The sequence below is a fragment of the Pseudomonas sp. LP_7_YM genome, assembly GCF_004364435.1.
Classification (GTDB): domain Bacteria; phylum Pseudomonadota; class Gammaproteobacteria; order Pseudomonadales; family Pseudomonadaceae; genus Aquipseudomonas.
In genome coordinates this window covers 1-57671 of record NZ_SOCT01000005.1, presented here as the reverse complement: position 1 = coordinate 57671, position 57671 = coordinate 1, and the positions used below count along the sequence as shown (strand labels likewise).

Sequence of the window (57671 nt, the reverse complement as noted above, 5' to 3'; positions counted from 1 at the left end):
CACCACTTCTTCCGGCATGCCGTCGATGGAAAGGTAGAAGTGACGCTTGCCTTCGGCTTTCACACCAACGCCGGTGATGTCGACGCGGTAGCTTTCGCCGTGAACGTCGATGACGAACTCGGTCGGAACGCCCTCGCCGCCCGCCTTCGCCACAGCACCTGGCTCAGGAATCGGCAGCAGAGGTTCTGGCGTCAACGTGCCTGCCGCGCGCTCTTCAAGAAACTTGCGGCCAATGTCCGGGAACATGGCGTAAGTCAGCACGTCCTCTTCAGAATCGGCCAGCGCCCCGATCTCGCCGCGCAGTTTGATCATTTCCGGCTTGAGCAGGTCGGCCGGACGTCCTTCGATCACTTCTTCATTACCGATCGCCTGACGACGCAGTTTCTCGTCCACTTGCCCCGGCGCTTTGCCGTAACCGCCCGTGAGGTACAGCTTCACCTCGTTGGTGATGGTCTTGTAACGCTCGCCCGCCAGCACGTTGAAGAACGCCTGCGTGCCGACAATCTGCGAGGTGGGCGTGACCAACGGTGGGTAGCCCAGATCCTTGCGCACGCGCGGAATCTCGGCCAGTACTTCGGCCATTCGGTTCAAGGCGCCCTGCTCTTTGAGCTGGTTAGCCAGGTTGGAAATCATGCCACCCGGCACCTGGTTGACTTGCACGCGGGTGTCGACTGCGGTGAATTCGCTTTCGAACTGGTGATACTTCTTACGCACGGCGTAGAAATACAGGCCGATCTCCTGAAGCAGTTCCAGATCCAGACCAGTGTCAAATTCGCTGCCTTTGAGTGCCGCGACCATCGATTCGGTGCCCGGATGACTGGTGCCCCAAGCAAAGCTGGAAATAGCGGTGTCGATGTGATCTGCGCCGTTTTCTATGGCCTTCAACTGGCACATTGCGGCCAGCCCCGCCGTGTCATGGGAATGGATGAACACCGGCAGCGACTGCTCGGCTTTAAGCGCTTTGACCAGTTCGCCGGTGGCGTACGGCGTCAGCAGGCCGGCCATGTCTTTGATGGCCACTGAATCGCACCCCATGGATTCCATCTGCCTGGCCTGAGCGACGAAGGCTTCGATGGTGTGCACCGGGCTCGTTGTGTAGGCAATGGTGCCCTGGGCGTGCTTGCCCGCCGCCTTTACTGCTTCGATGGCCACGCGCAGGTTACGCACGTCGTTCATGGCATCGAAAATACGGAACACGTCGATGCCGTTGCCGGCGGCCTTTTCGACGAAAGCTTTGACCACATCGTCGCTGTAGTGGCGATACCCCAACAGGTTCTGGCCACGCAGCAACATCTGCAGACGGGTGTTGGGCAGCGCCTCGCGCAGTTGCCGCAGGCGCTCCCACGGGTCCTCTTTGAGGAAGCGCACGCAGGCGTCGAACGTCGCGCCACCCCAGACTTCCAGCGACCAGTAGCCGACGTTGTCGAGTTTCGCGCAGATCGGCAGCATGTCTTCGGTGCGCATGCGGGTCGCCAGTAACGATTGATGAGCGTCGCGCAGGATGGTGTCGGTAACAAAGATCTTCTTGGACATTCTTATCTCCTCATAGCGACAAGCCGCACGCTGCAAGCGGTAAGTAAAAGCAGGTTCGCTTTTGCTTGAAACTTGCGGCTTGAAGCTCGCAGCTGCATGTTCATAGGCCTGCGTGGGCGGCAATGGCGGCGGCGATGGCCAGGGCCAGCTCTTCGGGTTTGCGCTTGATCGAGTAATGGGTCAGCTCGGGGTGGCTTTCCACGAAGCTGGTGTTGAACTGGCCGCTGCGAAACTCAGGATTGCGCAGGATCTCCTGGTAATACGCCGCCGTGGTCTTCACGCCCTGCAGACGCATGTCGTCCAGCGCGCGCAGGCCTCGGTCCATCGCTTCTTCCCAGGTCAGCGCCCAGACGATCAGCTTCAGGCACATCGAGTCGTAGAATGGCGGAATGGTGTAGCCGGTGTAGATCGCCGTGTCGGTCCGCACGCCGGGCCCGCCGGGCGCGTAGTAGCGGGTGATCTTGCCGAAACTGGGCAGAAAATTGTTTTTCGGATCTTCAGCATTGATACGGAACTGCAACGCGAAACCGCGGTGAATGATGTCTTCCTGTTTGACCGAGAGCGGCAGGCCCGAAGCGATACGAATCTGCTCGCGAACGATGTCGATGCCGGTGATCTCCTCGGTGATGGTGTGCTCCACCTGCACGCGAGTGTTCATCTCCATGAAGTACACCTCGCCCTCGGCAAGCAGAAACTCCACGGTGCCCGCGTTCTCATAACCCACAGCTTTAGCCGCACGCACCGACAGGTCGCCGATGTAGGCGCGCTGCTCGGGGGTCAATTGAGGACTTGGGGCAATCTCAATGAGTTTCTGGTTGCGCCGCTGGATCGAGCAGTCACGCTCGAACAGATGCACCACGCTGCCAAAGCTGTCGCCGAGGATCTGCGCTTCGATGTGCTTGGGGTTGACGATGCATTTTTCGAGGAAGACTTCCGCTTTGCCGAATGCTTTGGTGGCTTCGGAAATGACCCGGGGAAATGCTTGCTCAAGCTCCTCACGGCTGTTACAGCGACGAATGCCACGCCCGCCGCCGCCAGAGGTCGCTTTGAGCATCACGGGGTAACCGATGCGATCGCCCTCGGTCAGCGCTTCGGCGATATCAGCGACGTTGCCTTCGGTACCCGGCGTGACCGGCACCCCCGCTTTGATCATGCTTCGGCGCGCTTCGGTTTTATCGCCCATGCGGCGGATGACTTCGGCAGAGGGGCCGATGAACTTGATCCCGCGTTCGGCACAAATCTCTGCCAGTTCGGCGTTTTCAGAAAGAAAGCCGTAGCCAGGATGCAACGCATCGCAGCCGGTTTCCACTGCCAGATTCACCAGTTTGCGAGGGTTGAGGTAACCCTCCAGCGGCTCGGAACCAATGCCATAGGCCTCATCAGCACGCTTTACATGCAGCGCGTGCCGGTCCGCGTCGGAATAGATCGCTACCGAACGGATGCCCATCTCGGCGCAAGCGCGCACGATCCGGACAGCAATTTCCCCACGGTTGGCGATCAGGATTTTTTTTATCACTTGGTATTTCCTCGACCGATGTGCAGACGGACCGGAACCCCGATCAGTACGGCGCGACACTCTGTTACAGCTTGTTGCCTCGCAGATGGAGCACCCTATGACGGATCAGCAATTAACAAAAATGATTAAAAGTTAGGTTAAACATAAGTGAAAACTTATAGTCATCGTTCTGTCATTTGCCTGAGTACATAACGAATGCGTAAGTCATTGATGCGCATGACATTACGTCAACTGCGCATTTTCAACGAAGTGTGCGACCTGCGCTCCTACAGCCGTGCAGCTGAGGAAATGTCGCTCACGCAGCCAGCCGTGAGCCTGCAGATCCGCCAGCTGGAAGAGCTGATTGGTCAGCCGCTTTTCGAGTACGTCGGCAAGAAGCTGTACCTGACCGAGGCCGCAGAGGCGCTGCAACTGGCCAGTCGAGATATTTTTGGCCGCCTGGAAAATCTCGACATGCAGCTCTCGGACATGCAGGGTTCCCTGCAAGGTCAGTTGAAGCTGGCGATCGAATCCAGTGCCAAATACTTCGTTCCGCACCTGTTCGCGGCATTCAAGCGCCAATACCCTGAGGTGATGCTCAGCCTGACGGTCGTCAATCGCGCGCAGGTGATCAGGCGACTCTCGGACAACCGGGATGATCTGGTGGTGATGTCGATGGTGCCGCAGGACATGGGGTTGGAATTTCTGCCATTCCTGAATAATCCCATCGTTGCCGTGGTGCGACCGGATCATCCCCTGGCGACGCTGCCCAACCCTTCACTCAAAGACCTTGAAGGCCACACATTGGTTGTCCGCGAGCCGGGTTCGGGAACACGCAAGGCCTGTGAAGAGTATTTCAAGGAGAAGCGCATCCACTTCGAGCACTCGCTGGAAGTGTCGTCCGCTGAAGCGCAACGCGAATGCGTGGTGGCAGGCCTTGGCGTGGCCCTATTGACCCGGCATGCGCTTAGCCTGGAACTGGCCACCGGCATGCTGAAGGAGCTGCCAGTGGCCGAGTTGCCGCTGTATCGAAGCTGGTGCGTCGTACAGGCGCGGGACAAGCGTCTGTCGCCGGTGGCTCACGCATTCCTTGCATTCATTCGCACCGAGCGCGCACAGATCACTGAGACGGTCGCACGCTTCGATGGGCGCCTTCCGACGCTCTAGCGTTTTGCCAGAAGTTGGCGGAGGCGGCGTCTAGGTAATCGCAGAGCTCCTGATTCAGACGCCGCTCTTCCGAGTACGTCTCGATCGCTCGCCTGAATGTCATACGGCGTTGATCTTCCTGCTGCCGGCGGGTTTTGGCGCTGAAGGTGCTGTGCTGCTGCGAGTCATCGTAGTGCCGAGGCATATCCTGTCTCCCAATGCGTGTGCGGGAGTACAGCGTGGCGGGAAGCGGTGACGATCAGGTGTCGCAAGCGTTACAAGTTGGTGAAGGTTGCGAGTGCGGATTCATTACGGCCTGTGGGAGCGAGCAAACCATCCTACAGGTGCGGCGTGCAGCCTTGATGGCAGCGGGCCTCAATCCTCAGCCGACTTGATCGACTTCGGCGAGAGTCGCAGGCTGCGCAAGCTGCGTTTCACGCTCTTGAGGTGATTGACCAGGCTTGGGCCGCGCGCCATTGCCACACCCATTGCCAAGACATCGATGACCACCAGATGCGCGATTCGCGAAGTCAGCGGCGTGTAAATTTCTGTGTCTTCGTGCACATCGATCGCCAGATTGACCGTCGACAGCTCGGCCAAAGGCGTCTGGCTTGGGCACAAGGTGATCAGGTTGGCGCCGCTTTCACGCACCAGGTTGGCGGTGATCAGCAGATCTTTCGAACGCCCGGACTGTGAAATGCACACCGCAACGTCAGTGGGCTTGAGCGTCACGGCCGACATCGCCTGCATGTGCGGGTCGGAATATGAGGCCGCCGTCAGCAGCAGGCGGAAAAACTTGTGCTGCGCATCCGCCGCGACAGCGCCCGAGGCACCGAAACCATAGAACTCCACGCGATGAGCCGCAGCCATCACCGTCACCGCGGCTTGCAACGCGTGAGGGTCGAGCTTTTCCCGCACTTCCATCAGCGTATGCAGCGTTGTGTCGAAGATCTTCAGGCTGTAATCCGAGACCGAGTCGTCCTCGTGAATTGCAAACTGCCCAAAGCTCGCGCCAGCGGCAAGGCTCTGCGCCAGCTTGAGCTTGAGGTCCTGAAAACCGGTGCAACCGATGGCGCGGCAGAAGCGCACGATGGTTGGCTCGCTAATACCGACGTTATGGGCGAGATCGGCCATTGAGCTGTGCATCACGGCCGCAGGATCGAGCAGCACATGGTCGGCTACCTTGAGCTCCGACTTACGCAAGAGATGGCGAGACTGGGCGATGTGCTGCAACAGATTCAAAGGACAGGACTCAATAGAAGGATGGGTCGGGCTGTAGCTTTCTTGTAGTTATACTACATGACCTGCAAACCGCACAGCTAAACGAGTTCGAAGAGCGCAACCGAAGAGCCTTGAAGCACAGGTCGTGATGAAGTGTAGGGCTTTTTACGCAGTACTCCAGGCAATCCCTCCAGATCGCGCAGGACACCACCCATCAAAAAGCCTCACAGATCGACCAATCAAGCCGACGCCGAGGGCATTTCTTGAATCAACGGCCTCTTTGCCTCAGGACAGCCCGTAACAAGGAGGATGTCCTCTCCTTGCATGCTCAGACGCGCCATATTCACGACCGACCAGCGTTAGAGTTTGCCCACCATCCCCTGGCACCCTAGAATGCGCCGATGCGCGATGATCTCTCCCTTCTGCTTAATTCCCTCAACGATGCCCAACGTCAGGCGGTTGCCGCCTCCGTGGGTCGTCAATTGGTTCTGGCCGGCGCGGGTTCCGGTAAAACTCGTGTGCTCGTGCACCGTATCGCCTGGTTGATCCAGGTCGAGAACGCTTCACCGCACTCGATTCTTTCGGTGACGTTTACCAACAAGGCCGCCGCCGAGATGCGCCATCGCATCGAACAGCTGATGGGTATCAACCCGGCAGGCATGTGGGTTGGCACCTTCCACGGTCTGGCGCACCGCCTGCTGCGGGCGCATTGGCAGGAGGCCGGGCTCAGTCAGAGTTTCCAAATTCTGGACAGCGATGATCAGCAGCGGCTGGTCAAGCGGGTGATCCGCGAGATGGGTCTGGATGAACAAAAATGGCCAGCGCGTCAGGCGCAATGGTTCATCAACGGGCAGAAGGACGAAGGGCTTCGGCCCAAGCATATCCAGGCCGCAGGCGACCTGTTCCTGAGCACCATGAAGTCGATTTACGAGGCTTACGAGGCCGCGTGCCAGCGAGCCAGCGTGATCGATTTCTCCGAGTTGCTGCTGCGCGCGCTGGACCTGTGGCGCGACAATCCCGGCCTGCTTGAGCACTATCAGCGCCGCTTCCGCCATGTGCTGGTGGATGAGTTTCAGGACACCAACGCCGTGCAGTACGCCTGGTTGCGCCTTCTGGCCAAGGGGGGCGACAGCCTGATGGTGGTCGGCGACGACGATCAGTCGATTTACGGCTGGCGTGGCGCGAAGATCGAGAATATTCATCAGTATTCCGATGATTTTCCTGACACCGTGACCATCCGCCTGGAGCAGAACTACCGCTCCACGGCGAGCATCCTCAAAGCGGCCAACGGCCTTATCGTCAACAACAGCGGTCGTCTGGGCAAAGAGTTGTGGACCGATGTCGGCGACGGTGAACTGATAAGCCTGTACGCCGCCTTCAATGAACACGACGAAGCGCGCTACGTGGTCGAGACCATTGAGAGCGCGATCAAGACCGGCATGTCGCGCAGCGATATCGCCATTCTCTATCGCTCCAACGCCCAGTCGCGGGTGTTGGAAGAGGCCCTGCTGCGCGAACGCATTCCGTATCGCATCTACGGCGGTCAGCGCTTCTTCGAACGCGCAGAAATCAAGAACGCCATGGCCTACCTGCGCGTGCTGGAAGGTCGCGGCAATGACTCGGCACTGGAGCGCGTGATCAACGTGCCACCCCGTGGCATTGGCGAGAAAACCGTCGAAGCGATTCGCGAACATGCGCGGCACGCCGATGTTTCTATGTGGGAATCCATGCGTCTGTTGGTGGCCAACAAAGGCGTGACCGGTCGCGCTGCCAGTGCCCTGGGCGGCTTCATCGAGCTGATCGAAAACCTCTCGGCCAAAGTCATGGAGATGCCACTGCATCTGATGACCCAGACCGTCATTGAGCAATCCGGGCTGATCACCTACCACAAGGAAGAAAAAGGCGAGAAAGGCCAGGCCCGGGTAGAAAACCTTGAGGAGCTGGTCAGTGCAGCTCGCGCTTTCGAAAACAGCGAAGAAGAGGAAGACCTGACGCCACTGGCGGCTTTCCTCGGTCATGCCTCACTGGAAGCAGGCGATACACAGGCCGACGAACACGAAGACAGCATCCAGCTGATGACGCTGCACAGCGCCAAGGGTCTGGAGTTCCCGTACGTGTTCCTGGTCGGCATGGAAGAAGGCCTGTTCCCGCACAAGATGAGCCTGGAAGAACCGGGTCGTCTGGAGGAGGAACGTCGATTGGCCTATGTGGGCATCACTCGTGCGATGCAGCATCTGGTGCTGACTTACGCCGAAACCCGACGCCTGTACGGCAGTGAGACCTACAACAAGGTGTCGCGCTTCGTACGTGAAGTCCCGCCGAACCTGATCCAGGAGGTGCGGCTGTCGAACAGTGTCACCCGGCCTTTCGGTGGCTCCAAGACCATGGCCCCTAGCCGCTTGTTCGACGGCGAAAGCATCCCGCAAAGCCAGTTCTCGCTGGGCCAGCGGGTGCAGCACGCTGTCTTTGGTGAAGGCGTTATCCTCAATTTCGAAGGTTCAGGCGCGCAGGCTCGCGTTCAGGTGAATTTTGCCGAAGGCAGCAAGTGGCTGATGCTGGGGTATGCGAAGCTGGAGCCGGTTTAATAACCGGCGACGATGAGAACGCCTGTAGGAGCGAATTCATTCGCGCCCGCAAGAGTTCTGCATGGGTGCAGGTATCGGTGGCCCGATTTTACCGTCAGCTTGCATTCCTACATTTGACCCCCATATTTCCTACAGAACTTTCTTGAGCCGCCTACAACCCAAGTAATACAGGCCCTGTGAAGATCCATGCAAAAGCCAGAAACATATGGCTGCTGGTCAGACACACCTGTCCTGTTCAATATGGCGCGCGTGCAATCCACAAACGGGAATTCCCACTATGCAACGTTTTCTAAGCATCGCTTTGGCGCTGGTCATCGGGCTCACCATGAGCCTGGATGCCAGCGCCGCGCGTTTCGGCGGCGGCAAGAGCTTCGGCTCGGCGCCAAGCCACCAGGCGCGTCAGACAGCCCCTTCCGCTCCTGCTGCTGCACCTAATGCCGCCGGTCGTCCTGCGCCTGCTGCAGGCGGTGCTTCCAAATGGCTGGGTCCGCTGGCCGGTATCGCCGCCGGTGGTCTGCTGGCGTCCATGTTCATGGGCGGCGGCTTCCAGGGCATGCAGTTCTTCGACATCCTGATCCTGGCGGTCATCGCCTTCGTGATCTTCCGTTTCATCGCGGCGCGTCGACGCAAACAGCAGCCGCATATGGCTCCAGCCGGTGCGCCTTACCAGCGTGAAATCATCCAGCAGCCAGCGCAGAACACCAACTCGATGTTCGGCGGCTCGCCTGCTGCTGCCACGCGCCCTGTCATCAACGCTCCGGCCTGGTTCAACGAAGAGCGCTTCCTTGAGGCTGCACGTACGCACTTCCAGTCGCTGCAGCAGCACTGGGACGCGAACGAGATGGACAAGATCGCAGAGTTCGTGACCCCGCAAATGCTGCAGTTCCTGAAAAAGGAACGTGCTGATCTGGGCGACGGCTTCCAGTCGACCTACATCGACAATCTGACCGTGCAACTGGACGGGCTGGATGATCGCGCCGACAAGACCATCGCAACCCTGACCTTTACCGGCGTCTCGAAAACGTCACGTTTCGATCAGGGTGAAGTGTTCAGCGAAAGCTGGAACATGGAACGCGCCCCAGGCGACAATCAGCCTTGGCTGGTGGCAGGTATCCGCCAGAACGGCTGAAACTCTGCAGCACTGCTCTAGTCAAAACCCCGGACGCGTTCCGGGGTTTTGTTTTTTGTGCCTTGCAGTTAATTTTGGTGATCTCTTGAACTACTGTATAAACCGCGCAAATCGTTAGAGGATCCACGTCGTGGAAGAAGTCATCGAACAACTCCGTGAAGCCAATGAGCCTGTCCCCGTCCCGCTTGAGTTACCGGACGAAGATCAGCTCGTCGAAATCGAAGAGCAGCTGTTCATCAACATTCCCTTTGTCTTCAAAGAATTTCTGCTGACCGTCAGCGACGTTGTTTACGGCGGCCTGGAGCCGGTGACCGTCGCCGACCCGCACTCCCACACCTACCTGCCTGAAGTGGCTGCCAATGCGTGGGACATCGGCGTTCCGCGTGAGCTGATCCCGATCTGCCAGGATGGCGAGGATTACTACTGCGTCGAAGAAGACGGCACCGTAGTGCTGTGGTCCGGCGAAGAAGAACTCGTCACCGAAGAGAACTGGGAATCGGTATGGCACTGGGCGCGGGACGTCTGGCTCGAAAGCTGAGACATCCGCGCGTCAGCGAGCCTTCGCGATCAATGCTCCGAAGGCTCCTGATGATTGTCCAGCGTTTCCAGCAGCGCGATCTGCATGCATGTATGGACGCGGATAAACCAGCGCCATAACACTCCCGCTACGACCGCCGCGACCAGCAGAATCAACACTAGCCACTCGCTGGTCGGGAGCATGCTGGCCGACAGCAACACGATGAGCAGGAAAATCACGATCAGCGCCAATAACGGGATCACTTCGGCGATCACTCGTCTCACGCGTTCGGTATGCCGGCCAGCTATTTCCGGCTTGACGCTCATCTGCGCCAGCAGCATCGATAACGCTTTGAGCTTGCGATAAGCGGCTATCATGAATGGCAGCGACACTAGCAGCGAAGCGCCCCAGACCCACGCCTTCTGCTGACCCACTTCAGTGATCCACTCACTGATATATCCGCCAATGCGTTCGGCAGAATAAGCACCACAGAAGAAAATCGCCACCACCAGTGCCAGATTGACGCCCACCTGCAGCAGGATTCTGCGAATCATCGACGCCAGCAACGCGCCCTGCCCCTGCGGCTGAATGCTGCGCAGCCATTCCCCGTACAGGCCGAAAACCCTAGCCGTGCGCGTAGGCACGATCCTCGCGAGCGAGTGGATAAAGGATCAGCAGCACGAATCAGGTAAGGAGTCAGCAGCGTAGTGATCGCGGACACCGCCACAGCGACGGGATAAAGGAAATCGCTGGTCACCTGCAATGTCATCCCGAGCGCCGCGATGATGAAAGAAAACTCACCAATCTGTGACAGCCCCATGCCCACGCGCAGTGAGGTCTTGCCATCGTTACCTGCGATAAAGGCTCCCACGCCGCAGGAGAGCATCTTGCCCAGCACCACAGCCACCGTGATCACTGCAATGGGCCAAGCGTAATCGAGCACGATCTTTGGATCGATCAACAGCCCGATGGCCACGAAGAAAATGGCGCTGAACATGTCGCGAATAGGTTCGATAAGGTGCTCGATCTTCACCAGTTGCCTGGATTCGGCCATGATCGCGCCGATCAGGAAAGCACCTAGCACCATGCTGTATTCCAATCTGACCACCAGCAGGCAGAAGCCAAAGCACAAGCCGAGCACCGTGATCAGCAGCATCTCGTTGCTCTCGAATTTCGCCACGTAAGCCAGCACGCGCGGCACCAAGAGAATGCCAATGACCAGCGCGACGATCATGAACAAAGACAACTTGCCCACCGTGGCAAACACTTCGCCGGAGCTGACCGTGCCACTGACCGCCATGCCCGACAGCAGCGCGATGATGCCGATCCCGAGAATGTCTTCGACGATCAGCACGCCGAAGATCAGCTGGGCGAAGCGCTGGTTTTTCATCTTCAGGTCATTGAGCGCTTTGACGATGATGGTGGTGGAGGAGATCGCCAGAATCGCGCCAAGGAACAGCGAGTCCATCGTGCTCCAGCCAAAGATCTGACCGACTTCATAGCCGATCCAGATCATCAGCATGATTTCCAGAAACGCCGCGATGAAGGCTGTGGCGCCGACCTTGAACAGCTTGCGCAGGCTGAACTCCAGCCCCAGGCAAAACATCAGAAAGATCACGCCCAGTTCAGCGAGAATCTTGATGGTGTCTTCGTCATGGATCAGGCCGAAGGGCGGGGTGTGCGGTCCGATGATGAATCCGGCGGCGATGTAGCCAAGTACCACAGGTTGCTTGAGGCGGTGGAACAGTACAGTCACCACGCCGGCCACCAGCATGATGATTGCCAGATCTTGAATGAAACTGATGGCATGCATGGCGCGGCTCCGGTGGCGACTCAACGGTGCGCGTTCATGCTGAAAGAGAACCCGATGTAGTGGGAAGAATCGCCAACTGAGCCGGAAAATTCTTAGCGGAACGCAAGAAATACCCCATCCGAGGGTTTTCGCAGGTACCACCGCACAAAAGCAGATAAAGCCGGTGCAATATATGGAAACAGATCGCGGTCAGGCGTGACGGCAGCTCCACTGCCAGCGTCCCGATATCATTGGCTCTGATTGCCGAATCTACCTTTAAGCACCCACTCAAGGTGCCCATTGACTAACAAACCGTGAGCACGCTATGGAACCCGGAAACGCCCAGCTGTCGATGACTGTATTGATGACCCCGGACATGGCCAACTTTTCTGGCAACGTGCACGGCGGCACCCTTCTTAAATACCTGGATGAAGTCGCCTATGCCTGCGCAAGCCGTTATGCCGGCCGTTATGTGGTGACGCTGTCGGTGGATCAGGTAATTTTCCGCGAGCCCATCCATGTCGGCGAGTTGGTGACGTTCCTGGCGTCGGTAAATTACACCGGCAACACCTCGATGGAGGTCGGCATCAAAGTGGTGACCGAGAACATCCGCGAGCGCTCGGTGCGTCACACCAACAGCTGCTTTTTCACCATGGTGGCGGTTGACGATCAGCGCAAACCGGCGAGCGTGCCACCGCTGACGCCGGCAACCGGCGAAGACAAGCGTCGGTATGTGCAAGCGCAGCAGCGGCGCCAGATTCGCCAGGAGCTGGAAAAACGCTATCGCGAAATCCGCGAAGACGGGATTTGATGCCGCGCCAAACCGTTTACGCCTGAAAAGCCTATGGCGGCGTAATGTATTCCCTCGACGGAAATGCGTTCTAACCTGTGGCAGCGGAGTCATCCGTGATCGGCCGGCACCTCCGATACAAATCCTGTGCCTGGAGAACCGCATCGCGAATGAACCCGCTCCACAGGGAGGAGTGCTCGGACCTTACAATCGTACCGCTTCGAACTTCACTCGGGGATGCGCAATCCGGTCCTGCGCTCTGACCAATTCAAGCTCGTAACTGCCGCACGCCTGAGTCTCGAGCAGCACTTCATGCACAGCAGAGGCCGTAAACTCGAAAGCGCTGCGCAAATCCTCACCCAGCAAAACCTTGGACAGGAACAACCCGGAGGTCAGGTCGCCCACACCTACGGGCTGACGCGGGAAGGCCAATAGCGGTCGGCGCAGGTGCCAGCTTTCATGCTCGGTCACCAACAGCATCTCAAAGCCGTCGGCAGGTTTTCCCGGGTAGTCCAGATGCTTGACGATGATCGCCCTGGGCCCCCGGGCCAGCAACGCGCGCGCCATGGCCAGGCAATCGAGCAACGAACTCGGCTTGCGCCCCGAAAAACTGTCCAGTTCCAGTTGATTGGGGCAAAGGAAGTCCGCTACGGCGGCCGCTTCCAGCAACAGAAAATCACTGACTTCCTGCGGCACGATGCAGCCCTTTTCCGGGTGCCCCATCACCGGGTCGCACAGGTAAAGGGCCCGCGGGTTGGCGCGCTTGATCTGCGCAACTGCCGTCAAAATCGCCCGTCCCTGCGCCGCGCTACCCAGATAACCCGAGAGCACCGCGTCGCAGTGACCCAGTTCACCAATCGCTGCAATCCCTTCGACCAACGCCGAAATCTGCTGTGGCGCCAGCACCTCGCCCGACCAGTGGCCGTATTGAGTGTGATTTGAGAACTGAACGGTATTCAGCGGCCAGACATTGATGCCGATACGCTGCATAGGGAACACGGTCGCACTGTTGCCAGCGTGACCGAAGACCACGTGAGACTGGATTGCGAGTAAATGAGGCGAACGTTTCATGACAGGTTCCTGAAGCCGGGAACGCACAGTAGTGGCGAAGCCGGACGAAGTGAAGCGAAATTAAACGACCGGGCTATGGCTGTCGGCGACCTGACGCAGTTAAGCTGGACACCTTCTGTTGGAGCTCTCTTTCGATGCTGACCCTGGGCAATATATTCGTCCTGATGCTGCTGGCGACCGCTGGCGCCTGGCTGTGGCATTCCCACGGTCTGCGCGAAAGGGCGCTGGAGCGCGTCAAACAGCACTGCGCCAAACTCGATCTCGAATTGCTCGACGGTAATGTCGCGCTGCGTCGTATCACGTTCAAGCGGGACAACGAAGGGCGCAAGCGTCTGGCACGCGTCTACAACTTCGAATTCACCGTGACCGGCGAGCAGCGCCATCCCGGCACCATCACTATGTTTGGCGCTCACACGGCCCAGATCGAATTGGCGCCTTACCCGTTCGAGATCAAGAATCCCAAGCCGACTGCGGAGATCATCCAGCTCAACGAATGGCGCCAGGAGCATAACAAGTGGAAGCAGTGATCAGTTGCGACTAGGCCGACTGGCCGAGACACGCCGCAAGCTGCGCGCTTAACCGCGCCTCGTCCTGAGGCTCGGCAAAAATCAGCTCCAGACGCGAATCCCGGCGCCATTCACTGGGGTTGAAGACTATCTCGCCGCTATCCAGCGCATTGCCCGACACCCAGCCCGTTGGGCTGTGGATAACCAGCTTGGCGCGGCGCCAGTCCAGACCCAGCAGCCATTCGCCGATTTTCTCTGCGTCAAATACCCGGTCCGGGTGCCAGCGCCACCCGATGCTCCAGCCTTCGGGTTGACTCTGGCTCAGGCAGATCGGCGTTGACCGATCGACCCAGACCGACGGCAGTTCGGCCAACGTCTTCGGCGCAACAAAGTTATCCACACCTTCTGTGCCGTGTGTATCGATGCCCGGAAGTTGGTCCAGCGTCAGTACGCCTGATTCAGTCCAGTGCAGCGCTCGAGAAGGAAGCCTCTCGGTAATGGCCTGTCGCTGTGCCTGATCCAGTTCCGAGGATTTATTGAGCACCAGCAAACCCGCCTCCGCTGTCGCTTGCTGCTGGGTCTGTGACAGCGCCTTGCCAGACGCCAGCGCCTGGGCGTCGAGCACGACAACGCTAGGCTGAACCGCGAGTACGCCAATCCACGGCGCCTCGTGTAATTGCGCTAACAGTTGCACCGGGTGGCCGAGACCAGAGGGTTCGATGAACAACCGATCCGGCCGGGCCTTGCGCAACAGACGCCCCAGTCCGACCTGGAATGGCGCGCCGTTGACACAGCACAGGCAGCCCCCGGCCACTTCGCCAAGTGCGATACCATCGGCGGCCGTGGTGAGCAACACCGCGTCCAGGCCGATCAGACCGAATTCATTGATCAGAATCGCCCAACGTTCGCTCGCGGGTTTCTGCGTCAACAAGTATTTGATCAGGCTGGTCTTGCCAGCACCCAAAGGGCCAGCAATGACATGGGTGGGAATGTTCTGCAGCATGTCCGGCCATTCTTGAACGTCGCTCCCGAAACGAGCGCAGACGGAGGTAACAATGCGAGTAACCTGGGTACCCGCGCGGCTGGCGTTGGTGCTGTTGGCCGCAACGGTAAGTCAGGCGTGGGCTGAATCCTGCGTCGTCCAGAGCCACGCTGAGCGCCTCGACGTGAAGGTCTGTCAGGAGAATCTCACGATCCCGCCGGACTTGTTCCACGACGGCTTCTGCAAACCTCAGCTCAAGGACCAGAAGGTCGAAGTGACCTACATGGATCAATGTCCCTCGGGGTCGTTTGGGCAATGCAGCAACGCACAAGTCGCCAATATGCCCTATCGGCAGAACATTCACTATTACGGCGTAGCTAGCGACGCGGCGTTTCTCAAACCCTTCTGCGAACAGCAGAGCAAGGGCGTATGGAAGACGCAATGACTCTGGCTACCTGACAGCTACCCCCCGTGCGAGCGGATTCATTTGTTAGAGGTATGTACAGGCAACATATCTACACTGTCTGAAGTTTTCGCCAATGAATTCGCCCGCCCCCAAGTGGATGACCGTTGGTACTACGCCACCTCAGCGTGCCAGTCGCCAAACGGATCGTGCATCTGGCTCCACCCTTTGACCCCGATCGCCATCTCTTCATCCATCAGCAGGCAATTATCCAGATCGGCTGTCAGCTGCGTAAAGTCGATGTTCTGGCCGATGAATACCAGCTCCTGCCGACAGTCGCCGGTCTGGGCCAGCCAGCTGCGCATGACCACCTGAGTGCTTTCTTCGTCCTGCGGCCACTGCGCCTTGGGCACGAAACGCCACCAGCGACCGGCAAACCCATGCCGCATCAACCCCCCCGCCTGAGACCAACTGCCAGCGTCCTGATGCTTGCTCGCCAGCCAAAAGAAGCCCTTGGAGCGCAGCAGCTTGCCATTGGTCCAGGGCTGATTGATGAAGTCGAAAAAGCGCTGCGGATGAAAAGGTCGGCGTGCGCGATAGGCGGTCGACGCAATGCCGTACTCCTCGCTTTCCGGGGTGTGCTCGCCGCGCAGTTCCTTCAACCAACCGGGCGCCTGAGCCGCGCGTTCGAAGTCAAAACGGCCAGTGTCGAGAATCTTGTCCAGCGGCACAGCGCCCATCACCATCGGCAGGATCTCGGCCTGGCTGTTGAGTTTTTTGAGAATCGCCATCAGCTCCAGGCGTTCGCTGCTGCCAATCAGATCGATCTTGCTGATGAGGATGACGTCCGCGAACTCGACCTGCTCGATCAACAGGTCGGTAATGGAGCGCTCATCCTCTTCCCCCAGCGTTTCGCCACGGGTGTCCAGACTCTCGGCGGCCTGATAGTCCTGAAGAAAATTGAGCCCGTCCACCACCGTGACCATGGTGTCAAGCCGCGCGATATCGGCCAGACTCTGCCCAGCCGCGTCGCGAAAGGTGAAGGTCTCAGCGACAGGCAGCGGCTCGGAAATGCCGGTGGACTCAATCAGCAGGTAATCGAAGCGTCCATCGTTGGCCAGGCGACTGACCTCTTCAAGCAAATCTTCGCGCAGGGTGCAGCAGATGCAGCCGTTGCTCATTTCGATGAGCCTTTCTTCGGCACGGTTGAGGCTGACGTCACGCTGCACCTCACTGCCGTCTATATTGATTTCGCTCATGTCGTTGACGATGACGGCGACACGCAGGTTTTCGCGGTTGCGCAACACATGGTTGAGCAACGTGCTTTTGCCCGCACCGAGAAAGCCAGAGAGGACAGTAACAGGGAGGCGGTTCATGGGGGCCTCATCAGATAGCAGGTTCAAGTGGCATATACGTTATATTATAACAATACAAATCTGCAAATGCTTTTTACAAGGTTCGCTTGTCTCTTGCAGGTTTTGCGTCTGTCGCCGCCCAGGTCCAAAGCTGCGACTGTAGGAGCCCACAGTCACGGCGTTTAGCTCGCATTATCGGCGTCGTATCAAACCAGTACCTGCTGCTCTGCCGCTTTCTGCTCCTGCCGCCAGGCGAGGAACGATCCCGCTGGTGGATTGCGCTCGAAATACTGCTTCATCCCGTCGAACAGCCCATCTGCCACGGCCTGCTGATGCCGTGCTGTCACCAGGCGCTGGCTGTCTCGGGTATTGGAGATGAATCCCGTCTCAACCAGAATCGACGGCACATCCGGCGATTTCAGCACTGCGAATCCAGCCTGTTCCACGCGTTTCTGGTGCAAGGTGGTGATGCCTTCCAGGCTACCCAGCACGGTGTGACCGAGCTGCAGGCTTGCGGCAATCGTCGCGTTCATCGACATATCAAGGATCACGCCCGCCAGCATCGGGTCTTTGTCCTTGAGGTTGAGCAGGCTGGTCGCGCCGATCAGGTCAGCGCCGTTTTCACGCTGGGCCATGAAGCGGGCCGTTGCCGAGGTCGCACCGTTTTCCGACAACGCAAACACCGAAGCCCCAGACGCCGTCAGCCTTGGCGCAGCATCGGCGTGAACCGAGATGAACATGTCGGCGTTGCACTTGCGGGCGATATCGACGCGTTTACGCAGGGGCACGAAAAAGTCGTCGTTGCGCACCAGACGCACATCGAAGCCTTTCTCACGCTTAAGCCGCTTGGCCAGTAATTGTGCAATGGACAGCACAACATCTTTCTCGCGCTCGCCTTTGGAGCCAATTGCACCCGGGTCCTTGCCGCCATGACCGGCGTCCACCACGACCATGATGTCGCGCTTGAAGCGGGTTTTCTCAAGTGCGGGCGCGGGCGGTTCTTTCATCGGAACGCCAGGCGCCGCCGCCAACTGCACGGGCACATGAGGCACGACGTCATGTCCAAGGTCCAGCACAAGACGACTGCCCTGCGCGCCTTCCGGTCCGAGGAGGAAGCTGTTGAGCTGCACAGGTGATGCGAGGTCCAGAACGATACGCGTGTCGCCCTGCCCAAAGTGCCCGGAACGAATAGCCTTGATCGGGGTGTTATCCAGTGCTAATTGGCTGAAGTTGCCTTCCAGACGAGCCCCACTGACGTCGATGATGATGCGTTCAGGCGCACTCAGGGTGAAGGTTTTGTACTGCACCGGCCCGCTGAGGTCAAAGACCAGTCGCAGCTTGTTGTCGGAACGCCATAATCGCGCGTTACGAATCTGCGTGGCATTGACAGAGAAAGGGAGCGCGAAAGCGGCGCTGGCCAAAAGCATGTTGAGCAGCATTTGACGTCGGTGCATGGCACGTTCCGAAAAAAAGTGAGCATCCTGGCCCGGATAGACATGACATTGTTAGTAACAATATAACATGCCGTCCGAGCCGCAAAGATGAAGCTTTTTACAGGAACTCCGGCAACTTTACGCCGTAAAACAAGGGGTAACGACAAGCACCTCACGTGAAACAGGAGCGTGTTCCACGTGGAACATTGATGCCTTGATGGGCGGAATCAGACGTTCGGCACCTAATGCTTTAAGTTTCTGCGCTTACTCAGGTGCGCGGTTTGACCGTTCCGCAATTCTGCCCCAGCCATACTGCCTTGGTATCCATGCTTCCATTCTGCTGCTGACCGGTAGCGTTGAACGAACCAATGACATGGGTGTTGAACTCACGATCACTGAGGAACTGCGCGGTGCCAGTACCCTGCGCACGCGGGCAGCTGAACTTGAATTTCCAGGTGGCGCCGCTACGGTCGGTAATTTGCTGGGTACAACCGGTCTTGGGATCGGTCAATGGTATCTGCTCGTTCTTCACCTGTTCAGGTGTAAGGCATACGCGCACGCCTTGGCCACCGAGGGTAATACCTTGTTTTGCCAACATTTGTTCCATCGCCGCCCTTTGCTGCGGAGCCATCATTTGCAGCTGAGCGAGCATGACCTGCATGTCCGGCATCTGCTGCCCCTCGACTTGCATGTTGCTCGAAGTCAGCTCCCATAAGCCCGGCTGCAGTACCTGAGCCTGCGCGAACGGCGCGGCCAGACAAACCATCAACGCCACTACGCGCTTTTTCATGAACCTTGTTTCCTTTGTGTTCTGATCTGTTAGTTGCGGGCCTGACGGCATACCAATTTGGCTACCGCCAAGCAATGACGCTTAGACGACAAATCCGATAACCAGTTGCAGCCACAAGAAAATAGCGACAATCCCTGCGCGCTGTGGTCTGTTAGACACCAATATGCCTCTAGCACAAGGTTAAGCATGGATTACCACAGCCCGTATTTCTTTGGCTATTTGATTGGCTTTACTCACCTGCTGGGCATCGTAGCAGCGATCCACGCATTGCTGACCGTCCGCACGGCGCAAGGCTCGATCGCCTGGGCGATGCCGCTGATTTTCATCCCCTACATCACCCTCATTCCTTATCTGGTTTTTGGCCGCAGCACGTTCGACGCTTACGTGAAGGCACGCCGTCAGGCCAACAGTGAAATGCGCAATGCCATCGCTGACTTCAACTGGAAACCCTGGATCGAGGAAGCAGTAGCAGCACGTCGCTCGGACGCCTATGAATCCCTGCGCGCCATGCCCAAGCTTGGAAGAATGCCATGCCTGGCCAATAACGAATTGAAATTGTTGATCAATGGCGACGCCACGTTCACGGCGATTTTTGACGCCATCAGAGCCGCGAAGAAGGTAGTGTTCGTCCAGTTTTTCATCATTCATGACGATGACCTCGGACGCCGGTTGCAATCGCTGCTGTTGGAAAAAGCGGCCGAAGGCGTCGAGATTTTTGTGCTGTACGACCAGATTGGCAGTCACTCGCTGCCCGCCCGCTATATCGCAAAGTTGCGTGCAGGCGGCATCCAGATCAAAGCCTTCGCCACCCGCGGCAGCTGGCTCAACCGCTTTCAGGTCAACTTCCGCAACCACCGCAAGATCGTGGTGGTAGATGGCGTCACAGGTTTTGTGGGGGGGCATAACGTAGGTGACGAATACCTGGGGCTCAAACCGCCCTTGGCGCCTTGGCGGGATACGCATGTGGCGATTGTCGGGCCGGTGGTTGCCTGTTTGCAGGAATCGTTTGCAGAGGATTGGTTCTGGGCCACCCGCGAGCTGCCGCCATTAATTTTGCCCGAGAGCTACCCGGAGGACGGCGTGCTGTGTCAGTTGCTGGCAAGCGGGCCTGCCGACTCCCAAGAGACTTGCTCGCTGTTCTTCGTCGAAGCGATTCATGCAGCGAAGGAGCGTGTGTGGATTACCACGCCGTATTTCATACCTGATGAGCCGGTGTCCGCAGCACTGCGCCTTGCGGTGTTACGAGGTGTCGACGTGCGATTGCTATTGCCCTCGCGCCCGGATCATTACACCGTGTACGCAGCGTCCAGTCTGTTCGCGTTCGAAGCGGTGCGCGCCGGGGTTCGCATTTTCCGCTACACGCCAGGCTTTCTGCATCAAAAGGTGGTGTTGGTGGACAACGAGATTTCAGCCATTGGCAGCGCCAACCTGGACAACCGCTCGTTCCGGCTGAACTTCGAACTGATGCTGCTGACAGTGGACGAAGACTTTGCAAGCCAGATCGAGGCCATGCTCAGCGATGATTTCGCGCAGGCGCACGAAATCAGCATTGACGAAAGCAAGGAAACTCCTCGTTTGCAGCAATTGGGAATGCGCGTCGCGCGGCTGATTTCACCGATTTTGTGATCCCTATGGATGCACCCTGTGGGGACGAATACATTCGCGAAAAGCTTGTAGAGCCGATCGATATGCGTCGGCAGTTCGTGCCAAGCGCAAATAAACGCTCCCACAGGGCATCCCAAAACGGGCGCAATTATGCGTACAAATCATCCCGCGTCAGGGGCAGGTCATGGCTTCCATCAACGTGAGGTTTGACCGCCAGGATCTGGTGCAGGTTGATCCAGCCCTTGGAAAATCCATACGCGCAGCCAGCCAGATAGAGCCGGAAAATCCGCAGCGCCTGCTCCGGGATCATCGCAGCCGCCGCATCCAGCCTCTCTTCCAGTCGCGCGCTCCAATGATCCAGGGTCTTGGCGTAGTGCAAACGCAAGCTTTCCACGTCGACCACTTCCAGTCCTGCTTCACTGATGACACCGCTGATCATTGCCAGGTGTGGCAACTCGCCGTTGGGAAAGACATATCGGTCGATGAAATCTCCTGCGCCGCGACCGACGGGACGGCCATCGGTGTGCTTGGCGGTGATGCCGTGGTTCATCACCAGCCCGCCCTCTTTCACCGCGCCGAACAGGCACTTGGCGTAAAGCTCGAGGTTGGCATGACCCACGTGCTCGAACATGCCTACGCTTACGATCTTGTCGAAGCGGCCGTCCTGAGGCAGGTCACGATAGTCGAGCAGCTGCAGTTCGACCTGGTCCGCCAGGCCCTCGGTCCTGACGCGCTCTTGGGACAGCGCCAACTGCTCGCGGCTCAGGGTGATACCAAACACCTTTACGCCATATTCTCGCGCGGCAAAGCGAGCCAGACCGCCCCAGCCACAGCCGACATCAAGCAAGTATTCGCCGGGCTTCAGTCGCAGCTTGCGACACAGGTGATGGAATTTGTCCCGCTGCGCCTGTTCCAGCGTCTCATTACCGGTCTTGAAGTAAGCGCAGGAATAGACCATCTCATGATCCAGCCACAGCTGGTAGAAGTCGTTGGAGAGGTCGTAATGGTAAGAGATGGACTTGGCGTCGGTCTCCTTGTCGTGCTCTGTGCGAACCGGGATGGCACCTTCATCCTCGTCCACCAGCGCTGCCGTCAACTCGTCGCAGACGCGCATGACTTCGCTGATCGAGCCTTCGAGTTCCAGGCGTCCTTCGACAAAGGCACTGCCCAGTAAATCGAGGCTGGGGTGAGTAAAATCAGACACCAGCGAGGGGTCCTTGACCACAATCGTGACGCTGGGGTCGTCCCCCAGTTCGACTTCGTTGCCATCCCAGAGTTTGAGTCGCAGTGGTAAATGAAGCTTCTGTAACGCCGGTGGAAGTTGCGCAAGCATTGAGAAAACCCCCTGATCCAGAAACACGGAAAAGGGTAGTCCAAAACCGGTTCCACACAGGAACCGTCAGGCTATCGGCTTTGTGAATGACGACGACGAACCTACTACCGGGTACTTCCCTGCGCCCAGGATCGAGCCAATGTGAAGCCTGTGATGGATCACCCTCTTCATGACTCACTGTAATTTGTTACAGAGTGCTTCAAAGCTCAAGCGAATTTTTATACTTAGCGCAGGCCTCTAACCCGACGCTTGCATGGAAAGTGCCGTATTCAAAGGCTTAGGGCCGATTGTGAAATTTTCCGATCGGCTCATGGAAGCGCAACAGACGCCCCGCGTTGCCCAACACCAGAAGGGTGCTGAGATTGTGTAGGACTGCGGCGATCATGGCACCCGCAGCGCCGAGTACCCCAAACGCTGCAAGGGCAACAATTGCCAGAGTCCAGCCCAAGCCAATGATCACGTTGACCTGCAGCGTCGAGCGACATTGACGGCTCAGGCGCACACAGGTGCCCAACCGTCGCAGGTCACTGCCGATCAATACGATATCGGCAGAGGCCAACGCGATGTCCGCCCCGCCCGCTCCCATTGCAACACCAACGACCCCGGCTTTCAGCGCCAGCGAATCGTTGATGCCGTCGCCTACGACCATCGGCCGGAAGCCTTTTTTGATCTCGCCCATCACCCGATCGAGTTTGTCTTCAGGCAACGCCTGCGCATGGATATCGCTGATGCCGACCTCATGCCCGAGAGTGTCCGCCACACTCTGACGGTCACCGGTCAGCAGCAATTGGCGGCCCATGCCCAACTCGCGCAGCTCGCCAAGTGCCTGACGGGCTTCCGGCTTGAGGGTGTCCGCCAGTAACAACCACGCCAGGAACACGCCATCGACCGCCAGCCCGGCAATCGGGCCGTCATGGTTGGGCACAGGCGAAGTCTTGATGCCCAGTTGCGTGAACAGCTCTGGCCGACCCAACGCGGCTTCGCCACGTGCCGTCTGCGCGACGACACCCAGGCCCTGACGCTCGCGAATGTCTTCGAGTGCCAGCAGATGATCCTTCTCCACCAGCCCGGCCAGCGCGCGGCTAACCGGGTGACTGCTGGCCGAACCGAGGCTTGCGGCCAGCGCGAGCACGTCATCGCCCGCAGCGGCCTCGCTCTGCACCGATTGCAAACGCAGGCTGCCGTAGGTGAGGGTGCCGGTCTTGTCGACCACTAGCGAGGTCAGGTCTGCCAGTTCTTCAAGGAACGCCGAACTGCGAATCAGGATACCGTGGCGTGCGGCCACGGCGATCCCGGCAATGGCTGTCGCAGGCGCCGACAATACAAGCGCACAGGGACAGGCAGCGACCAACACCGCGAGCATCGCCTGGGCGTTGTTGGTGATGAACCAGGTGACCGCCGCGATCAGCAATACCAGCACCATGTAGCTGCCCGCGTAACGTTCTAGCAGGCGGGTAATCGGCGGCTTAGAGCGCTCAGCGCTTTGCATCAGGGCGATGACCTTGCCCAGCGTCGACTCGTTACCGATACGCGTCACTTCGATGCGCAACAGGCCGTCGAGGTTGATCGCACCCCCAAACACTTCCATCCCCGCCCTCGCCTCCAGCGGCACCGACTCGCCTGTAATCGGCGCAGTGTCGAGGCTGGCTTGACCGCAAACCACCCGCCCATCGGCGGGGACCCGGTCACCGGCGCGGACTTCAACGCGATCCCCCGCGATCAGCGAACCGTTGTCCACCTCGCGGATCGAGCCATCGGCAGCGATCAGCCGCGCGTGGCTGCGAGTCAGTTTGCCGAGGGCCTGAATCGCTTCCTGTGAACCGATGACGCTGCGCTCCTCCAGCACGTGGCCGAAGATCATGATGATCGGCAGCAAGGCGGCAGTCATCAAATCACCGGTGGCCCAGGCGCCGAGCATCGCCAGCGCGATCAATTGATCGGTGATGCCGTGCAAACTCGGGTATCGCAGGCTGTGCCATCCGGCGCTAACCACGGGTATCGCCACCAGAAGAGACGCCGCCCCCAGTAGCAACTGACTGACACCCACTTGCTCAGGCGCAAAAAAACGCCAGACCAGACCCAGCGCCAGAAGGCCCAGCGCCAGCATTGCCAAGGTCAGTTGCCACGCCGCGCTGCGTTGTTCAGTGCTGGTCAGCATGCTGCCGGGCACCGGAGCATGGGCATGGCTGTGTGTGGTTTGGCCACTCATTTGTCGGCTCCCTGAATGATCAGGCGTGAATCGTCATGGGGATCGACCGTCGTCACAGACCCGGCCTGCTTGAGAATGCCCGGCACACGTTCACGATAGAGCCGCAACAGCAGGCCGGGGTCGCTCTTGTTCTGAATCGACTGCGCCAGCCCGGTTACGGCGGCGGTGTCGGTCTGCGCCTTGGCCAGCCGTTCGGACGCTTGGGCATGGGCAACCTGCAGTGTGCGATCGGCCTGCTGATTGGCGGTCTGGTTCTGTTTTTCTGCGTCGGTGCGTGCGTTGGCCACGGCCTGGTCAGCTTGCTGGCTGGCTGTCAAAACGGCATTGAACGCGTTGACCGCAGCGGCGGGCAGACTGGACTGCACGTCCACTCGCACCACTTCGACACCGATGCCCACCCCGGTGGCTGTCAGCTCTTCAAGACGGTGGTTGATGCCCTGCACCAGATCACCACGCAGGCGCTCGCGGCGCTCGGCCGACTGACTGTCGGAACCGACGAGTTCTGGCCGTGCAACCAGAATGGTGTCCAGATCCCGCGCCGCCGTGAGGCTGACCGCACTGCGATTAACCAGACGATCCAGCGCCGGCAGTACGTGCTCGCCTTGCAACACGAACTCGCGTGGGTCGGTGACCTTGTAGTACGCCGTCACATCCAGCTGTACGACCCCGGCGTCGCCAGTGAGGAGAAAGCCCGATCCTGCCAGGGCATCGCTCATCGGGGTGGCGAAGCTGGTGACCTTGTCAGCCGCGAGCGCAGTTGGCGAGCGCAGCAGCGTTTCCACGTGACGTTCGATCACGCGATCCGCAGAAGGCAGCAACACCACTTGCTCGAACGGCTGCGGCCAGGCCAGCAACAAACCGGCGTTCTGTACACGATCAAGCTCGCCGAAACGGAACACCACGGCGCGGTTCTGCGGATCGATCTGCCGCACGTTGGACACTGCCCAGCCAAGCGCCGCCAGCAACGTCACCACGTACAGGCCGACGAATGCCAGGCGACTGGCCTGCAACCAGGGGCTGTTGACTGCCGGGCGCTCGATCGGTGTCGAGTCCAGCTCGCTCATGGCTGGGTTCCTGGCTTGCCGTCCTGCTTTCCATCGAGCAGCGGCGGACCATCCACCAATACGCGGAATGGCGCGGCATCAGTGCGCAATATCAGCTTTGTGGTCGGACCGACCACGGTGCCCAAGGTGTCCAGCGAGCGCAGCAGGTTGTACAGCTGCGGCGAACTGGCGTAGGCGCGACCATAGATCAGTGCGGCTTCGACGCGGGACTGCGCTTCGATGTCGGCGGCTTTCACGGTCGCATCCGCCTCGACGATTCGCGCATCGCGTTCGGCTGCGGAACGAATCTGCGCCGCTTCGCGCTTGCCGATGGCTGTGCGTTCGGTGGCGATGGTTTCGCGCTCGGCACGCATCCGGTCGACCGTAGCGTTGAGGGTCACCGAGGGCAGCGTCAGGCGCTCGACGCCCACTTGTAAGACGCGTACGCCGTAGGTGGTCAGCAATTGCTTATCGATCTGCTGGCGCAACTGGTTCTCGAAGTCGGCGATGCGCACCTGATTGGCATCGGTGTTGATCAGGCTCGACAGGTCGAAACTGGCTGCCGTGGTCTCCAGCGCAGATCCGACGAAGGTGCGGATCTGCCGCGCGGCTTCATCCGGCTGGTTCTGCACGGCACGCATGAAGCGCTTCACGTTGTCGGGATCGCCTTGCACCTGCCAGGCCACGTAGGCCTGAACGATGATACGCAGGCCATCGCGGGTACCGACGTCCTGCAAACCGCTGGAGGTGGTGCGCAGGCGCAGGTCGACCGCAATGGCCGCTTCGAACGGTGCAGGCCAGCGCCAGCTCAGGCCGGGGTCAAGCAACACACGGGCGGGATTGCCGAAACGGGTGATGACCGTCGCCTCACCGGAGCGCACCTGCACCAGGCTTGCCGCAGCCACTGCGAACGCGATAAGGACAGCGGCCAGTGCAGCGCGTCGCCACGGGAAGCCCACCGGGCCTGACGCTTCGCCGTGGTGGTGATGACCGCTGTGGTCGTGGCCGGCATGGTCGTGATGATCGTGGTTATGAAACAGACTCAAGTGACGACTCCTTATTCAGCCATTGGCTGTTCGGCTGACTTTGGCGACGCCGCTGGGTCGACCGGGAGGGTAAAAGAACGCAGATCGATGGTGGGCGCGCTGCTGCCGCCCAAACGGTGATCCAGCACCAGCAATTTGGCGTGGGTCATGCCTAGGGTCAGTTGGCTCAGGTACTGCTCAAGCAAAAACGCCTGACCGGCCTTGGCATAGCCCTGTTGTTCGGCATTGAAACGCAGGTCTGCGCTGTGCGCCGCGGCCAGGGTTTCATGGGAATTGGCCGCTGCCTGGTCGTGAGCGACGCTGGCGTGCAACTGCGCCAGATTGGCCTGGTCGGCTGCCGCACCGCGCTCGCGCGCGATCAGCGCTTGGGCGCTGATCTGCGACGCCTGCACTGCGTGATAAGCATTGGCTGCTCCGGCCGGCGGGTGAATCGACTCAACCACGGTGGCGAGAATTTCTACGCCGCTGTCGAGCTTTTTCAGGTCCCGGGCGACGGCATTGCCAATGTCGGCGGCCAAATCCGTACGCTGTTCGCCGAGCAACTCATCAAGAGTGCGTGACGCGAAATCGTGAACCAGGACCCGGCTGGCAGTGCTGCGAATCAGGCTTGGAATGTCGGCGCTGTTGTAGGTCGCGGCCATGGCTGCCTGATCGTCCAGGCCGATGCGGTAAACGAATCGCACGTCCATATTGACGATCTGAAAGCTCTGGTTGTCGCCGGAGCCACTGGCGATCACCTGCGACTTGTCGTTGATGTGAGTGGCGTCCCACAGCCGATTGGCGACGGCCGGCGGCGGACCTTCGGCCGGTTCAAGGGCCTGCTCCGCCCTGGCCCCTTCGGAGACGCTGGTGGCCAACTCATGAACCACGCCGTTCTCGACCGGCAACACATTACCGAACGGCCAAGGCAACCCGGCGTGCAGGCCAGGCCCCATCACCTCCAACGGCTTGCCAAAGCGTTCATAGATTCCGCGACCCTGCATCGGGATTTCATGCACGCCACTGAGCGCCCAGCCGAGGGCAGCGATCACCGCCATGACCGGTAGAAACGCCCGACGCATGTAGGTAAACGCCCAGATCTGTCGCAGGTCGATGCCAAAACGATTGTGCAATTCGTCCTGCAGGGCCGTCAGCGGACGCGGTGGCCAACGCAGCAACCCGGCAACGAAACTGCTGGCGACCAGACGTGGTTCGAGGCGTTCGTTGCGCGGGCTGAAGATCGACAACAGCGCACGAATTAACAGCTCGACAGCCACCAGCCCCGGCAGCAAGCCGATCAGCACGGCCACTCGGGCAGGCCAGACGCGCTCTGTCGAGGAAAAGAACAAGCAGAATGCGGCGATCAACAATGTACCAATCACCATGCGCACGATGTGCGCCAGTTGTTTGGCTTCGGGCCAGCTCGCCTCGGATTCGTTGCTGAACTGGCGCTCAAGCACCAGCAGGCCAAAACCGATCAGCAACAGCACACCGCCCACCACGCTGGCAGTCAGACCGACGTTGGTGCCGAGCAAGGCCAGATTCCAGACCATGGAAATACTGATCAGCGCCAGCAGGGACCCACCCGCCAACCAGAACACCGGCATGCCGATCTGGCCGACCATGGACGCCCCTGCCCCGCTGATGCGCGAAAGCAGTCGGTCATACCAGCCCTGCTCCTGGGCGACGATCTCTTGGTCAAACGCGACCACGTTGGCCTCGGGTGCAATGACCTGCGCGCGCCACAGAGCGACCACCTGCGCCGACTGCAGCGCCGAGGCCAGCACCAGCAGACTCGCGGCGCTGTTGGTCAGCACCGCCGTCCAGAGCGAATTGGGCGAAAACAGATCAACGAACAGCGAGACCACAAGGCCGAGCATGCCTATAGCACCGAGCACATAGGTCAATCGCGGGAGCCGACGCGCGTGCAAGCTCGCATGCTGAAACCTTGGCAGACTTGCGGGTGTTTCACCTTCAACATCCAGATCAACCCGCATCGACACTCCATACCTTGCTGAACGCTGTAGTCATCATCCTGCCTGTCCGCCTGTAGGCTGCCCGCACATGGGAAATACCCTGAAACACAGATTTACCGGGCGTTACGATATAACAGAATTCGTGAAATTTTCGTCTGACACATGCAGGGATGAACGACGATTTTTCATTTCAGACAGCCAGCCGACAGCTTAGCTGCTCGCGATGCGAGGTGAGCGGATGCGGCCTGTTTCAGGTGCCGCACACAAGGTGGGGGCATCAGTCCGATTGCGGCCAAAACGATTTTTTTCCCCTTTCTTGCGAACAAGACGCCGAGATTGTTATCTGTTTGTTGGTAATTTGCGTTGGGCAAGGATTGGAAAAGCGCACATTTTCGTGCAGGAAGGCACAGCATTTCTTCAGAGGCTTCACCCTATGAATCGCAGGAATCTCCTGAAAGCTTCCATGGCGCTGGCGGCCTATAGCGCGCTGCCAGCCTCGGGTCTTTATGCAGCACGCGCCCTGGCGGCAGCGGCAGATGGCGACATCGAACACTTCGACTTCAAAACCCTGCAAGACCTTGCCAGGCAGATGGCCGGTAAAGCCTACGTCAGCACCAAGCAGACGCTGCCGGCCACCTTGGCGAACATGACGCCTCAGCAGTTCAATGCGATCAAATACGACGCAGCCCATTCATTGTGGAACGACGTCAAAGGCCAGTTGGACGTGCATTTCTTCCACGTCGGCGCAGGCTTCAAGACCCCGGTGCGCATGTACAGCGTAGACCCGGCCAGCCAAGAGGCGCGCGAAGTGCACTTCCGCCCCGAACTGTTCAACTATGAAGCCAGCCGCATCGATCAGAGCCAGCTCAAGGGTGATCTGGGTTTTGCCGGCTTCAAGTTGTTCAAGGCGCCGGAAATCGCGATCAACGACATCCTCTCCTTCCTCGGCGCCAGCTACTTCCGCGCCATCGACAGCAATAAGCAATATGGCCTTTCGGCACGCGGCCTGGCGATCGATACCTATGCCCATCGCCCTGAAGAATTTCCTGACTTCACCAAATTCTGGTTCGAGAAACCGACCAAGGACGCGACCCGCTTCGTGGTCTACGCATTGTTGGATTCGCCCAGCGCGACCGGCGCTTATCGCTTCGACATCGACTGCCTGGCTGACCGCGTAGTGATGGACATCGATGCTCACATCAACGCTCGCGCCGACATCGAGCAGATGGGCATCGCGACGATGACCAGTATGTTCAGCTGCGGCACCCACGAACGTCGCATGTGCGACACCCTGCACCCGGAAATCCATGACTCCGACCGCTTGGCGATGTGGCGCGGTAATGGCGAGTGGATCTGCAGGCCGCTGAACAACCCGGCGAAAATCCAGTTCAATGCATTCGCCGACAAAGACCCGAAAGGTTTCGGTCTGGTGCAAACCGATCACGAGTTCAAAACCTATCAGGACACGGTTGACGGGTATCACCGCCGACCGAGCCTTTGGGTCGAGCCCACCACCGCTTGGGGCGAAGGATCGATTGATCTGCTGGAACTGCCAACCACCGGCGAGACGCTGGATAACATTGTCGCGTTCTGGAATCCGAAAGTGCCGATCAAGGCCGGGATGTCGATGAACTACGGCTACAAGCTGTACTGGAGCCCGCTTCCGCCGGTGAGCACACCTTTGGCGCAGGTTCACGCGACGCGTTCGGGCATGGGTGGCTTTATCGAAGGCTGGGCCCCGGGCGAGCATTACCCGGACGTCTGGGCACGCCGCTTTGCCGTGGATTTTAACGGCGGCGGTCTCGACCGTCTGCCCGAGGGCGCGAGTATCGAGCCTGTCGTCACCGTCTCCCATGGCAAGTTGAAGGATGTGAATGTACTTCCGCTGCCCGACATCAAAGGCTTCCGGGTCTTGTTCGATTGGTACCCGGCCGACGATTCGGTGGATCCGGTGGAGATGCGCATGTTCATCAAGACTGGCGACCGTACATTAAGCGAAACCTGGCTGTATCAGTACTTCCCGCCTGCACCGGACAAGCGGCGCTATACCTGAGGTAGCGGCACCATAGCGCAATAACCACTAACGACCTGTGGGAGCGAGCCTGCTTGCTCCCACAGAACAGAAAGTGCAGCGCGTGATCGAGAGATGTATGGCATTGCTTAGTCCCTGTGAGAATTCACACGCGAGTGGGCAGTACAGACGAAGTACCCCCCTCGGATGCGCCCCTGCATTGCAATTAAATCACTGCCCGGTATGAAGTCAGATGAAGCAGATCCAGCTGCAAAAGTACCGAATCCTGAGTGGCGCCATGCTTACACGCTGATGTTTTAACTCACCATGAAATTTATCTTTATGTGAAAAATCAGCATGTTGCATAGGCTAATTTTTATAAGCCCCCAATCTTGTCCGAATTTTTGACTATTTGATTGACAGCCCCCCTGTCTCCAGCTGATATATCCCCCTGTCACGCCGCGCTGAGAAGGACTCAAGGCCCTCGCGCGTCTAATCATCCAACACCATTCTTCTCCACCATCGACGGCTTTTGCTGACATCGATGTGCGGTAGCTTTGCCTCGCACTCGCATATGGCGCCTCTCTGCCGCCGCTTCGTATCCCGATCACGTTCCTATTCCGACGCTCCCGAGGGACTGTTTCCATGTCGCCTACCCCCGTCTACATCAACAAGCCGTCGCTCATGTCATTCGATAAATCCGCCGTGTTTGTGCTGGTCGCCATCAGCCTGATTCTGGTCGAGACATTCTCGGGCGCCCTGCGTTTCTACCTGGACAAAGCTGGCGTTTCGGTACTGCTGTACGCCCCGAAAATCGCCTGCCTGCTGTTTTTCGCGCTGGAGTTGCGCAGCTTCAAAGCCGGGCCGAGTGTCTGGCTGAGTTTCCTGGTACTGCTGCTGTCTTCCGCTTGGGCCGTGCTCAATGGCGCTGGCGCCGGTAACTTCGCTTTTGCGTTGTATGGGATCAGCCCGCTGCTGTTCGGGCTGACATGCGGCGATCAGATTGCCCGCCACAAACGGCTGTTCATGTGGGTCATCGCCTTTGCCCTGATGGCCTCTCTGGCCGGGATCGTTCTGGACAAATACAGCAACCTGCCGTGGAAAGGCTATAGCTACAGCATCGGCGGCACCGAGCTGAGCGCCAACACCACATGGACCGCCGAAGACGCCGACCGGCCCGCAGGATTTGCCCGGATTTCCAGCGCCTTGGCAATCATCATTTCGATTTTCAGCCTGTACCTGATGACGATGGTGCGCTCGAAAATGCTGGCTGTCGCCATCTGCAGCGTTGGCCTGGCGGGCGTCATCCTGACCACCAGCAAGGCCCCGGTGCTGGCGTTTGCCGGTGCCATTGGCCTGTTGCTGATCACCCGCTTTCGCTGGACCACGCGTGGGGCCATCGTCGTTGCCGTGGTGCTGGGGATGGCGCTACCGTTCATTGGCCTGCTCTACGACCTGGACCCCAACAAGATCTCGACAGGAAGTTCGCTGTCATCGATTTATGACCGCCTGATCAATACATGGCCCAACGTGATTGAAGAACTGGTGAGCCAGGGCCGCGCCTGGACCGGTGCAGGCTTCGGTCTGGTGGGCAGCTCGGTCGCGGCATTCCCTGTCTCCGGTGCAGAGGTCTTCATGGTTTCCGACAGCACTGTGGTTTACCTGTGGGCGGCGTTCGGGTTGGCAGGGCTGTTTCTTTATGCGCTGCACATCCCGCTGTTCTTCATCCTCGCCGATAGCGTCAGCCGCCATGGCCGCGCGATGCTTGCGACTGGTTTCTGCATCTGCATCGTCAGTTGGACCACAGACACACTGGAGGTAACGCTGGCTAACCTCTTCCTCGGTATGGCCATTGGTCATGCTCTGGCGGCAAGGTCACGCGTGAGGGTGGTTGCCCCAAAGCCGGCTGAGGCGAGTTCCTGGGCGGGCCTTCCAGGGTTGAGCTGAGCATGAACTTCTTGAGAATTGCCCGCAAAGGCCTGCTGTTGCTGCCTTGTGTGATGGTTGCCGGCATGGCGGCAGCAGAGCCTTTCATCGTTGGAGTGGCTACTCACTCGATGAACAATCCCGATCAGCCGTTACAGCGCAGTTTGGCGCTGGCCAACGATGCCGGAATCACTTCGGTACGCGACGATGCATTCTGGTCCACGGTGGAGCCCGAGCCCGGCCAATCGCGCATCATCCCGCAATGGCGCGCCTGGCTGACAACAGCCACTGCGCTGCATCAGACACCAATGGTCATTCTCGGTTACGGCACCTCCTTCACCGGGAACGCCAAGCCGCGTAAACCGGAAGTGAAGATTCCCTACCTCAAGTACGTCGACTACCTCACCCGGCAAACGGGCAACCCGGTGAAGTATTACGAGGTCTGGAACGAATGGGACATCGAAAGTGCGACCGATACGCGTCTGAGCAATGATTACGTGGCCTTGGTGAGGGACGCTGCGTCGATCATTCGCAAAAACAGTCCACAGGCCAAGGTTCTTGCCGGGGCTGTGACCTCAGCGGGCATCAAGGGCGGTTTCGTTGACCGCATTCTCGCCGCCGGGGTGCTCCAATACGCAGACGGCATCTCGCTGCACCCCTACGTGCATTGCGAAGGGCGCGGTCGCAACACACCGGAAAGCTGGATCAACTGGATGCGTGAGCTGGACAACCGGTTCAGCCAGGGCGGCCGACCGGTTCCGCTGTATCTGACCGAAATGAGCTGGCCGAGCCATGAAGGCGCTTGCGGCATTGATAATTCGCGTCAGGCCGCGTACCTCGCCCGGGCCTATTTTCTTGCCCGCACAGTGCCCAATATCAAAGGCATGTGGTGGTATGACCTGATCGACGACGGTACACAACCCGACGAGCAGGAACACCATTTCGGTCTGCTCAACGTGGATCTCTCGCCCAAACCTGCTTACCTGGTACTCAAGGCGATCAGCCCTTATCTACGGGGTTTCGACTACGATCCGCTCGGCAGCCTGCAGGCCGACGGGGTCTACAAGCTGGCATTCAGCAACGGCTATGAGCACATCATGGTCGCATGGGCCTCAGAGCGCCCAAGGGCAGAGCAGATCAGCAGCCGTGCCATGGAAAATGCGGCTCTGCGCGTGCTGGACACCCAGACACCTGAAAAAGGAATGGTGGACAGTGAGCAGCGCTGGCAGTGCTCCGGCGACCCGTGCACAGCCCCCATCAACCTGACTGAATTTCCCAAAATCATCCGTTTAAGCCCCGGAGCATAAGGTTGATGCCACAAAGAGCCCGCCTGACCCACGTCAGTGCGGGCTTTTTCATGGGCACCGATTTGCAGCGGAGCCGCTGCTAATGACAGCAAGAAAATCCAACTTGGGGATAACTTCACGCCGAGACAGTCATGCCCAACATCTCCCGAGCGATCCGGTCGGCGTCGGCAAATGCGCGTGAGTAACTGCCGGAGGCAGGAACGTAGTGATTGTAGTAAGTGGCGCCCTCCACAATGGGTCCGGTTACCCACAGATTGGGCAGAGCCTTGCCATGACTGTCTATGTACACGCCTGCACCTCTTTCACCAAGGTTGTGGATAATTCCATTTCCGAGTAGCTGCCGAATGATTTCTGGCGGTGCAGCATTGCTGTTACCGCCATGGGCACACACCCATGCATTGAGCGGGACCACCTCGCCCTCCTCTGTCATAACAGCCACGGCTTTGCAGTCAGCGCTGTGCATAACGTTCGAACCGTGCACCCAATGCACAATGCCTGCGTCCGCCAGCGCGAGCAGTTCCTGATGACGCTCCTTCTGCGGTCCGGCAACCATTCGATTGACCAACGGGGCGTATTCGTTAAAGAAAGTCTGATGCGACTCCGGCTTCAATCCTTGGTTATCCACAGCCCTTCTCAGTTGTTCACGACAACTTCTCCACACTTCAACCGCCGCCTTCACCGGACTATGATCGAGACCTCGAAGGCTCTCGTTCAGATCGTCTTGAATAAATGAGCGCACCCACTGAGGATAATTATCCACAGGGGCCTGCAAATGACGCGGGTTGAACACGTTCTCGCTCAGCATCGGCACGGCAAACCGTTGAGCAAGCTCACGCGTTTTGTCGTCTATTTCACCCAACCAGTAAGCGGTCGCCACCTCGGACTTGATCCGAAGCGATGATTCGCCCTGCAACATGGCAATCACTGCGAAATATTCGGCGTACATTTCAGCCTTCAGCAAGGGCAGCACCTGCATCTCGAAATCAAGACCCTCTGGATGCTGAGTGCGAAGATCGGCGACGGCTGAGAGCGTGAAGATCAGCGGCGAAGCACCGATGCGATGGGGTGCGATATCAGGCCGGGCGCGATACGGCGAACCGCTTCGTGAATACATATACAACTGCGGCTCCTGACCACAGGCCCGATAACACAGTCCTTCAGGCCCCTCGACGAAACGTCCGCCTCGACCGACCGTCAGACCCGCCACCACATCCATTGCCGAAAGCCCCAGCCCCTCTATCCCAACATGAGCTGTGGATGAAATTCCGCTCAAGCAATGGGGTTGTGGATAAGCGTTATAACGCTGAGTGGTCCCTTCAGTTTTATCGTTCGCCACGCCTGTTTCGGCATGACCAACGGTAACCAGCAACCAATCCACTTGATGCTTTTGGGCACCTGTGGACAATATAAATCCGCCCAAGTCCATGTGCTCTACGTTATCCACAAGCCTTGCGTGATGTGTCACCCGAACCTGCTCAGGCAGCGTGCGAATCACCTCCTCGTAAGTCCAGGCGAGGTATTCGCCAAGCCAGGCTCTGGGCAGAAACTCATTGGGCTGCACCACTCGATCTGCAGATTTGAAGCGCAGGCACCATTGGTAAAAGTCAGGTCCATGCCGCCCTGTATATCCGCCGAGCGCAGCTTGATCGGGGAACATGGAAATCTGCGATGCGACCGTATTGAGCATCAGGTACGCCGGTTGCTCCACCGAATGCAGACCAGGGCCCGGCCGATGCGGATCAAACACGCTGATGTCCACGCGACGCTCGCTCGTGGCCGCCAGTGCGCACAGACGTTCCAGCACTGTCAGGCCACGGGAACCACAGCCCAGGATGCCGATCCTGATTGTGGTCTGCGGTTCAGCCTGTTCGGCAGAACGCATATGCGATGAAAATCTGTCCACGCACGACGCAGGGCTCAGTTCCATCTCGAAGTTTCCCCGAAGAACGAATCGATGGTGATTGCCCGGGACTCAGCCAGCGCGGTATCGACGATGAATTTGCTCAGCGCCAGGTCCAGCACGCCGAGGCCGAACGGAGAGAAAATCGAAGGCTTATCCGGGTCCAGCAGGACCTCTCCCCGAATCAGCCCTGCCAGGGTGCCATTCATAAATGCCCGATTACCGGAGAGCTGTTCGGCCAGGTGCGGGGATGTGTTGGCCTTCATGCAATGCTCGACGTCGTCGCACAGGTTGTTGGCCTCAAGCAGCAACTGCGGGGCGATATCCCGTAGCGAAATATTCAGAACCACCTGACCTGCACGCAAGCTCATGGGCGGCTTCACGTAGGGCTCTGCAGCAGTTGTGGCGAAGACCACAAGGTCAGCCGCCAGCGCCTGCTCCAGCGTACCGGTGCACGCTGTGCATAAGTCGACCTGTTCGACATAGCCCTTCAATGCGCGGGCCGATGCATCGTCGAAGTCATGCACGACAGCCTGGCCGATCTCCCAGCCTTCCACTGCCAGCATGCGAGCGATATTACGCGCGATGACGCCTGCGCCGACAAACCCTACAGAACCGGATTTATGCGACTGACCATTCAGCCAGTAAGCGCCCGATACCGCAGAAGCCGCCGTTCTGACAGCGCTGATCTGCGCGCCTTCCAGGCAGGCGTAGGGATACCCCGTTTCGCGATCATTGAGAATGACAACCGCCGAGGCCCGGGGTTTATGCTGCGCAACGTTGCCGGGAAAACTTGAAATCCACTTGATCCCGGCCACTGTGTCCTTGCCTTCCAGCGACGCAGGCAGCGCAATGATGCGATTGGCTGGCTGCTTTGGAAAACGCAGAAAGTAGCTGTCCGGATTGAGGGTCTGACCATCGTGATGTTGCAGATAGACCTGCTCGACACGCGCGACCATGGTATGCGACTGGCTGGCAAGGATGTCCTGGATCACCGCTCCAGGGACGACGTGGAATTCAGACATTCAGTGCTTCCCCTTCGAAAGTGTGCACATGGCTTTTGAGGTAACGACTGATGGGCTGCGATGTCAGTGCAGCCAGTTCGGCGCGACCGAATTTCTGCATCACCCACTCGTCGTTGTAGAGGGTGTCCAGATACCGCTCTCCTGCATCCGGGGAGATCGCCACCACCACGGCATCCTTGGCAATCCCCAGCGATGGCGCGGCCAGGCCGGCGACCACGGTGCCGGTCGAGCCGCCTGCCAGCACACCGTTGGACTTGGCCAGCCAGCGGCACATGGCGACCGTTGCGCGCTCATCCACCACTTGCTGCCTGTACAGGTGGTTGGCGCGAAAGATCGGTGGCATCTGGCTGGAACCGAGACCTGGAATGAACCGTTTGCCCGGCGCCTGGCCAAAGGTCACCGATCCGGCGCTGTCCACGGCAACGATCCTGGTGCGCGGTGAGTGCTTGCGAAAATACTGCACGCAGCCCATCAGCGTTCCGGTGGTCCCGGCGCCCACGACGAGGTAGTCCAGCGCAGGAAAGGCGATGTGAATGGAACGCGCAGTCGTATGTTCATGGGTACGCGCGTTGGCCGGGTTGCTGTACTGGTTGAGCCACAGATGCCGCGGGTCGCGGGCGACGGCCTCGCGGATGTACTGTATCCGGGTACCCAGATAGCCGTCGTTGTCGTCGCGTTCTGTGACGATCACGATCTGCGCGCCGAACGCTTCCATCATCTTGATGTTGTGCAGGTTGGTGTTCGGATCGACCACGCAGCAAAACCTGTAACCTCGCTCGGCACAGATCATGGCCAGCGCAACCCCCAAATTTCCTGAAGACGATTCGATGAGTACGGTATCTCTGTGGATAAGTCGGCGCTCAGCGTACGAATCAATCAAGCCGATCGCCGTTTTCATCTTGATCGAACCCGCCGGATTGCAAGATTCGAGTTTGAGATGAAGGTTCTCGAAACCCAGGCCTTTGAGCCGGACGAAATTCGAGTCGCCGACGATATGAGAGATGACGTTCATGGCCGTGCCTGGGCGTGTGCACGCAGGTTTTTCCGGGGGTGAGCGACCACGGGCGCCAATTGCCGGGGTTGCGTGGCCAGGAGCGCATCCATTAATCGCTGGGCGCGTAACGCGACCATGGAAAAAGACTGCGCATCGCTGATGCCGTGGGTCTTCTCCGAAGTGCCATTGGCGAGGATCTGCAGCCCTTCACTGTTTTGCAGGTCGACGCGGTAATGCCGATCCACCGACAAGCTGCCGTCTTCATCGCGCAACAGCCAGGGTTGCAGCAAGGTCAGCAATGGCGGCACCGCCAGTTGCTCGTAACCGGTGCCAAGCACGATGCCATCGACATACAGCGTGGTTTCAAGCCCGGTGTTGCTGTCACGCAGCACCACCGAATAGGCACCGCCGACCTTCTCCACACAAACCACATTGGACCAGGCGTGCAGGTTCAGGCGCTGATGCCCGCACACCTCGCCCTCGTACATGAAGGAGTACAACGCCTGACTTTCATCAGCGTCGACGCCTGCATAGTTGGTCGAGCGAATTTCGTCGAACACCTTACTGCGACGGGCAGGCTCCAACTGATGAAAGTAATCGACGTGTTCCGGGAGGAACGCCATGTTGGGAAACTGCCCCAACTGGCCAACCCTGAAACCCACACCTCGATGGACCGAATGCACCTGCGTGGTCGGGGCCGCGCCAAGAAGATGCGCCACCGCTTCGCCCGCGCTTTGTCCGGAACCCAGCACCAGCCAGCGTTGCGCAATCGGCCCGCCGCCCAAGTGGATATTTTTCAGGTACTGCGACGTGTGAAACACCCGGCCGCCTAGATGCGGTCCGAATACCTCAGGAATTTTTGGCAGGCTGCCGTGGGAAAGCACCAACCGTTGGGTGCGATAAGTCCCTTTGGCGGTCATCACATCCACAGCGCGCAGAATGCCTTTTTCTGCCACAGGCAGTATGTCCAGCACGCCTTCGTCGTAGGCCACGTAGTCCTTCAATTGCGCTGCGGCCCAATCAATGTAATCGGACCATTCCACACGACTTGCCGGACGGCCCAGCAGGCCGAATTTATACAGCCGCCCTTTCTCCTTCAGGTACATGGCAAAGGAGAAACGGCTGCGTGGATTACGCGGCGTCACCAGGTCACGAAATACGTGATGGTTGATGTCGGTGCCGGCCAGCAGAAACGCGCCGTGCCAATTCGAATCGCGTCCCTTCTCGAAAAAACGCGCGCGCTGAAACGGCTTTTTGCCGTTTTCTTCCGCTTCGTCTTCCAGCGCGCAGGCCAGCGCGATGCCGGCGGGACCGAAGCCCACCGATATAACATCCAGCTCCTGCCGCACACCCTCGTTCTCAAACTGATTCATGGCGCTTCTTCCTGAAAAATTCAAAGACCTGGCGAGCCCTGAGCGGCCCGATTAACACAGCAGCCGTCTTTCATGGGCGCGCTTGTCGGCGTAGACCCAAAGCGAAACCCGGGCGTGATCGTTTTCCCCGTTACTGAAACGGATGGGCCCCGCGGATGTGGAAAACTCATTGAAACGCAGTGCATCGAGCAGGCCGCGATGCTGGCGAGCAGCGAGGTCAACCAGCGAGAACGCGGCCAGCGTCTCGATGGCATAGACCGGGGCCGGTTCGTTGTAGAGGCGCTGATAGGCGAGGTCCACTGACTGCGCTTCTGGCAGGTCGCTGGCAACCGGGAAGCTTATGACGTACACAGTGCCGATGTTTTCCACACCCCCAACCAGCGCGGGGGACGCTGCATCATCGGTAAAGAAAATCGGTAATCCACAACCGGCAGCACGGTTTTCCACAAGGAAGTCGTGGCTGGCCTTCAGGCGTCCACAGAACACCAGTGCGTCGGCATGGGTCGCGTCGCTCACGATACGAACTGTGGATAACTTATTGGGGGCACCCGCTGCTTGCTTTATCTCCTGTAGTTGCTGTTGCCCATGCAGACTGGAGTCAGTAAACATTGCCAACCTGAGCAAGCCCTCGTCTTCAGCAAAAGCCAGCAGACGCTTGGCGAGAAGGCGATCCGAGGCACAAATCCTGAAGGTGGTGCTGCCCTCTTTTGTAAGCGCCGCACAGGTAGAGGCTGGAAGGATCAACGGGATACCGGCCTGTGCATAACTTGCGACGACGGTCGCGGCAGATCCGGAAGCGAAGTGACCGATAACAGCATCTACTCCAGCCTCGATGAATCGCTCGGCAGCCGCGCGCCCCCCTTCGGCACTGGCGCCGTCGTCGAAGTAAAGATGTTGCGCACGCCGGACATTGCTGAACAGGTGACTGGAGAGATAAACGCCACGCAGGAAACTGCGGGCGTGCAAGGTGGTGCCCACGTCCAGCGCCGCGCAGATACCCAGGCGCATCATGACAACGCGACCTCGGTAAACCGCGAAGGGCAGAACGGTTTCATGATGGAGCGATGATCGGCGTCCAATTGCACCCCGGCCATCAGCCCGCTCAATTCGAACGCCAGCAATTCTGCGACGCTGGGGGCCATCTTGAAGCCGATGCCACAGAACCCCGTCGCCAGATAGACATGGCTACCGGAACTGGAGCGACCGATCAGGGGCCGGCCATCATCGGTATAGGCATCCCAGGCGACCTGGGTGACAACCGCCAGACTGTGTTGTGGGCCGAAACCGAGCCTGGCGACGCGTTCGATGACGTCCTGCTCGTTGTCCATCACCGACAGGTTCAGTTGCGAGGCGTGCTCGGCGTGATGCCGCCGCTGTCCTCCTACCTGCATCAGATTGCGCCCCAGAGGCAGCAGGTAAGTGTTCAGAGAATGAGCGATGATCGGCATGCTTGGCGCGTGATCGCAGCCCATCCGGGTGAATGGGATGGTGCGTGCGTGCACAGCGCCGTGGGGCCTTGGCAGCGGACCGTCAGCGCCACTGGCATCGACGACCCACGTGGCGTCCAGACGCAATTTGCCCGCGTGTACCTGAACGTAGCCTTCGAGTTCGACACAACGGTCCACTGCCAGATGATCGAGGAAAATAGCTTTTTCGCTGATGTATCGGCACAGGTCCGAAACGGCGGCGCGGGCATCGACCGTGCCGCCGTTGCGCTCGATCAGCAGGCATTCGTCCTTGCAAAATGCGCTGAAACGACCGTTGTCCAGCGCTTTCACCGAGGCGTGCAGTTCGACATTCTGCGTGCCCTCAATGCCGACGGCATCCAGATACAGGCCGCACACTTCAGCGCTGGCGATATAGGCAACACCGGTTTGCTTGAGCGACCGCTCGAACAGCGCATGCACGATGCCTGTCCTGCCGTGGTGTGCGTCGCGACGGGTCAACGGACGCAACGCCGGGTCCAGTTCCAGCCCCCGAACGATGCCACCGGTGTCACGGGTCGCACCCTGGCCGCCGCCAATGCCCTTTTCCATAAGGGCCACATCCAGACCGCTTTCGACCAGCGCAGCGGCGATCGAAGCGCCCATGACACCGGCGCCGATCACGATCACATCGAATGACGTCTTCATCAGCGTCTCCCTGCTCAGATTTCGTACTCAACGGCGCTGACGTACACCAATTGCTGGAACACTTCGTTTTCAGTGAAGCGGCAGTAGCGCAGGATCTGCTTGGCCAGATCCGGGAACACAGGCGCGCCAATCGCCCCGATCAGCGCCATGTAAGGCAGGATTCGCTTGCCGAGCAGTTGGCGATCACGGGCGGCGTTGATCACGTCGCAGAGCAGCACCGCCAGACCTTTCATGCTGAAGTGATCCACCGAGGTCACCTCGAACCAGCGAGCGACGAGGATCTTGATCGCGGCGGCATCCGCCGAGGCGACCTTCAGGCTGTCGCCGTGGATCCGCTCGCGCTCGGCCTGAGCCGCCAGCTTGACCAGCACCTCGCTGAAGGTTTCCTTGCGCCAGGCGGCGAATTTATCTACGTCGAAGTCATCGGTGTCCTGCTCGGGAGCGATCAACGCAAGGTAAAAGCGCGCGCTGTCGGTGCAGGCTTGGGCCACCAGATCCCGCGCCCAGATCGCGTAGTTGCGACTGGTGGAGAGGTTCTTGCCGTTCAACGTCAGGAACTGGTTGGTGTAGAAGGTCTGGCGCATGTGATAGCCGTGCATCGTTTGCAGCAGCGCCGGGTACACCATCATGTGGCTGAAGGCGCAGTCATAACCGAGGAAATGCACGAGCCGGCCCTTGCCTGAACGGCAATACTCGTCGTACTCCCACGGCGCATGCTTGTACTCGTTGAGGTATTCGTTGAACGCGCCCAGATACCCCGACAGGCCCATGAACCAGGTGTGGATGCGCCGACTGCCGTCGGGCTTGAGGTCCAGCCCGCCGTCATGAGGACGGGTAATTCCCCAGTCCAGCGGGCCGATCTCGAATTCCTCGTTGAGGAAGCGGCGAATGAAAGGCCGCAGCGGCATATGCTCGAACGTGGTTTTAAGAGAGTTGCGGAAGTTGGAGAGCGCCAGGAACTCGCGCTCTACCGGCCGCCAGATCATTTTTGACGAGCACAGTTTGCAGCGGAACTCGGTCATCTTCGAAGCATTGGGGGTGTGGGCGCATTCTTCGCACTGGCTGGCGTCGGAATCCGAACCGCAGTAATCGCAATTGCCTCGCCCAAACGCTTCATACCCCCACTTGTCGCAGTGTTCGCAATAGGGCTCCTGGCTGACTTTCTTGTAAATGGCTCCCGCCTTTACGGCGGATTCGTAGGTTTCCTCAACGGCCTGCTTAAAGTATTTGTTTCGATAAGGGCGCATCCAGAAGTCGACTTCGATGCCCATCTTTTTCAGGGTGTCATTGATCTTGTCGGTGTTCTCCAGCGCCAGTTCCTGCGGCGCCCGATCCAGCTCGATTGCGCGGCGCAGCATGTATGACTGGTAGTCGTCCGAGTACGACACCAGTGTGCAGTCGTGCCCGCGTTGACGTTGCGCGCGAGCGTAAACGTCGGCAGCCAGAAAAGGACCTGCCATGTGCCCGATATGCAGATCACCGTTCGGCGTGGGAGGCGTGATGGTGACCAAAAGCTTGCTCATTACGAGGCCCTCTGATCGGACACGTCATGAATCGTCGCTTTCTGCAGGGCAAACTCGTTCAGCGCCATCGCTTGCTGAGCGTCTTCATCGAGGAAACGATTGGCTGAGTCGCGATCCCACCAGACCACATAGAAATGGAAGTCTTCATCGGAGTCGTTCAGCACGTAATGATCGGTGTGCTTCGGGATGGCGGCGATGTCGCCGATGGCGAAAGGGTACGTCTGGTCCCCTACGACCAACTTGGCGGTGCCTTTGATACCGATGAAGAACTCTTGATCGATCTGGGTGTGGGACAGTGACTGGGTGCCTGGACGGACCACGCACCAACCGCCGCCAATGGGCGTTGGATAACCGTCCCAGGGCAGAAGCCTGGACCCGTCCAGGTCGTACTCATGAACCAGTTTGTCCCACGCCATAGGGCGAAAAATTTGAAAATCTGCCATGAAGTTCACCTTCAGCCCGGAGCATCTCTGCTCGTTGTATGACCGACGCTGGCCAATGCCTGTAGACGCCGTTGAGTGGAGGGATAAGCTGAAGAAAATCGGCAAAGGGAGCAAACAAGAAATATGCAATTACCAGTTAAGTTTGCCTTAACTGAAGTTAGCTTAATCGCCATATTTATCAGAAATTTAAGTGCGCTTTACCGCTAATTAGTTGGCTCATTTAACACTGAAGCAGGACTTAACTGTCATGGTTTAGATGCCGTTAAAGCATACAGATGGGCAGTTTTGAGGATGACGTTGTATCCGTATGCAGGCCGGGTCTGCTGAAGCGAAGTGATTGCAAAGGGCTAGGACCATCGATACGTCTGTGTCGCCTGCACCCTTTTTCGCGAATGAATTCGCTCTTACAGAAAGTGCAGTGACTGATTGAAAAAATGCAGTTTCGTCGCTTCCCTGTAGGAGCAGCGCTTGTTAAGCCGAACTAGCGCGTGGTGAACTCCCGCTGGCTCGAGACCGCCTGTGCTACCAGCCAGTCGCGGAACTGGCGGCTGGATTTGGGCAATATGGCCGTTTCGTCATACACCAGGTAATACGCAATGGGCGTATCGATGGTGGCGCGGAACGGCACGACCAAACGCCCGCAGGCAAGTTCTTCGCGAATCAGCGAACGCCGCACCAGCGCGATGCCCCTACCCGCCAACGCTGCTTCAATCACGCCGTTGGAATCTACGAACACCGAGCCCCGGTGCACAGCGGCCTCGGCGTCTTCGATACCCACGGCCCTGAGCCACAACGCCCAGTCTTCGCGGTGTTCGTCGTGCAACAGGTTGTAGTTCTTGAGATCGATCGGCGAGGACAGGTAGCGCGAATCCGGTAGCAGGCTCGGCACGCACACCGGCTGCAGGCGGTCGTTGATGAGCATCTCGACTTCCAGACCTGGATAGCGGCCCAGTCCATGACGGACGGCGAAGTCCACGCCATCGCCCAACAGGTCCACCAGTCGGTTGGTGGTGCTGATCAGCACTTCGATGCCCGGACAGATCGCTTGGAAGTCCGGCAAGCGCGGCAACAACCACTGCATCGCAAAGCCACTGGTGCAACTGACTGTGATGGTATTGGGGCCGTTGTCGCTCATCAGGCGCTGGGTGGCATCGGAAATCTGGCCCAGCGCAGGGCGGATGGCGCGCAGGTAAATCTTGCCTTCAGGTGTCAGCTCCAGACGCTTGGTATTGCGAATGAACAGCGTGACCCCGACCGCCTTTTCCAGCTTGGCGATCTGCTGGCTGATCGCTGCCGGTGTAACGAACAGCTCGCCCGCCGCGCTTTTCATGCTGGCGTGGCGCCCTGTCGCTTCAAAACACAACAAGGCGTACAGGGGCGGGAATTTCATGCCGTTCCTCAGTTAAGAAAATCTAATGTGCGTTAGAAAAGCTCGCTTGAGCAAGGCTTTAGAGACTGCTCAAATCATCACACCGCGGCTCGACGAGCGTCAATCGAGATGTTCAGAGTCGATCCATTAAAAGCACTGGATCTGGAATAAGGAAGTGCCATGCGCCCATCTGACTATGTTCGATTACTTCTGCTCGCCGCGATATGGGGTGCAAGTTTTCTATTCATGCGCATAGCGGCTCCAGTATTAGGTGCACTGCCGACCGCATTCTTCCGCGTACTTTTGGGAGCCATCGGTTTGTTAGTGATATTGGCCATTCTTAAAACCCATCACGACTTTCAAGGCAAATTCAAAGCCACCCTGATATTGGGGGTCATCAACTCCGGCATACCTTTTCTCATGTACAGCATGGCGGCCTTGATGTTACCTGCCGGGTATTCCGCCATTCTCAACGCTACAACGCCGTTGATGGGTGTGTTGATTGGCTCGATGTTTTTCAACGACTCGCTGACGCGGAAAAAAGCTGCAGGCGTTTTGATCGGGCTGCTGGGGATAACATTGCTGACCGCCACGGGCCCGGTGACCTTCACCAGCACAGTGGTGATGGGTGCCCTGGCCTGTCTGGTCGCGACCAGTTGCTACGGCGCAGCAGGGTTTCTCACCCGTCAGTGGATCGCCGACAATGGCGGGCTTGATGCCAAGCTTGTCGCATTCGGCAGCCAGATGGGTGCCACGTTGTTCCTCATGCCCTTCTTCGGGGTGTCGGCGGCAGTCAGTCCACCCGCCAGTTGGGGCAATGCCGGTGTCTGGTTATCGCTGGCGGCGTTAGGCTTTGTCTGCACCGCTTGCGCCTACATCCTGTATTTCCGCCTGATCGCTGATATCGGCCCGGTTCGTTCGTTGACGGTGACCTTTCTGATCCCGCCATTCGGCGTGCTGTGGGGCGTGATGTTTCTCGATGAGCATCTGTCAGTCGGCCATCTATACGGCGGCGGCCTGATCTGCCTGGCGGTGTGGTTTGTACTGAGCAAAAGCGCACCCAAAGCTGCGCCGCAGAAGCACGACCCTGCTGCGACCCACTGATTCGCCCCCGATATCCACAGCTGACTTCACGACTTCAGCGTCCGGTAGCGATTACCGGACCGGGCCCGGCTGTACCCGGCTTTTGCCAAGCGGCTTAACGGGCGTGGCACAAAACAGGCTTTTGGAAGCACCGAGATGGCCATACCTACAGACGCATTCACCCTTGAGCCCGCTGGCCGTGGCATCTGGGCGGAGTATGCACCATGAGCAGAGCGATCCCGTTGATTGCCCTTCGCACCTTCGTCGAGGTGTGCAAGGTCGGCAGTATGAAGCGCGCCGCAGATCACCTGTGTGTGTCGCCCGCAGCGATCAGCCAGCAGATCAAAGGGCTGGAGGATCAGACTGGCAAGCGCCTGTTCGAGCGCGACGCCAAGGGGATCCAGCTGACCGCCAGCGGCCGCGTCCTGTTCGATGAGCTGTCCGGTACTTTCGATGTCATCGAAAAAGCCTGGTCCGGCGCAGCGCTCAAACAGCCTCGGCAGACCCGGCTGGTCATCAGCACCACGTCCACCATCGCCAGCTCCTGGCTGATTCCGGCGCTGGGAGACTTTAAGGAACGCTGCCCGACCATTGAAATATCGATCCAGATCTGCAATGGCCTGTCCGACCTCAAGCATGGTCATGTGGATATCTCGATCCAGCGAGAGATGGCCGCCAGTCCTGACAACCATGCAGCCCGCTTGTGGTCCTCCTATCTGATCCCGGTGTGCAGCCCCAACCTGCTCGCCAAGCAGCGCAGCATTGAAAGCCCACAGGACTGCCTGACTTATCCACTGCTGCAGGACACCGAACGCAATTACTGGAAGGTGTGGATGAATGCTTTCGGTATGGGTAACCGCAAGATGATTCAGGGGGCCAGCTACGGCGATGAATCCCTGTTGATAAGTGCAGCCTGCGCCGGTCAGGGTATTGCCCTGGTCAATAATGTTTTTGCCTGCGAGGCCCTGCGTTCCAAGCGCCTGGTGCAAGTGACCAACAGCACCTGCGAGCTGAAATTCGATTACTTCGTGTACTGCGCCAGGGAGCGGCGCGAAGAGTGGGCAATTGTCGAATTCATGAAATGGGCGGTGCAGCAGGCAGGCAAGACTGCCAAGGGTCATCTTCGAGAGGTCGACTCCGGGCACAAGGTGGCGTGAATCATGCCAAATACAATGAGCCACCGCCTCACCTGACCCTGCTGCTGGATTTATGGCGCCGCCTCGCCAGCGCCTTCAGAGCGGGGCATCAGCATTTGCGATGATCGGTTCAGACATGCCTGTGCTTATAGTGCGTCCGTCATGGACGCACCCAGGTGCCATCGCTATGGATTCAACTACCCTCACCTCGCTTCCCGCACAGACATGGCTGTCGGACCGAGGCATTACCTGCGTACTGTTTTTCGCTCCGCTGCTGGTATTGATGCTGTCGGTGGCGGCCCTCAACGGCGGAGAGTTTTTCTACACCCTGGATGACCCTTATATCCATCTGACGCTGGCACGACAGATATTCAACGGTCATTACGGCATTAACCCTACAGAGTTCTCAGCCCCTTCATCGAGCATCCTCTGGCCGTTTATCCTGGCGCCATTCGGCTTCCTTGGCACGGCGATGTACAAGGTGCCGCTGGTCCTGAACCTGATCTTCTCCTTCTTCACGTTCCGCCTGCTGCTACAGATGCTTCAGGGCGTCAGCGTCTGGCCAAAAATATTGATATTGGTTGGCTGGCTACTGGCGACCAATTTCTACGGCCTTATCTTCAACGGCATGGAACATTGCCTGCAGGTGTTCCTTACCATCGCTATCGCCAAGGCCGTGGTGGACAAGGAATTCCGCGGTTACCCCGTCACTTCACTGGTCTATGGCGCAATCGTATTGCTGCCGCTGGTTCGTTACGAGGGGCTGGCGATATCGATGCCCGTGCTGCTTTACCTGCTGATCAAAGGTGATGCTATTCGCGCTCAGGTGTGCGGTGCGGTCATCGTCTTGCTGGTCACCGGCTTTTCACTGTTTCTGGACCATATCGGCATGGGTTGGCTGCCGTCATCGGTGATCGCTAAATCCGATACGTCCGGCATCAAATCCATCGTGCTCAATGCCATCAGCCAGTTCGAGAAGTACGGCTGGGTCATTGTGCTGATGCTGGTGATGTGTGGATTTTTTATCCAGCGCCGGGCGCTGGTGATGCTGCTCGTCAGCGTAACGGCGCTGCACGTGTTGCTGGGCAAATACGGCTGGTACGGACGCTATGAAATTTATTGGCTGAGCTTCCTCGGGGTGTTTTTTCTGCACTGGGCACTGACCAGCCTCAAGCCAGGTTCGGTCGCCTTGATATTCGGGCTGTTGCCGCTGGCGTTCGCGCCCCTGGTGTACGCCACATTCAGCACGCCGCTCGCGGCTCGGGCCATCCATAACCAGCAATACGCGCTGGCGATGATCGCCAGCGAATTGGACCAGCCGGTGGCGGTCAACGACCTGGGACTCGTGGCGCTCAACAGTCAGCGTTATGTGCTGGATCTTTGGGGCCTGGGCAGCCTTGAAGCGCTGAAACTGCGCAAGTCCCAGAGCGGTCCCGAATGGATTCAGACCTTGATGGACAAGAAGAATGTGCATTACGCCTTCGTCTACGACGACTGGTTCACACAGCACCCTACAAACTGGATCAAGGTGGCCGACCTGCAATTGACCGTGCCGAAAATCGCCGCAGCGCTCGACACAGTGGCGTTCTACGCGACGGACAGTGAATCGGCACACCGCTTACGCATGACCATGAAGGCTTATCAGGCGGCACACCCTGAGGCGAAATTCAACGTTGCGTATCAGGCAGAGTAAGTGCAGCCGGGTATTGAGCCGTTATCACTTAGCGCATGAAGTTTGAATAAACAACTGCTGCATAATGGGCCTAACTGTTCAAGCGCTGTTGCTGCAGAAACACTCTGAATAATCATATAACTTGAGCATGCATGCTTATTCCAAAAAACAATAGAAAATCGCCTTATATGTTTCCTGACAATATATAAACTCGCCCGCTTGACTCTGTTCAGGTGGCGCCATGAAATTCCCAACATTCCTTTCCTTAAGTCTCATTCTGACTCTTGCAAGCGCCAGTGTATTTGCAGGCGCAACCCTGGATCGAATCAATCAGAAGCACCAGTTGGTCAATGTATTGATGGAAAGTTACCCGCCCTTCTCTTTCCTCAATGATCAGAATCAGCTTGATGGCTTTGATGTGGATGTCGCCAACGCCGTCGCGAGCAAACTGGGGGTCGAGCTTAAGCTGGAAACGCCTTCATGGGAGGTGACCGCTGCCGGACACTGGCAAGGCCGCTATGACGTCTGCATCTGTTCCATGACCCCTAGCGCCGCCCGGGGGCAGGTGTTCAACTTTCCGGCCGAGTATTACGCCTCCCCCGCCGTGATCGTGGTCAATGCCAAAGACAGCGCCATCAAAAGCGCGGCGGACTTTTCCGGCAAGAAGATCGGTGTCGGCAGCGCTTCCACCTATGAAGCTTATGTGAACAAGGATCTGGTCATAGAAGGCGCCGAAAACACCCACATCGATTACCCGTTCGATCAGGCCCAGGCCGTGCCCTACGAGACCGACGACGTGACGTTCCAGGACCTGGCGCTGGGGAGCGGCAAACGTCTGGATGCCGTGCTGACCAATCTGGTGGTGGCCAAGGAGCGAATCACCCACGACCCCCGCTTCAAGATCACCGGAAACGTGCTTTACGCCGAGCCCAATGTGGTGGCGACGGAAAAAGGCGATCCCGAGTGGGATGCCAAACTCGCTCAGGTGCTGGCCGAACTCAAGAAAGACGGCACGCTGACGAAAATTTCCGAGAAATGGATTGGCTCAGACATCACCCAATGACCTCTTTCCTGCCTCCACCATCTCAGCCCGTACGTGCTCCAGCAGTCAAACGACATGTGCTTTCGTTTCGAGTGAGGCTGTGGCTGACCTGGGCCGCAATGCTTGGGCTGTTCGTTGCGCTGTTCCTGAGCCTGGACCTCAAACTCGCCATCGTCGCGGATAAATGGCAGTACCTGATCGGGCTGCGCCTGTCGCCCAACGGTTTTCTTCAGGGCGCTGCGCTGACGCTGTTCCTGTGTGTCTGTTCGATCTTCTGTTCGATGGCACTGGGTTTTGCGACCGCTCTGGCCAGGCTGTCGAGCAGTGCCGTTGCGGTGGGCGTGGCGACGTTCTACACCTCGTTCTTTCGGGGCACGCCGCTGTTGATCCAGATCCTGATGATCTATCTGGGTCTGCCGCAGATCGGCATCGTTCCGGGGGCTGTCAGTGCCGGGATCATCGCGCTTTCACTGAACTACGGCGCCTACCTGAGCGAGATTTTCCGGGCAGGAATCATCGGCGTTGCACAGGGCCAGCGTGACGCTGCCGCCGCGCTGGGCATGCGCCCTTCAGTGACGTTCTGGCAAGTGATCGTGCCCCAGGCCATGCGCACGATCATTCCTCCCACTTCCAGCCAGTTCATTTCCATGCTCAAGGACTCTTCGCTGGTCTCGGTCATGGGGGTATGGGAAGTGATGTTTCTGGCTCAGTCCTACGGGCGTTCGTCCTACCGCTACATCGAAATGCTGACCACGGCCGCACTCATTTACTGGCTGCTGTCGCTGGGGCTTGAATTGATTCAGGCGCGGCTGGAGCGGGTGTACGGCAAGGCCTACGTTAATCAACGCTAGCAACCGCACAGGCCGGGGACGCTACGGCGCCGACCTGATCGGCCATTACCTCAAGGAAACCCCATGTCTGATCCTCAACCGCTGTTGTTCGGGCTTTACGAGCAAGCCAGCGTCGGCTGCGGAGGCGCGCCGAGTTTATGGACGCACCCGGCAGACGAGCGTCTGGGCATCAACACCCTGCGTTACTGGTCGAACCTTGCCCGAACGGCCGAAGAAGCCAACCTCGATATCATGTTTTTCGGCGACGTTCTGGGCTTTTATGACGTCTACGGTGGCTCCGAAGCCATGGCCCTCAAATGGGCCGTCGAAGCCCCCGCCAACGATCCGCTAACCATCATCCCCGCATTGGTGGCGCTCACCGAAAGGCTCGCGTTTGGGGTAACCGTCACCACGACGTATGAACACCCCTTCAGCCACGCCAGGCGTTTCAGCACGCTGGACCACCTGTCCAATGGCCGCATTGGCTGGAACATCGTGACTTCGTACCTCTCCAGTGCAGCACGCAATTTCGGGCTGGAACAGATGATCCGGCACGACGACCGCTATGAGCGTGCCGAGGAATTTCTCGATGTTGCCTACAAGCTGTGGGAGGGCAGTTGGGCAGATGATGCCGTGTTGGCGGACAAACCGGGGCTGACCTACGCCAACGGTGCGCGCGTACGCCCCATCGCTCATGCAGGCGAGCATTACCGGGTGGCCGGGCCGCATCTCAGCGCCCCGTCGCCGCAACGTACACCGCTGCTGATTCAGGCAGGCTGGTCCGAGCGAGGTCGGCAATTTGCAGCCAAGCACGCGGAGTTGGTCTTCATCGCTAAATCCAATCCGCTGGACATCCGCCAGGGTCTGGAAGACATCTGGGCTCAGGCCGAGGCGCGCGGACGTCAGCGCCGGGACGTAAAGTCCCTGACCGTGCTGCGGGTGGTCACCGGGGCAACTGCCCTCGAAGCTCAACAGAAATATGAGGCGCTGCAGAGCAACTATCATCTGCAAGCACAGCTGGTCAGCTACGCAGGCGACACCGGGATCGATATCAGCCGCTATGCCGATAACGAGCCGTTATCCACCCATACCGAGGGCATGACCTCCTACGTCATGAAACCCGATGGCAGCGGCATACCGCTGACGGCCGGTGAGGTCAAACAGCGCTTCGCCAACGTGACGCGAGGAAGCGACCTTATCCTGGTCGGTACGCCTGAACAGATCGCCGGGAAGATCGAAGAGCATGCGCGTATTTCCGGCACCAGCGGCTACATGCTGAATCAGTTGATCAGCCCCGGATCGCTCGACGATTTCGTCGAAAAGGTCATACCTGCCCTGCAAAAGCGCGGGCTCTACCGCACCGCACCGCAGAGCGGAACGTTGCGCTCGCGCCTGAACAGTGAAGGCTGTGACCGTTTACCGGCATCGGCTTATGGAGCTACGTTCCGCTTCACCTGAACCTTTTACCCACAGGCAGCTGCCCCCCAAAAACCCACCTTTGCGTGGGTTTCTTTTATCCGGGAATTATAAAGTTTGTATCAGGCTCCAGACAGCTTGCTGGCGATACAGTGGCCGCAACGTTGAAAGCCTATTGAAATCACGATCCGAACGATGAAAACAACTCAAACCCTGCGCCGTCGCCTCAAAAGCAGAATATCTTTAGTATCGGTGATTGGACTTGTCCTGGCCTTGATGGCTGCCTTTATCCTGCACTCTCATTCCGTGGGCGAACGCAAGGCACGCAGGGCTATGCTGCCGCGCTTGCTTCCCACCGTTCAGACCCACGACCTCGGCGGCTCATCGACATTGACGCTGTTCGTGCCCAACCATTCGAAGAAGACCATTGTCATTGCCGTTCCCATCAACAACGATCTTGGCACCAAGCGTTTGCGCAAGCTGAGCTTCGATGCGTCGGCCACCATCCTTAAAGTCGAACTCCCCACCGCAGATTGCCTGCAGGCACTTCGATTGTTCGATGAATCGCTGCGACGGTTTGCGCCCTCAGCCGATATCGTCGTGGGTCTGGATCAGGAGGCGATCCTGGCGCAACGCTGGCTGTCCTTGCAAAACAACGAGCAGGCAATTGCTGTCTCGTTGACGACTGACGGTATTGGCGCACCTGCCAGGGACGTCTGCGCCGGGCCCGCCACCGTACTGCCCTCCAAAGGAACGTGGCACAACATCACGTCAAACAAACTGACCGTTTGGGAAAACGGAGTCGCCACCGACGTCACGACTCCGATCACACCAAGAACGCTGATTTCCGAAGAGCTGGAAACCTATTTGCGTCACGAGATCCTGAACATCCCTGAACTGAATATGCTTAACAAGCTGCCGTTGATAGAGCTGCCTGCCGCTAATTACAGCGACACGCTGACCATCTTCTACTCGGGAGATGGTGGCTGGCGCGGGCTGGACAAGCACGTCTCCGAACGCATGGCGGACATCGGGATTTCAGTCGTTGGCGTGGATGCCCTTGACTACTATTGGGACTTCAAAAGCCCGGAAAAAAGTGCAGCAGAATTGTCTGAACTGATGGAGCACTATCGTCAGGTCTGGGGGATCAAGCACTTTGTTATCGCCGGCTACTCCTTTGGCGCCGATATCCTGCCTGCGCTATACAATCGACTGCCGGCCACTGATCAGGCTGATATCACCAGCATTATGCTGTTGTCCTTCGCCCGCAGTGCCAACTTTGAAATCCGCATTGAAGGGATGATCGGCAAAGACGCCGGGAAATACCTGACGGCCCCGGAAATGGCGCAGTTGCCAGCCGATAAAGTGTTTTGTGTTTATGGTACCGACGAGGCGCACAAAAGCGGCTGCACGGATACCAGGGTCGTCGGCAAAGCCCTCGGAATACCGGGTAACCACCATTTCAACGATGATTACGATACGGTATCCACACACCTGATCGACTTCATCAGAAGATCCTCGGAAGGCTAAATTAGCCTTCTTACAGCCCGTGCTTCCTTGAAACTCGCCACTGAGTTCAAGGAGCCACCGGTTAGCGCTTCTATTCATCTCGCCTTGTACACAAATTGCCCAATACCTGACTCAGGGATGACCGAGCCCGGCTCCGGCACCGCCATGGGTGACATGCATACATTCACCATGATAATTCACAGTAATACCGCGTATTAGAACTAAGAATTGGCCAGGCATGCATTAACTACGTACACGTTAAGAAAGAGCACACATGCATACGTCTTATTCAGAGGTGTCCCGGTGAGAAGCCACTTCACTGACCTGATCACGCAGCCATTTATGAGCAGGATCCTCATTAAACCGGTGGTGCCAGATCTGCACGAACGGAAAAGGAGGAATATCCAGGGGTGGGCTGAGTTTGATCAGGGAGTCGTCGATTTCTGCTTCATCCAAGGTTCGCGTGGCCACCGTCAGGATAAGGTCGGTATGGCTGATCATGCTTGGCGCCGTGCGCCAATGGGGCACGCTGACCGCTATGCGCCGACTCAGACCCTGGGCCCTGAGCAGGTTATCAACCTCGCCAATGCTGCCATCCATGGACACCAGAATGTGCGGCCGCAGCAGATAGCTGTCCAGGTCAAGAATGCCGCTGGACGGCAAGGTGCTACGGTCAAGCAGGCAGGAAAACGTCTCTTCGAACATCGTGGCCTGTGCGATATCGGCAGGCAGATTAGGGAAAACCCCCAGAGCCAGATCGATCTTGCCCTGCGTCACCTGCTCGAGCATGGCAGGGCGGCTGCCCTGAGTCACGACGACCGTTGTATTGGGCGCCGTCTTGCGAATACGCACCAGCAGGCGGGGCAGCACGATAGCCGCGCCATAGTCGGACATCGCCAGGTTGAACGTACGCTGAGAAGTGGCTGGCTCGAAGGCGATGGTCCCCCCGAACAACGTTTCGATATGGCTGAGCACAGCCTTGAGAGGTGCCTGGAGGTTGAGCGCCAGCGCGCTCAGGTGAACGTCATTACCCTTCCTGATGAGGATGGGATCGTCGAGAAGGCTGCGCAGCTTACTCAGGGAATGGCTGATAGCAGGCTGGCTTAAATGCAGCCGCTCTCCAGTCCTTGTCACATGCTTTTCGGTAAGCAGCGCGTCCAGAACCACCAGCAGGTTCAAATCGATATTGCGCAACAAGACATTCACCATCCTTGGCCTTCCAAACCACGAATTTCCCTATCGCAAACGAGGAGAGCGATGCATGCCACGATTAAACAGGATCATCGAGACGGCGCTCTATGTGAAAGATCTTAAAGAAGCTAAGGATTTTTACCACGGAACTCTCGACCTGGGAGTCATGGTCGAGAGCAACGTGCTTGTCGCGCTCAACGTCGGCGGACTGAACACTTTGCTGCTTTTCAAGCGAGGTGCGTCTGTGCAAACCAAGCACCTGAGTGGCGGAGAAATTCCGCCTCACGATGCCCATGGCCGGATTCATGTGTGCTTTGCCATTGATGCCAAAGACATGGGCCCGTGGACCGAGCGTCTTGCACAGGCGGGCGTGGCCATTGAGGGCCGGACAGAATGGCCCAAGGGGGGCTCGAGCATTTACTTCCGGGACCCGGATGAAAACCTGATCGAACTGCTGACCCCCGGTTGCTGGCCGATCTATTAAACACCATGAATCAAGGATGAAACGTCGATGATCCGTTACGGCGCAGTGAAGTACCACTGTCTTCAGATCTGGGTAACCTGCGCGTAGAGATAGCAAAAAATCAGGCCTCCGACTTACCCCAGCAGGGGACCACTTGAACAACCTGCTCATCCACCAACGGCTGTGAGCTTGGCGAATTTCGTCTATTTGTATGAAGGTATAGGGATGAAGCGAGTTCTTTCACAATGGAATGCGCAGTGTCCTCTAGCTCAATCGCCAAGATCATTCAGGTCGTTCAAATCTTGAACTACAGCCTTGGCTTACCTCCCGGCGAATCACGTTGTGGGCCACGGGCAGCGTTTATTGCATGCGATCGCGAAGTCGTTCAGCCAGAAAGTCGACAAAGGCACGCACACGGGCCGGCGTGTTTGATCCGGCGACGAAAACAGCGTGCACCTCTTCGGCGTCGTGAGGATTGAAGTCCTGCAAAATCGGAACGACCCTGCCCGCTTTAATGTCAGGATCGACCAGAAATTCACCCAGCCGCACGATACCCATTCCAAACCTGGCAAGTTGCCCAAGCGTTTCTCCGCTGTTTGCTTTGATACCGACCTTTATCGGGAGCCATTCGACGACCCATTTGCCAGAAATGGCTATGAAGTCTCGGCTCTAGGGAGCCAGTACCCAATATCGCCGAATCCTTCGCCGAAACCCGCTATAATCTCCCATTGCTCATTGAACGAAAATAGACACCGACCTACGGAACCCAAAAAGAAAAACGTTGTCCGTAATATCAGAATTTAACTTGCTTACTACTTACCAAGGATAGGTACACATGGCTTTTGATGGTTATATTCAGATCGCAGAAATTCCCGGCGAAGCTTTGGACGAGAAGTTCAGCAAATGGATCGAAATCACTGGATACAACTTTGGCGTTAGCCAAAGCACTTCTGCAACAGCCAGCTCGGCAGGAGGCGCGTCCTCCGGTCGAACTACAATGAGCAACTTCACCTTCACAAAATATCTTGACAGCGCCAGTTGCAAGCTGATGGAGGCTAGCTGTGCAGGTCAGCACCTCAAAGAGGTGAAACTAGTGCTCTGCCGAGCAAGCTCCGAAAGACTCAAATATTATGAAGTAGTACTTGAAGAAGTCATTATAGCTGACTATTCCCAAAGCGCTAGCTCAGGCGTGCCAATCGAAATTGTGCAACTGAACTACGGTCGTATTAAAACAACATACACCTTGCAAAAACGCAGCGATGGTCTCGCGGGCGGTAACGTAACCGGCGGATGGGATCGGATCGGCAATAAAAAATATTCATGAGGCGATGACATGTCCGAAGTTCAGTCTTTCATCAACTCCAAAACGCAAAACTTCGAAACCCTGAAGGCAAATATCGCGCTTTCCAAAAATTCGAAAGCCAAATTCAACATCCTTAATGCTCATATAGCAGGAGGTGTTGTACTCGCCGGTGAGCTTGTAATTGTAGGTGATGCTTCTACCCCCTCCTGTACCAGTCAAGAAGCCTACATGATGGCTAAAGCCAGCCAAGTCCATACGGACTTGCTAAGTAATGGCGCGGGCGCGGATGATTATTTTCTAGATAACTTCGAGCTATTGCAAAGTCTTCTTTCAAATGCCTCCATCGGTGTGGGTGCTGTAACCGATGGATGGAACAAGCACCTGAACGCAATCAAAACCACACTCGATGACATAGAAAAGTTACATAGGGAGCACCTCGGCTCAGGTTCTATGGCGGCCCGCGACACATTCTATGCAAAACGAACCGCCCTTTTCTTGAAACTGGATAAACAACTATCAAACATGGCATCTTACGGTTCGGGATTACGTAACGAAGGTTCAATTAAAAGGCTTTTGGGAATATCCACATCTAGCTACATGCACACGGGTGAAATATCTGGATATGCAGATAAAGTCTCTGGCGTCGCTAAAGCCGCTAAATTAGCAAAGAGAGGGGCTTACATAGGCACGGCTTTGGATGTGGCATCCACCGGTTTGTCAATCCATAAAGCTTGCACATTGGGCAGAGAACAAGAGTGCAAAAAAGCCACATATGTTGAGGGTAGCTCGCTACTGGGAAGTTTGAGTATCGGAGCGATAGGTGGCACGGTCGGTAGTGGTATTGCTGGAATAATATGTGTTGGATTAAGCATACCCACAGGCGGAGGTGCTGCATTAGCATGCGCAGTAATCGGAGGCGCTGCCGGAGGTATGGCGGGAGGTGCGCTGGGAACTAAAGGCGGTGAGATGATGGGTGACTATCTATACAGGCAGACAAGCCCATGACAGACGTGGATCCTGGGCTGATAGCGACGATCATTATTTTATCCGCCGTAATTACGGTGTGTATTTCTTTTTATGTGGCTCACGCCTATACCGAGAAATTTGAACATTGCCTTACAAACTGTCTATTTGTAGAGCAAAATAAACGGGTTTTTTCGAGCGCAGGGCTTCTGGGGAAAACTATGCGTTGCAACATGATTTATTTTTACCTCTGGATACCAAGTCTAGGAGTAAAAAGGGGCTTAGTGGATATAAAGGAGATCGAAAGCTTCCCTGTAAAACTTAAATACTTGCTTACGATTCCCTGGACCGCGCAGATTGTTCTTTTAATATCGCTAGCTTTGTTTATTCAATTATGCGCAAGTTAATCCCACTTATTTCCCTCCAAAAAAATAGGAGGTATTTCTTTATTAGGGAAACTCTGAAGAAGACTTCCAAATTTGGCAGAATGCCTGATCTCAACCGCCGAGACGCCTGATGAAGCAGATGACCTTCGCCGACGCCGAGTACGCTGGCAAACGCAAGCAAACCCGTAAAGAGCATTTCCTGATTGAGATGGATCAGGTCGTGCCCTGGAAGGGATTGATCAATCTGATCGAGCCTCATTACCCCAAGGGCGAAGGTGGCCGTCCCGCCTATCCGTTAATGGCGGTGCTGCGCGTACATCTGATGCAAAACTGGTTCGGCTACAGCGATCCTGCGATGGAGGAAGCATTGTACGAAACAACAATCCTGCGCCAGTTCGCGGGATTGAGTCTGGATCGGATGCCCGATGAAACCACCATTCTCAACTTCCGGCCCTTGTTGGAAAAACACGAGTTGGCAGACGGGATTTTGCAGGTCATCAACGGCTATTTGGGTGATCGTGGTTTGATGCTGCGCCAAGGCACCGTGGTCGATGCGACGATCATTCACGCACCGAGTTCGACCAAGAACAAGGACGGCAAACGCGATCCCGAGATGCATCAGACGAAGAAATGAAATCAATACTGTGTGTCACGAACACAGGTCGTATGACCTGTGATGCTGTACCGAAGATGGAAGTAGGCCTTCCGAAGTCGGCTTGCAGGAGCAGGCTTCAA

The 57671-nt window shown here is 57.9% G+C and carries 46 protein-coding genes and 2 pseudogenes (1 of these 48 running past the window's edge); 22 read left to right on the top strand and 26 right to left on the bottom strand.

All coding sequences use genetic code 11. From position 1 onward, the window contains the following. Nucleotides 1–1533: the 5' portion of a sodium-extruding oxaloacetate decarboxylase subunit alpha gene (oadA, locus tag EC915_RS14105; RefSeq protein ID WP_133751157.1), read on the bottom strand. Its footprint begins 276 nt before the window's first position; only the first 1533 of its 1809 coding nucleotides appear in the window; it begins with the start codon at nt 1531–1533; the stop codon falls past the left edge of the window. Between the two features lie 100 nt (nt 1534–1633). Then, the gene (locus EC915_RS14100) at nt 1634–3049 is read right to left on the bottom strand and encodes an acetyl-CoA carboxylase biotin carboxylase subunit (protein WP_133751156.1); all 1416 of its coding nucleotides are present in this window, start codon (nt 3047–3049) and stop codon (nt 1634–1636) included. 195 nt (nt 3050–3244) lie between these two features. On the opposite strand from EC915_RS14100, the gene EC915_RS14095 reads away from it, so the two are divergent. Further along, nucleotides 3245–4195 carry a LysR family transcriptional regulator gene (locus EC915_RS14095; protein WP_133751155.1) on the top strand — a complete coding sequence of 317 codons (951 nt, stop codon included), beginning with the start codon at nt 3245–3247 and terminating at the stop codon, nt 4193–4195. On the opposite strand, the gene EC915_RS14090 is transcribed toward EC915_RS14095, so the two are convergent. Further along, nucleotides 4149–4379: a PA3496 family putative envelope integrity protein gene (locus EC915_RS14090; RefSeq protein ID WP_133751154.1), complete on the bottom strand. Its 231-nt coding sequence runs from the start codon at nt 4377–4379 to the stop codon at nt 4149–4151. The two genes, EC915_RS14095 and EC915_RS14090, sit on opposite strands and share 47 nt — an antisense overlap. 170 nt (nt 4380–4549) lie before the next feature. Continuing rightward, entirely contained in the window at nt 4550–5416 is an 867-nt protein-coding gene (gene hexR, locus EC915_RS14085; RefSeq protein WP_133751153.1) for a transcriptional regulator HexR, read from the bottom strand. Between the two features lie 380 nt (nt 5417–5796). Here hexR and uvrD point away from each other — a divergent pair, with 380 nt between their 5' ends. The 3 genes from uvrD to EC915_RS14070 all read left to right on the top strand — a co-directional run bounded on the left by uvrD (nt 5797) and on the right by EC915_RS14070 (nt 9647). Beyond that, nucleotides 5797–7980 carry a DNA helicase II gene (gene uvrD, locus EC915_RS14080; RefSeq protein ID WP_133751152.1) on the top strand — a complete coding sequence of 728 codons (2184 nt, stop codon included), beginning with the start codon at nt 5797–5799 and terminating at the stop codon, nt 7978–7980. A gap of 277 nt (nt 7981–8257) precedes the next feature. Continuing rightward, nucleotides 8258–9109 (top strand): Tim44 domain-containing protein, encoded by an 852-nt coding sequence (locus tag EC915_RS14075; protein WP_133751151.1) that lies wholly within the window; start codon nt 8258–8260, stop codon nt 9107–9109. Nucleotides 9110–9239: 130 nt separating this feature from the next. After that, nucleotides 9240–9647, top strand: coding sequence for an SMI1/KNR4 family protein (locus tag EC915_RS14070; RefSeq protein ID WP_133751150.1), 408 nt, complete (start codon nt 9240–9242; stop codon nt 9645–9647). Nucleotides 9648–9676: 29 nt separating this feature from the next. On the opposite strand, the pseudogene EC915_RS14065 reads toward EC915_RS14070, so the two are convergent. Further along, nucleotides 9677–11439 (bottom strand): annotated as a pseudogene (locus EC915_RS14065) (cation:proton antiporter). Between the two features lie 304 nt (nt 11440–11743). On the opposite strand from EC915_RS14065, the gene EC915_RS14060 reads away from it, so the two are divergent. Beyond that, nucleotides 11744–12229, top strand: coding sequence for an acyl-CoA thioesterase (locus tag EC915_RS14060; RefSeq protein ID WP_133751149.1), 486 nt, complete (start codon nt 11744–11746; stop codon nt 12227–12229). A 183-nt stretch (nt 12230–12412) separates the two neighbouring features. Here the strand turns inward: EC915_RS14060 and pdxY are convergent, their stop codons facing one another. Then, nucleotides 12413–13279, bottom strand: coding sequence for a pyridoxal kinase PdxY (gene pdxY / locus EC915_RS14055; RefSeq protein ID WP_133751148.1), 867 nt, complete (start codon nt 13277–13279; stop codon nt 12413–12415). A 134-nt stretch (nt 13280–13413) separates the two neighbouring features. Here pdxY and EC915_RS14050 point away from each other — a divergent pair, with 134 nt between their 5' ends. Further along, complete coding sequence (locus EC915_RS14050; protein ID WP_133751147.1) at nt 13414–13806, top strand: DUF3301 domain-containing protein; 393 nt, start codon at nt 13414–13416, stop codon at nt 13804–13806. A 10-nt stretch (nt 13807–13816) separates the two neighbouring features. Here the strand turns inward: EC915_RS14050 and EC915_RS14045 are convergent, their stop codons facing one another. After that, on the bottom strand, nt 13817–14788 hold the full coding sequence (locus EC915_RS14045) for a GTP-binding protein (RefSeq protein ID WP_133751146.1): 972 nt from the start codon (nt 14786–14788) through the stop codon (nt 13817–13819). A gap of 52 nt (nt 14789–14840) precedes the next feature. On the opposite strand from EC915_RS14045, the gene EC915_RS14040 reads away from it, so the two are divergent. Continuing rightward, nucleotides 14841–15212 carry an NADH:ubiquinone oxidoreductase gene (locus tag EC915_RS14040; RefSeq protein WP_133751145.1) on the top strand — a complete coding sequence of 124 codons (372 nt, stop codon included), beginning with the start codon at nt 14841–14843 and terminating at the stop codon, nt 15210–15212. Nucleotides 15213–15343: 131 nt separating this feature from the next. On the opposite strand, the gene zigA is transcribed toward EC915_RS14040, so the two are convergent. From zigA to EC915_RS14025, 3 genes are all read right to left on the bottom strand, one after another. After that, nucleotides 15344–16546: a zinc metallochaperone GTPase ZigA gene (gene zigA / locus EC915_RS14035; RefSeq protein ID WP_133751144.1), complete on the bottom strand. Its 1203-nt coding sequence runs from the start codon at nt 16544–16546 to the stop codon at nt 15344–15346. Between the two features lie 185 nt (nt 16547–16731). Beyond that, nucleotides 16732–17979 (bottom strand): N-acetylmuramoyl-L-alanine amidase, encoded by a 1248-nt coding sequence (locus EC915_RS14030; RefSeq protein ID WP_133751143.1) that lies wholly within the window; start codon nt 17977–17979, stop codon nt 16732–16734. 247 nt (nt 17980–18226) lie between these two features. Further along, complete coding sequence (locus EC915_RS14025; RefSeq protein ID WP_133751142.1) at nt 18227–18748, bottom strand: DUF3617 domain-containing protein; 522 nt, start codon at nt 18746–18748, stop codon at nt 18227–18229. A gap of 186 nt (nt 18749–18934) precedes the next feature. Here EC915_RS14025 and cls point away from each other — a divergent pair, with 186 nt between their 5' ends. Then, nucleotides 18935–20374: a cardiolipin synthase gene (gene cls / locus EC915_RS14020; RefSeq protein WP_133751141.1), complete on the top strand. Its 1440-nt coding sequence runs from the start codon at nt 18935–18937 to the stop codon at nt 20372–20374. A gap of 127 nt (nt 20375–20501) precedes the next feature. Here cls and cfaB read toward each other — a convergent pair whose 3' ends face one another. The 5 genes from cfaB to hflK all read right to left on the bottom strand — a co-directional run bounded on the left by cfaB (nt 20502) and on the right by hflK (nt 27960). Further along, complete coding sequence (gene cfaB, locus EC915_RS14015; RefSeq protein WP_133751140.1) at nt 20502–21686, bottom strand: C17 cyclopropane fatty acid synthase CfaB; 1185 nt, start codon at nt 21684–21686, stop codon at nt 20502–20504. Nucleotides 21687–21963: 277 nt separating this feature from the next. Beyond that, complete coding sequence (locus EC915_RS14010; protein WP_133751139.1) at nt 21964–23895, bottom strand: cation-translocating P-type ATPase; 1932 nt, start codon at nt 23893–23895, stop codon at nt 21964–21966. Then, entirely contained in the window at nt 23892–24959 is a 1068-nt protein-coding gene (locus EC915_RS14005) for an SPFH domain-containing protein (protein ID WP_133751138.1), read from the bottom strand. Before EC915_RS14005 ends, EC915_RS14010 begins: the two co-directional genes overlap by 4 nt. Continuing rightward, on the bottom strand, nt 24956–25984 hold the full coding sequence (gene hflC, locus EC915_RS14000) for a protease modulator HflC (protein WP_133751137.1): 1029 nt from the start codon (nt 25982–25984) through the stop codon (nt 24956–24958). The genes EC915_RS14005 and hflC overlap by 4 nt, the downstream gene beginning before the upstream one ends. 11 nt (nt 25985–25995) lie before the next feature. Further along, the gene (gene hflK, locus EC915_RS13995; protein ID WP_133751136.1) at nt 25996–27960 is read right to left on the bottom strand and encodes a protease modulator HflK; all 1965 of its coding nucleotides are present in this window, start codon (nt 27958–27960) and stop codon (nt 25996–25998) included. Nucleotides 27961–28372: 412 nt separating this feature from the next. On the opposite strand from hflK, the gene EC915_RS13990 reads away from it, so the two are divergent. The 3 genes from EC915_RS13990 to EC915_RS13980 all read left to right on the top strand — a co-directional run bounded on the left by EC915_RS13990 (nt 28373) and on the right by EC915_RS13980 (nt 33183). After that, on the top strand, nt 28373–29992 hold the full coding sequence (locus tag EC915_RS13990) for a glucan biosynthesis protein D (RefSeq protein ID WP_133751135.1): 1620 nt from the start codon (nt 28373–28375) through the stop codon (nt 29990–29992). Nucleotides 29993–30595: 603 nt separating this feature from the next. Continuing rightward, nucleotides 30596–31897 carry a hypothetical protein gene (locus EC915_RS13985; RefSeq protein ID WP_256658737.1) on the top strand — a complete coding sequence of 434 codons (1302 nt, stop codon included), beginning with the start codon at nt 30596–30598 and terminating at the stop codon, nt 31895–31897. A gap of 2 nt (nt 31898–31899) precedes the next feature. After that, nucleotides 31900–33183: a hypothetical protein gene (locus tag EC915_RS13980; protein WP_133751134.1), complete on the top strand. Its 1284-nt coding sequence runs from the start codon at nt 31900–31902 to the stop codon at nt 33181–33183. A gap of 115 nt (nt 33184–33298) precedes the next feature. On the opposite strand, the gene EC915_RS13975 is transcribed toward EC915_RS13980, so the two are convergent. The 9 genes from EC915_RS13975 to gcvA all read right to left on the bottom strand — a co-directional run bounded on the left by EC915_RS13975 (nt 33299) and on the right by gcvA (nt 43963). Next, a complete protein-coding gene (locus EC915_RS13975; protein ID WP_133751133.1) occupies nt 33299–35110 on the bottom strand; it encodes an FAD/NAD(P)-binding protein in 1812 nt (603 codons plus the stop codon). Then, entirely contained in the window at nt 35101–36108 is a 1008-nt protein-coding gene (gene sbnB, locus EC915_RS25470; protein WP_133751132.1) for a 2,3-diaminopropionate biosynthesis protein SbnB, read from the bottom strand. The genes EC915_RS13975 and sbnB overlap by 10 nt, the downstream gene beginning before the upstream one ends. Further along, the gene (gene sbnA / locus EC915_RS25465) at nt 36101–37120 is read right to left on the bottom strand and encodes a 2,3-diaminopropionate biosynthesis protein SbnA (protein ID WP_133751131.1); all 1020 of its coding nucleotides are present in this window, start codon (nt 37118–37120) and stop codon (nt 36101–36103) included. The genes sbnB and sbnA overlap by 8 nt, the downstream gene beginning before the upstream one ends. Beyond that, a complete protein-coding gene (locus EC915_RS13960) occupies nt 37117–38475 on the bottom strand; it encodes a SidA/IucD/PvdA family monooxygenase (RefSeq protein ID WP_133751130.1) in 1359 nt (452 codons plus the stop codon). Before EC915_RS13960 ends, sbnA begins: the two co-directional genes overlap by 4 nt. Nucleotides 38476–38526: 51 nt before the next feature. After that, entirely contained in the window at nt 38527–39486 is a 960-nt protein-coding gene (locus tag EC915_RS13955) for an ABC transporter substrate-binding protein (RefSeq protein ID WP_133751129.1), read from the bottom strand. Continuing rightward, nucleotides 39483–40607, bottom strand: a complete 1125-nt coding sequence (locus tag EC915_RS13950) for an FAD-binding oxidoreductase (RefSeq protein WP_133751128.1) — start codon at nt 40605–40607, stop codon at nt 39483–39485. The genes EC915_RS13955 and EC915_RS13950 overlap by 4 nt, the downstream gene beginning before the upstream one ends. 14 nt (nt 40608–40621) lie before the next feature. Then, on the bottom strand, nt 40622–42130 hold the full coding sequence (locus tag EC915_RS13945; RefSeq protein WP_133751127.1) for a methionine--tRNA ligase: 1509 nt from the start codon (nt 42128–42130) through the stop codon (nt 40622–40624). After that, complete coding sequence (locus EC915_RS13940) at nt 42130–42573, bottom strand: cupin domain-containing protein (protein WP_133751126.1); 444 nt, start codon at nt 42571–42573, stop codon at nt 42130–42132. The genes EC915_RS13945 and EC915_RS13940 overlap by 1 nt, the downstream gene beginning before the upstream one ends. A gap of 481 nt (nt 42574–43054) precedes the next feature. Then, nucleotides 43055–43963, bottom strand: a complete 909-nt coding sequence (gene gcvA, locus EC915_RS13935; protein WP_133751125.1) for a transcriptional regulator GcvA — start codon at nt 43961–43963, stop codon at nt 43055–43057. A gap of 159 nt (nt 43964–44122) precedes the next feature. Here gcvA and EC915_RS13930 point away from each other — a divergent pair, with 159 nt between their 5' ends. The 7 genes from EC915_RS13930 (at nt 44123) to EC915_RS13900 (ending at nt 52651) form a co-directional block, all read left to right on the top strand. Beyond that, nucleotides 44123–45046, top strand: a complete 924-nt coding sequence (locus tag EC915_RS13930) for a DMT family transporter (RefSeq protein ID WP_133751124.1) — start codon at nt 44123–44125, stop codon at nt 45044–45046. 203 nt (nt 45047–45249) lie between these two features. After that, entirely contained in the window at nt 45250–46182 is a 933-nt protein-coding gene (locus tag EC915_RS13925) for a LysR substrate-binding domain-containing protein (protein WP_133751123.1), read from the top strand. Between the two features lie 166 nt (nt 46183–46348). Then, on the top strand, nt 46349–47854 hold the full coding sequence (locus EC915_RS13920) for a hypothetical protein (RefSeq protein WP_133751122.1): 1506 nt from the start codon (nt 46349–46351) through the stop codon (nt 47852–47854). Nucleotides 47855–48074: 220 nt separating this feature from the next. After that, the gene (locus EC915_RS13915; protein WP_133751121.1) at nt 48075–48896 is read left to right on the top strand and encodes a transporter substrate-binding domain-containing protein; all 822 of its coding nucleotides are present in this window, start codon (nt 48075–48077) and stop codon (nt 48894–48896) included. Then, a complete protein-coding gene (locus EC915_RS13910) occupies nt 48893–49726 on the top strand; it encodes an amino acid ABC transporter permease (protein WP_133751120.1) in 834 nt (277 codons plus the stop codon). The genes EC915_RS13915 and EC915_RS13910 overlap by 4 nt, the downstream gene beginning before the upstream one ends. 63 nt (nt 49727–49789) lie before the next feature. Then, nucleotides 49790–51163, top strand: coding sequence for an LLM class flavin-dependent oxidoreductase (locus EC915_RS13905; RefSeq protein ID WP_133751119.1), 1374 nt, complete (start codon nt 49790–49792; stop codon nt 51161–51163). A 153-nt stretch (nt 51164–51316) separates the two neighbouring features. Further along, nucleotides 51317–52651 carry a virulence factor family protein gene (locus EC915_RS13900; protein ID WP_133751118.1) on the top strand — a complete coding sequence of 445 codons (1335 nt, stop codon included), beginning with the start codon at nt 51317–51319 and terminating at the stop codon, nt 52649–52651. Nucleotides 52652–52915: 264 nt separating this feature from the next. On the opposite strand, the gene EC915_RS13895 is transcribed toward EC915_RS13900, so the two are convergent. After that, nucleotides 52916–53839, bottom strand: a complete 924-nt coding sequence (locus EC915_RS13895; RefSeq protein WP_133751117.1) for a LysR substrate-binding domain-containing protein — start codon at nt 53837–53839, stop codon at nt 52916–52918. Nucleotides 53840–53891: 52 nt separating this feature from the next. Between EC915_RS13895 and EC915_RS13890 the strand changes: the two genes are divergently transcribed. Continuing rightward, on the top strand, nt 53892–54305 hold the full coding sequence (locus EC915_RS13890) for a VOC family protein (protein WP_133751116.1): 414 nt from the start codon (nt 53892–53894) through the stop codon (nt 54303–54305). A gap of 339 nt (nt 54306–54644) precedes the next feature. Here EC915_RS13890 and EC915_RS13885 read toward each other — a convergent pair whose 3' ends face one another. Continuing rightward, entirely contained in the window at nt 54645–54902 is a 258-nt protein-coding gene (locus EC915_RS13885) for a LysR substrate-binding domain-containing protein (protein WP_256658744.1), read from the bottom strand. 217 nt (nt 54903–55119) lie between these two features. On the opposite strand from EC915_RS13885, the gene EC915_RS13880 reads away from it, so the two are divergent. The 3 genes and pseudogenes from EC915_RS13880 to EC915_RS13860 form a co-directional block, all read left to right on the top strand. Then, on the top strand, nt 55120–55608 hold the full coding sequence (locus tag EC915_RS13880; protein WP_133751114.1) for a type VI secretion system tube protein Hcp: 489 nt from the start codon (nt 55120–55122) through the stop codon (nt 55606–55608). Nucleotides 55609–55617: 9 nt separating this feature from the next. Further along, nucleotides 55618–56592 carry a hypothetical protein gene (locus tag EC915_RS13875; RefSeq protein ID WP_133751113.1) on the top strand — a complete coding sequence of 325 codons (975 nt, stop codon included), beginning with the start codon at nt 55618–55620 and terminating at the stop codon, nt 56590–56592. Between the two features lie 474 nt (nt 56593–57066). After that, nucleotides 57067–57567, top strand: a pseudogene (locus EC915_RS13860) (IS5 family transposase); the annotation flags it as partial. Nucleotides 57568–57671 lie beyond the last annotated feature (104 nt).

Bases quoted from the DNA above. Each gene is read 5' to 3' on its own strand.
- EC915_RS14095 (WP_133751155.1), top strand. From the start codon at position 3,245: ATGCGTAAGTCATTGATGCGCATGACATTACGTCAACTGCGCATTTTC.
- EC915_RS14090 (WP_133751154.1), bottom strand. From the start codon at position 4,379: ATGCCTCGGCACTACGATGACTCGCAGCAGCACAGCACCTTCAGCGCC.
- uvrD (WP_133751152.1), top strand. From the start codon at position 5,797: ATGCGCGATGATCTCTCCCTTCTGCTTAATTCCCTCAACGATGCCCAA.
- EC915_RS14075 (WP_133751151.1), top strand. From the start codon at position 8,258: ATGCAACGTTTTCTAAGCATCGCTTTGGCGCTGGTCATCGGGCTCACC.
- EC915_RS14060 (WP_133751149.1), top strand. From the start codon at position 11,744: ATGGAACCCGGAAACGCCCAGCTGTCGATGACTGTATTGATGACCCCG.
- pdxY (WP_133751148.1), bottom strand. From the start codon at position 13,279: ATGAAACGTTCGCCTCATTTACTCGCAATCCAGTCTCACGTGGTCTTC.
- EC915_RS14050 (WP_133751147.1), top strand. From the start codon at position 13,414: ATGCTGACCCTGGGCAATATATTCGTCCTGATGCTGCTGGCGACCGCT.
- EC915_RS14045 (WP_133751146.1), bottom strand. From the start codon at position 14,788: ATGCTGCAGAACATTCCCACCCATGTCATTGCTGGCCCTTTGGGTGCT.
- EC915_RS14040 (WP_133751145.1), top strand. From the start codon at position 14,841: ATGCGAGTAACCTGGGTACCCGCGCGGCTGGCGTTGGTGCTGTTGGCC.
- zigA (WP_133751144.1), bottom strand. From the start codon at position 16,546: ATGAACCGCCTCCCTGTTACTGTCCTCTCTGGCTTTCTCGGTGCGGGC.
- EC915_RS14030 (WP_133751143.1), bottom strand. From the start codon at position 17,979: ATGCACCGACGTCAAATGCTGCTCAACATGCTTTTGGCCAGCGCCGCT.
- EC915_RS14025 (WP_133751142.1), bottom strand. From the start codon at position 18,748: ATGAAAAAGCGCGTAGTGGCGTTGATGGTTTGTCTGGCCGCGCCGTTC.
- cls (WP_133751141.1), top strand. From the start codon at position 18,935: ATGGATTACCACAGCCCGTATTTCTTTGGCTATTTGATTGGCTTTACT.
- cfaB (WP_133751140.1), bottom strand. From the start codon at position 21,686: ATGCTTGCGCAACTTCCACCGGCGTTACAGAAGCTTCATTTACCACTG.
- EC915_RS14010 (WP_133751139.1), bottom strand. From the start codon at position 23,895: ATGAGTGGCCAAACCACACACAGCCATGCCCATGCTCCGGTGCCCGGC.
- EC915_RS14005 (WP_133751138.1), bottom strand. From the start codon at position 24,959: ATGAGCGAGCTGGACTCGACACCGATCGAGCGCCCGGCAGTCAACAGC.
- hflK (WP_133751136.1), bottom strand. From the start codon at position 27,960: ATGCGGGTTGATCTGGATGTTGAAGGTGAAACACCCGCAAGTCTGCCA.
- EC915_RS13990 (WP_133751135.1), top strand. From the start codon at position 28,373: ATGAATCGCAGGAATCTCCTGAAAGCTTCCATGGCGCTGGCGGCCTAT.
- EC915_RS13985 (WP_256658737.1), top strand. From the start codon at position 30,596: ATGTCGCCTACCCCCGTCTACATCAACAAGCCGTCGCTCATGTCATTC.
- EC915_RS13980 (WP_133751134.1), top strand. From the start codon at position 31,900: ATGAACTTCTTGAGAATTGCCCGCAAAGGCCTGCTGTTGCTGCCTTGT.
- EC915_RS13975 (WP_133751133.1), bottom strand. From the start codon at position 35,110: ATGGAACTGAGCCCTGCGTCGTGCGTGGACAGATTTTCATCGCATATG.
- sbnB (WP_133751132.1), bottom strand. From the start codon at position 36,108: ATGTCTGAATTCCACGTCGTCCCTGGAGCGGTGATCCAGGACATCCTT.
- sbnA (WP_133751131.1), bottom strand. From the start codon at position 37,120: ATGAACGTCATCTCTCATATCGTCGGCGACTCGAATTTCGTCCGGCTC.
- EC915_RS13960 (WP_133751130.1), bottom strand. From the start codon at position 38,475: ATGAATCAGTTTGAGAACGAGGGTGTGCGGCAGGAGCTGGATGTTATA.
- EC915_RS13955 (WP_133751129.1), bottom strand. From the start codon at position 39,486: ATGATGCGCCTGGGTATCTGCGCGGCGCTGGACGTGGGCACCACCTTG.
- EC915_RS13950 (WP_133751128.1), bottom strand. From the start codon at position 40,607: ATGAAGACGTCATTCGATGTGATCGTGATCGGCGCCGGTGTCATGGGC.
- EC915_RS13945 (WP_133751127.1), bottom strand. From the start codon at position 42,130: ATGAGCAAGCTTTTGGTCACCATCACGCCTCCCACGCCGAACGGTGAT.
- EC915_RS13940 (WP_133751126.1), bottom strand. From the start codon at position 42,573: ATGGCAGATTTTCAAATTTTTCGCCCTATGGCGTGGGACAAACTGGTT.
- gcvA (WP_133751125.1), bottom strand. From the start codon at position 43,963: ATGAAATTCCCGCCCCTGTACGCCTTGTTGTGTTTTGAAGCGACAGGG.
- EC915_RS13930 (WP_133751124.1), top strand. From the start codon at position 44,123: ATGCGCCCATCTGACTATGTTCGATTACTTCTGCTCGCCGCGATATGG.
- EC915_RS13925 (WP_133751123.1), top strand. From the start codon at position 45,250: ATGAGCAGAGCGATCCCGTTGATTGCCCTTCGCACCTTCGTCGAGGTG.
- EC915_RS13920 (WP_133751122.1), top strand. From the start codon at position 46,349: ATGGATTCAACTACCCTCACCTCGCTTCCCGCACAGACATGGCTGTCG.
- EC915_RS13915 (WP_133751121.1), top strand. From the start codon at position 48,075: ATGAAATTCCCAACATTCCTTTCCTTAAGTCTCATTCTGACTCTTGCA.
- EC915_RS13910 (WP_133751120.1), top strand. From the start codon at position 48,893: ATGACCTCTTTCCTGCCTCCACCATCTCAGCCCGTACGTGCTCCAGCA.
- EC915_RS13905 (WP_133751119.1), top strand. From the start codon at position 49,790: ATGTCTGATCCTCAACCGCTGTTGTTCGGGCTTTACGAGCAAGCCAGC.
- EC915_RS13900 (WP_133751118.1), top strand. From the start codon at position 51,317: ATGAAAACAACTCAAACCCTGCGCCGTCGCCTCAAAAGCAGAATATCT.
- EC915_RS13895 (WP_133751117.1), bottom strand. From the start codon at position 53,839: ATGGTGAATGTCTTGTTGCGCAATATCGATTTGAACCTGCTGGTGGTT.
- EC915_RS13890 (WP_133751116.1), top strand. From the start codon at position 53,892: ATGCCACGATTAAACAGGATCATCGAGACGGCGCTCTATGTGAAAGAT.
- EC915_RS13880 (WP_133751114.1), top strand. From the start codon at position 55,120: ATGGCTTTTGATGGTTATATTCAGATCGCAGAAATTCCCGGCGAAGCT.
- EC915_RS13875 (WP_133751113.1), top strand. From the start codon at position 55,618: ATGTCCGAAGTTCAGTCTTTCATCAACTCCAAAACGCAAAACTTCGAA.